The organism is uncultured Dysgonomonas sp., assembly GCF_900079725.1.
GTDB lineage: Bacteria > Bacteroidota > Bacteroidia > Bacteroidales > Dysgonomonadaceae > Dysgonomonas.
The window spans coordinates 1,152,517-1,210,187 of sequence record NZ_LT599032.1; the positions used below are offsets into that span (position 1 = coordinate 1,152,517).

The 57,671-nt window shown below is 39.8% G+C and carries 55 protein-coding genes (2 of these 55 only partly in view); 26 read left to right on the top strand and 29 right to left on the bottom strand.

The window, feature by feature from the left end:
* On the top strand, positions 1-532 hold the end of the coding sequence (locus tag QZL88_RS05030) for a TIR domain-containing protein (protein ID WP_296938936.1). Its footprint begins 665 nt before the window's first position; the window shows 532 of its 1,197 coding nt (coding positions 666-1,197); its start codon lies off the left edge, out of view; the stop codon is at positions 530-532.
* A gap of 337 nt (positions 533-869) precedes the next feature.
* Here the strand turns inward: QZL88_RS05030 and QZL88_RS05035 are convergent, their stop codons facing one another.
* From QZL88_RS05035 to QZL88_RS05045, 3 genes are read right to left on the bottom strand one after another with little or no spacing between them, the layout of a single operon-like run.
* The gene (locus tag QZL88_RS05035; RefSeq protein WP_296938937.1) at positions 870-1,646 is read right to left on the bottom strand and encodes a TatD family hydrolase; all 777 of its coding nucleotides are present in this window, start codon (positions 1,644-1,646) and stop codon (positions 870-872) included.
* Positions 1,633-2,340: a hypothetical protein gene (locus QZL88_RS05040; RefSeq protein WP_296938938.1), complete on the bottom strand. Its 708-nt coding sequence runs from the start codon at positions 2,338-2,340 to the stop codon at positions 1,633-1,635. The genes QZL88_RS05035 and QZL88_RS05040 overlap by 14 nt, the downstream gene beginning before the upstream one ends.
* A gap of 26 nt (positions 2,341-2,366) precedes the next feature.
* The gene (locus tag QZL88_RS05045) at positions 2,367-3,347 is read right to left on the bottom strand and encodes a polyprenyl synthetase family protein (RefSeq protein ID WP_296938939.1); all 981 of its coding nucleotides are present in this window, start codon (positions 3,345-3,347) and stop codon (positions 2,367-2,369) included.
* 223 nt (positions 3,348-3,570) lie between these two features.
* Here QZL88_RS05045 and QZL88_RS05050 point away from each other — a divergent pair, with 223 nt between their 5' ends.
* Entirely contained in the window at positions 3,571-4,524 is a 954-nt protein-coding gene (locus QZL88_RS05050; RefSeq protein ID WP_296945013.1) for a glycoside hydrolase family 43 protein, read from the top strand.
* 8 nt (positions 4,525-4,532) lie between these two features.
* Positions 4,533-5,675, top strand: a complete 1,143-nt coding sequence (locus QZL88_RS05055; protein WP_296938941.1) for an aldose epimerase family protein — start codon at positions 4,533-4,535, stop codon at positions 5,673-5,675.
* A 95-nt stretch (positions 5,676-5,770) separates the two neighbouring features.
* Here the strand turns inward: QZL88_RS05055 and QZL88_RS05060 are convergent, their stop codons facing one another.
* The 4 genes from QZL88_RS05060 to QZL88_RS05075 form a co-directional block, all read right to left on the bottom strand.
* Positions 5,771-6,529: a hypothetical protein gene (locus tag QZL88_RS05060; protein WP_296938942.1), complete on the bottom strand. Its 759-nt coding sequence runs from the start codon at positions 6,527-6,529 to the stop codon at positions 5,771-5,773.
* 143 nt (positions 6,530-6,672) lie between these two features.
* Positions 6,673-7,371, bottom strand: coding sequence for an MIP/aquaporin family protein (locus QZL88_RS05065; protein WP_296938943.1), 699 nt, complete (start codon positions 7,369-7,371; stop codon positions 6,673-6,675).
* A gap of 152 nt (positions 7,372-7,523) precedes the next feature.
* Entirely contained in the window at positions 7,524-9,011 is a 1,488-nt protein-coding gene (glpK, locus tag QZL88_RS05070; RefSeq protein WP_296938944.1) for a glycerol kinase GlpK, read from the bottom strand.
* A gap of 127 nt (positions 9,012-9,138) precedes the next feature.
* Positions 9,139-10,728, bottom strand: coding sequence for a glycerol-3-phosphate dehydrogenase/oxidase (locus tag QZL88_RS05075; protein ID WP_296938946.1), 1,590 nt, complete (start codon positions 10,726-10,728; stop codon positions 9,139-9,141).
* Between the two features lie 294 nt (positions 10,729-11,022).
* Here QZL88_RS05075 and QZL88_RS05080 point away from each other — a divergent pair, with 294 nt between their 5' ends.
* Positions 11,023-11,787, top strand: coding sequence for a DeoR/GlpR family DNA-binding transcription regulator (locus QZL88_RS05080; protein WP_296938947.1), 765 nt, complete (start codon positions 11,023-11,025; stop codon positions 11,785-11,787).
* 20 nt (positions 11,788-11,807) lie between these two features.
* Here QZL88_RS05080 and QZL88_RS05085 read toward each other — a convergent pair whose 3' ends face one another.
* The 8 genes from QZL88_RS05085 to epsC form a co-directional block, all read right to left on the bottom strand.
* A complete protein-coding gene (locus QZL88_RS05085; RefSeq protein ID WP_296938948.1) occupies positions 11,808-13,115 on the bottom strand; it encodes a Na+/H+ antiporter NhaC family protein in 1,308 nt (435 codons plus the stop codon).
* 400 nt (positions 13,116-13,515) lie between these two features.
* Complete coding sequence (locus tag QZL88_RS05090) at positions 13,516-13,686, bottom strand: hypothetical protein (RefSeq protein ID WP_296938949.1); 171 nt, start codon at positions 13,684-13,686, stop codon at positions 13,516-13,518.
* A 213-nt stretch (positions 13,687-13,899) separates the two neighbouring features.
* Positions 13,900-15,276, bottom strand: a complete 1,377-nt coding sequence (creD, locus tag QZL88_RS05095) for a cell envelope integrity protein CreD (protein WP_296938950.1) — start codon at positions 15,274-15,276, stop codon at positions 13,900-13,902.
* A gap of 62 nt (positions 15,277-15,338) precedes the next feature.
* Positions 15,339-15,638, bottom strand: coding sequence for a transcriptional regulator (locus tag QZL88_RS05100; protein ID WP_006798392.1), 300 nt, complete (start codon positions 15,636-15,638; stop codon positions 15,339-15,341).
* Positions 15,639-15,640: 2 nt separating this feature from the next.
* Positions 15,641-16,246: a hypothetical protein gene (locus QZL88_RS05105; RefSeq protein ID WP_296938951.1), complete on the bottom strand. Its 606-nt coding sequence runs from the start codon at positions 16,244-16,246 to the stop codon at positions 15,641-15,643.
* 193 nt (positions 16,247-16,439) lie between these two features.
* Positions 16,440-16,895: a hypothetical protein gene (locus QZL88_RS05110; protein WP_006798394.1), complete on the bottom strand. Its 456-nt coding sequence runs from the start codon at positions 16,893-16,895 to the stop codon at positions 16,440-16,442.
* Positions 16,896-16,999: 104 nt separating this feature from the next.
* Complete coding sequence (locus QZL88_RS05115; RefSeq protein WP_296938952.1) at positions 17,000-18,517, bottom strand: TlpA disulfide reductase family protein; 1,518 nt, start codon at positions 18,515-18,517, stop codon at positions 17,000-17,002.
* A gap of 32 nt (positions 18,518-18,549) precedes the next feature.
* Complete coding sequence (epsC, locus tag QZL88_RS05120) at positions 18,550-19,368, bottom strand: serine O-acetyltransferase EpsC (protein ID WP_296938953.1); 819 nt, start codon at positions 19,366-19,368, stop codon at positions 18,550-18,552.
* Positions 19,369-19,551: 183 nt separating this feature from the next.
* Here epsC and gdhA point away from each other — a divergent pair, with 183 nt between their 5' ends.
* The 3 genes from gdhA to QZL88_RS05135 all read left to right on the top strand — a co-directional run bounded on the left by gdhA (position 19,552) and on the right by QZL88_RS05135 (position 22,364).
* On the top strand, positions 19,552-20,889 hold the full coding sequence (gene gdhA / locus QZL88_RS05125) for an NADP-specific glutamate dehydrogenase (RefSeq protein WP_296938954.1): 1,338 nt from the start codon (positions 19,552-19,554) through the stop codon (positions 20,887-20,889).
* A gap of 196 nt (positions 20,890-21,085) precedes the next feature.
* Positions 21,086-21,826 carry a monofunctional biosynthetic peptidoglycan transglycosylase gene (gene mtgA / locus QZL88_RS05130; RefSeq protein ID WP_296938955.1) on the top strand — a complete coding sequence of 247 codons (741 nt, stop codon included), beginning with the start codon at positions 21,086-21,088 and terminating at the stop codon, positions 21,824-21,826.
* Between the two features lie 7 nt (positions 21,827-21,833).
* Positions 21,834-22,364, top strand: coding sequence for a hypothetical protein (locus tag QZL88_RS05135; protein WP_296938956.1), 531 nt, complete (start codon positions 21,834-21,836; stop codon positions 22,362-22,364).
* An 8-nt stretch (positions 22,365-22,372) separates the two neighbouring features.
* On the opposite strand, the gene QZL88_RS05140 is transcribed toward QZL88_RS05135, so the two are convergent.
* Positions 22,373-23,500 carry a GyrI-like domain-containing protein gene (locus tag QZL88_RS05140; RefSeq protein ID WP_296938957.1) on the bottom strand — a complete coding sequence of 376 codons (1,128 nt, stop codon included), beginning with the start codon at positions 23,498-23,500 and terminating at the stop codon, positions 22,373-22,375.
* 544 nt (positions 23,501-24,044) lie between these two features.
* Here QZL88_RS05140 and QZL88_RS05145 point away from each other — a divergent pair.
* The 5 genes from QZL88_RS05145 to QZL88_RS05165 all read left to right on the top strand — a co-directional run bounded on the left by QZL88_RS05145 (position 24,045) and on the right by QZL88_RS05165 (position 28,585).
* Positions 24,045-24,626, top strand: a complete 582-nt coding sequence (locus QZL88_RS05145) for a PspC domain-containing protein (protein WP_296938958.1) — start codon at positions 24,045-24,047, stop codon at positions 24,624-24,626.
* An 8-nt stretch (positions 24,627-24,634) separates the two neighbouring features.
* Positions 24,635-24,970, top strand: coding sequence for a PadR family transcriptional regulator (locus QZL88_RS05150; protein WP_006798402.1), 336 nt, complete (start codon positions 24,635-24,637; stop codon positions 24,968-24,970).
* A gap of 12 nt (positions 24,971-24,982) precedes the next feature.
* Complete coding sequence (locus QZL88_RS05155; RefSeq protein WP_296938959.1) at positions 24,983-26,482, top strand: PspC domain-containing protein; 1,500 nt, start codon at positions 24,983-24,985, stop codon at positions 26,480-26,482.
* Positions 26,483-26,667: 185 nt separating this feature from the next.
* On the top strand, positions 26,668-27,144 hold the full coding sequence (locus QZL88_RS05160; protein ID WP_296938960.1) for a hypothetical protein: 477 nt from the start codon (positions 26,668-26,670) through the stop codon (positions 27,142-27,144).
* 484 nt (positions 27,145-27,628) lie between these two features.
* Complete coding sequence (locus QZL88_RS05165) at positions 27,629-28,585, top strand: tetratricopeptide repeat protein (RefSeq protein ID WP_296938961.1); 957 nt, start codon at positions 27,629-27,631, stop codon at positions 28,583-28,585.
* A 5-nt stretch (positions 28,586-28,590) separates the two neighbouring features.
* Here the strand turns inward: QZL88_RS05165 and QZL88_RS05170 are convergent, their stop codons facing one another.
* From QZL88_RS05170 to QZL88_RS05185, 4 genes are all read right to left on the bottom strand, one after another.
* A complete protein-coding gene (locus QZL88_RS05170; protein WP_296938962.1) occupies positions 28,591-29,172 on the bottom strand; it encodes a DUF1287 domain-containing protein in 582 nt (193 codons plus the stop codon).
* A 15-nt stretch (positions 29,173-29,187) separates the two neighbouring features.
* Entirely contained in the window at positions 29,188-30,180 is a 993-nt protein-coding gene (locus QZL88_RS05175; RefSeq protein ID WP_296938963.1) for an alpha/beta fold hydrolase, read from the bottom strand.
* A gap of 30 nt (positions 30,181-30,210) precedes the next feature.
* Positions 30,211-30,981 (bottom strand): hypothetical protein, encoded by a 771-nt coding sequence (locus tag QZL88_RS05180; protein WP_296938964.1) that lies wholly within the window; start codon positions 30,979-30,981, stop codon positions 30,211-30,213.
* Between the two features lie 263 nt (positions 30,982-31,244).
* A complete protein-coding gene (locus QZL88_RS05185; RefSeq protein ID WP_296938965.1) occupies positions 31,245-31,955 on the bottom strand; it encodes a phBC6A51 family helix-turn-helix protein in 711 nt (236 codons plus the stop codon).
* A gap of 283 nt (positions 31,956-32,238) precedes the next feature.
* Between QZL88_RS05185 and QZL88_RS05190 the strand changes: the two genes are divergently transcribed.
* Positions 32,239-32,961 (top strand): pirin family protein, encoded by a 723-nt coding sequence (locus QZL88_RS05190; protein ID WP_296938966.1) that lies wholly within the window; start codon positions 32,239-32,241, stop codon positions 32,959-32,961.
* A gap of 60 nt (positions 32,962-33,021) precedes the next feature.
* Here QZL88_RS05190 and QZL88_RS05195 read toward each other — a convergent pair whose 3' ends face one another.
* Positions 33,022-33,846, bottom strand: coding sequence for an MBL fold metallo-hydrolase (locus QZL88_RS05195; protein ID WP_296938967.1), 825 nt, complete (start codon positions 33,844-33,846; stop codon positions 33,022-33,024).
* A gap of 555 nt (positions 33,847-34,401) precedes the next feature.
* Here QZL88_RS05195 and QZL88_RS05200 point away from each other — a divergent pair.
* Entirely contained in the window at positions 34,402-34,947 is a 546-nt protein-coding gene (locus QZL88_RS05200) for a DUF4924 family protein (RefSeq protein ID WP_296938968.1), read from the top strand.
* 1 nt (position 34,948) lies between these two features.
* On the opposite strand, the gene QZL88_RS05205 is transcribed toward QZL88_RS05200, so the two are convergent.
* Together QZL88_RS05205 and QZL88_RS05210 are read right to left on the bottom strand one after the other, a co-directional pair.
* Positions 34,949-35,329, bottom strand: a complete 381-nt coding sequence (locus QZL88_RS05205; protein WP_006798413.1) for a hypothetical protein — start codon at positions 35,327-35,329, stop codon at positions 34,949-34,951.
* The gene (locus QZL88_RS05210) at positions 35,326-35,880 is read right to left on the bottom strand and encodes a sigma-70 family RNA polymerase sigma factor (protein ID WP_296938969.1); all 555 of its coding nucleotides are present in this window, start codon (positions 35,878-35,880) and stop codon (positions 35,326-35,328) included. The genes QZL88_RS05205 and QZL88_RS05210 overlap by 4 nt, the downstream gene beginning before the upstream one ends.
* Positions 35,881-36,630: 750 nt before the next feature.
* Here QZL88_RS05210 and QZL88_RS05215 point away from each other — a divergent pair.
* Positions 36,631-37,056 (top strand): DUF6249 domain-containing protein, encoded by a 426-nt coding sequence (locus QZL88_RS05215; RefSeq protein ID WP_296938970.1) that lies wholly within the window; start codon positions 36,631-36,633, stop codon positions 37,054-37,056.
* 116 nt (positions 37,057-37,172) lie between these two features.
* Here QZL88_RS05215 and QZL88_RS05220 read toward each other — a convergent pair whose 3' ends face one another.
* Positions 37,173-37,385 (bottom strand): hypothetical protein, encoded by a 213-nt coding sequence (locus QZL88_RS05220; protein ID WP_296938971.1) that lies wholly within the window; start codon positions 37,383-37,385, stop codon positions 37,173-37,175.
* A 346-nt stretch (positions 37,386-37,731) separates the two neighbouring features.
* On the opposite strand from QZL88_RS05220, the gene QZL88_RS05225 reads away from it, so the two are divergent.
* From QZL88_RS05225 to QZL88_RS05235, 3 genes are all read left to right on the top strand, one after another.
* Entirely contained in the window at positions 37,732-40,242 is a 2,511-nt protein-coding gene (locus QZL88_RS05225; protein ID WP_296938972.1) for an outer membrane beta-barrel family protein, read from the top strand.
* A gap of 182 nt (positions 40,243-40,424) precedes the next feature.
* Positions 40,425-41,210, top strand: a complete 786-nt coding sequence (locus tag QZL88_RS05230; protein ID WP_296938973.1) for an IclR family transcriptional regulator — start codon at positions 40,425-40,427, stop codon at positions 41,208-41,210.
* Between the two features lie 9 nt (positions 41,211-41,219).
* Positions 41,220-41,867 (top strand): DUF1349 domain-containing protein, encoded by a 648-nt coding sequence (locus tag QZL88_RS05235; RefSeq protein ID WP_296938974.1) that lies wholly within the window; start codon positions 41,220-41,222, stop codon positions 41,865-41,867.
* Positions 41,868-41,900: 33 nt separating this feature from the next.
* Here QZL88_RS05235 and dprA read toward each other — a convergent pair whose 3' ends face one another.
* The 3 genes from dprA to QZL88_RS05250 all read right to left on the bottom strand — a co-directional run bounded on the left by dprA (position 41,901) and on the right by QZL88_RS05250 (position 45,090).
* Positions 41,901-43,022, bottom strand: coding sequence for a DNA-processing protein DprA (gene dprA, locus QZL88_RS05240; protein WP_296938976.1), 1,122 nt, complete (start codon positions 43,020-43,022; stop codon positions 41,901-41,903).
* A complete protein-coding gene (locus QZL88_RS05245; protein ID WP_296938977.1) occupies positions 43,023-43,694 on the bottom strand; it encodes an ABC transporter ATP-binding protein in 672 nt (223 codons plus the stop codon).
* A 76-nt stretch (positions 43,695-43,770) separates the two neighbouring features.
* Positions 43,771-45,090, bottom strand: coding sequence for a UDP-glucose/GDP-mannose dehydrogenase family protein (locus QZL88_RS05250; RefSeq protein WP_296938978.1), 1,320 nt, complete (start codon positions 45,088-45,090; stop codon positions 43,771-43,773).
* A 704-nt stretch (positions 45,091-45,794) separates the two neighbouring features.
* Here QZL88_RS05250 and rluF point away from each other — a divergent pair.
* The 3 genes from rluF to QZL88_RS05265 all read left to right on the top strand — a co-directional run bounded on the left by rluF (position 45,795) and on the right by QZL88_RS05265 (position 52,359).
* Positions 45,795-46,823, top strand: a complete 1,029-nt coding sequence (rluF, locus tag QZL88_RS05255) for a 23S rRNA pseudouridine(2604) synthase RluF (protein ID WP_296938979.1) — start codon at positions 45,795-45,797, stop codon at positions 46,821-46,823.
* A 246-nt stretch (positions 46,824-47,069) separates the two neighbouring features.
* Entirely contained in the window at positions 47,070-50,762 is a 3,693-nt protein-coding gene (purL, locus tag QZL88_RS05260) for a phosphoribosylformylglycinamidine synthase (RefSeq protein ID WP_296938980.1), read from the top strand.
* Between the two features lie 118 nt (positions 50,763-50,880).
* Positions 50,881-52,359, top strand: a complete 1,479-nt coding sequence (locus QZL88_RS05265; RefSeq protein WP_296938981.1) for a hypothetical protein — start codon at positions 50,881-50,883, stop codon at positions 52,357-52,359.
* Positions 52,360-52,417: 58 nt separating this feature from the next.
* On the opposite strand, the gene QZL88_RS05270 is transcribed toward QZL88_RS05265, so the two are convergent.
* On the bottom strand, positions 52,418-53,584 hold the full coding sequence (locus tag QZL88_RS05270; RefSeq protein WP_296938982.1) for a DUF418 domain-containing protein: 1,167 nt from the start codon (positions 53,582-53,584) through the stop codon (positions 52,418-52,420).
* Between the two features lie 159 nt (positions 53,585-53,743).
* Between QZL88_RS05270 and QZL88_RS05275 the strand changes: the two genes are divergently transcribed.
* The 5 genes from QZL88_RS05275 (at position 53,744) to QZL88_RS05295 (ending at position 57,203) form a co-directional block, all read left to right on the top strand.
* Positions 53,744-54,154 carry an acyl-CoA thioesterase gene (locus QZL88_RS05275; RefSeq protein WP_296938983.1) on the top strand — a complete coding sequence of 137 codons (411 nt, stop codon included), beginning with the start codon at positions 53,744-53,746 and terminating at the stop codon, positions 54,152-54,154.
* A 10-nt stretch (positions 54,155-54,164) separates the two neighbouring features.
* Complete coding sequence (locus QZL88_RS05280; RefSeq protein ID WP_296938984.1) at positions 54,165-54,575, top strand: acyl-CoA thioesterase; 411 nt, start codon at positions 54,165-54,167, stop codon at positions 54,573-54,575.
* A 61-nt stretch (positions 54,576-54,636) separates the two neighbouring features.
* Positions 54,637-55,344 (top strand): histidine phosphatase family protein, encoded by a 708-nt coding sequence (locus QZL88_RS05285; protein ID WP_296938985.1) that lies wholly within the window; start codon positions 54,637-54,639, stop codon positions 55,342-55,344.
* Positions 55,345-55,350: 6 nt separating this feature from the next.
* Positions 55,351-56,280: a hypothetical protein gene (locus QZL88_RS05290; RefSeq protein ID WP_296938986.1), complete on the top strand. Its 930-nt coding sequence runs from the start codon at positions 55,351-55,353 to the stop codon at positions 56,278-56,280.
* 53 nt (positions 56,281-56,333) lie between these two features.
* A complete protein-coding gene (locus QZL88_RS05295; protein WP_296938987.1) occupies positions 56,334-57,203 on the top strand; it encodes a cation diffusion facilitator family transporter in 870 nt (289 codons plus the stop codon).
* 4 nt (positions 57,204-57,207) lie between these two features.
* Here the strand turns inward: QZL88_RS05295 and ygiD are convergent, their stop codons facing one another.
* Positions 57,208-57,671: the 3' portion of a 4,5-DOPA dioxygenase extradiol gene (gene ygiD, locus QZL88_RS05300; RefSeq protein WP_296938989.1), read on the bottom strand. The gene runs 367 nt beyond the window's last position; only the last 464 of its 831 coding nucleotides appear in the window; its start codon lies beyond the right edge, outside the window; its stop codon occupies positions 57,208-57,210.

Consider the following 57,671-nt stretch of genomic DNA (forward strand, 5'->3'; position numbering starts at 1 on the left):
AAGTGATTATACATTAAATAGTGAAGAAGGAGATTTATTTAATTCAAATAATGAACTTGAAATAACTTATAGTTTTAATATGTTATCTCAATCTATTATCAGTTTTGATATATGGAGAGATTGTTATCAAAGTGGAGCTGCACATGGTTATAAGTATATAAAAGGTCATAGTTATGTCTTAAATCCTTTAGAAGAAATTACGATTGAAAAGCTTTTTGATAATGAGGAAAGTGTTCTTAATAGTTTTCATGAGATTTGCCATGAAAAACTAAAAGATGATGCTTTAAATAGAGAGGTAATAGAGAATAGAGAAGAAGAATTTTTCATATTAGAAGACTCATATCCACTGAAATGGGAAACCTTTGATAATTTTTATTTAACTAAAAATGCTATTACTGTGATTTTTAACCCATATGAAATTGCAGCATATTCTTGTGGACATTTTATAGTATCAATTAATTATGATGAAATTCTTTCGATACATCCCAATTTAAAAAATCTACGAAAAATAAAGGAATTATGTAATCAATAAACTTTTTCTTCTATCTATCACATAGATTTAATAATTCTAAATATCTTCTAATAGAAGTACCAAATATGCAAAAAGAAACAGAATATATGCTACAGAATAAACACCTAGTTATAAAAGAAAATTAATAGAATATTAACCCTAAGACACCAAATGACTACAAAAGTGTATACAAATCTATAAACCTACTATTCAGGCAAGAAGAAATCACCCTGTAAAATATTATTATACAGTCAGATATATTTTTAATAAAATTCAGATTGTTATTCTTTCCAGGCGTGCCTCTTCAACCACTCGAGCACCTCTCCTCTTTCTGGTTGTAGCGGGTGCAAAGATAAAATTATTTTTTCAATCCGAATAGCTTTATTGCATTTTCTGTTGTTATTTCTCCTACTTCGTTTAAACTAAGGCCAAATATTTCAGCCAGCTTTTCAACAACCTTTATCGTATACGAAGATTCATTTCTCTTGCCTCGATAAGGTACAGGAGCAAGATAAGGGGAATCGGTCTCAACGATTATTTTTGACAAATCGACCTGCTTCAGAACAGTTGACAATGTAGAATTCTTAAATGTAACAACTCCGTTGATTCCCAATAAAAAGTTCTCTAACCCAAGTATTTCAGTTAATTCGTTCTCACTTCCTCCAAAACTGTGGAATACTCCTCTCAACTTTTCCTGGCCTACATTCCTGATACATTCTACACACTCCAATATAGCATCGCGTGAATGTATCGCTACCGGTAAATCATATTCTAGGCTCCAGCGAAGCTGCTCTTCAAACGCCTGCCTCTGTTCTTTCTCATATGTCCTATCCCAATAGAGATCCAGCCCTATTTCACCAATAGCTATATAGGAACGTTTCGAAAATTGCTGTTTAATAATTTCTAATTGAGAAAGCCAATCCTCACCTACACTTGTAGGATGCAATCCCATCATAGGAATACAATAATCTGTATATCTGTCGGCTATACTATGCAGGCGCACTATTGAGTCCACATCTATATTCGGAAGCAAAATAGTTTTCACTCCTACTTGTCTAGCTCTCAGAATCACTTCTTCGATATCATCATCAAATTCTTCGGAATAAATATGTGAATGCGTATCAATTATTTTCACGATCTTCTTTCTCTTTTTCGTCTTTTCTCAGATAATATACAACCCCATATTCCTTGCATCTTTCCAAACGTTCTTTAGCGGGAAGATTTGCAAAGGCCGACTCAATCTGGTTCCATAACGTTGACAAGACATTGTCTATATCTTTCCTTTGTTCACTAAGTATATCCAACTGGCGTGCGGTCGTATTCTGATATGTTTTTTGATTAAAATAGGCATCCTTAAATTGCGAAAAGGCTACGTTTACCCTCGCAATGGTAGGATTGTAAATAGGAGCACCGCCCTGCCCCAACCGGGCTTGCTCTCCCTTCATAAGGCTATCTCCCCAGTACAGCAATGCATCATTACTAGTTAAATCGGGTACCGTAAAATTTTCAGGGTCGATATTATAAAGTTGCTTCTGCTCTTTCTTTATTTCGTTACGGATAACGCATAAATTCATAACCTGTATAAAATGTGATATATACAGTCTGGCATTCTTAATCAGTTTCTGAAATTTCCTATTCGATGCAGCCTGCGTTTCAAGACTATCACGATAACGAACCTGTGCATTCTCAAAATTACGCAGCATCAGTTCCATTCTGCGGATGTCAAGAGAAATAACACCTTGCCCGAAAAGGGAATTATGCTTTTCTATTGCTACTTTCAACGCCTTTATTCGTGCATTATCAGTATTGGGCAAACGACGATAGGGCATAGTAATAAGGGTTAAATATTTAGAATTTAGGATATTCGGGATGTTAGATTTTTCGCAAGTCGATGCAATTCAGCCTTTCTATCATTACTTACACTGACTTTGTCCAGACACCCCATTGCTTTCTCATAATAGTCGCTGATAAGCTTTTCTGACTTCGTTTTCAGATCGAGCTTATCATATATCTTAGTTACCGCTTCAATTTTTTTATTTTCCTTAAAGTCAGTTTTATCTATCCATGCCAGCAATTCATTTCTGGTCAATGGATCGGCTAATGCAGTAATCAATAGAAACGTTTTCTTATTGCATAGTATGTCACCACCTATTTTCTTACCAAAACTTTCGCTATCTCCGTATACATCAAGCAAATCGTCCCTCAACTGAAATCCCAGACCTACATTTATACCGAAATCATACAGGTTGTTTGCATCCGTATCCGAAGCGCCTGCCACAATAGCTCCTTCTTTCAAGGCGCAACCTAACAATACTGCTGTCTTCAGCCTTATCATTTCCAGATATTCGGGGATCGTAACATCCAACCGTTGTTCAAACTCCATATCATATTGTTGCCCACAACATATTTCAGTTGCAGTTTCAGAAAATAAATCCAACACCCGAGGCAATTGCTGTGATTCTGTTTTTGCGATTTCCTTATATGCCTCAATAAGCATTGCATCGCCCGAAAGAACGGCCGTATTATCATTCCATTTAATATGAACGGTCGGTTTACCCCTGCGCATATCGGCCCTGTCCATAAGGTCGTCATGTAAAAGTGTAAAATTGTGAAACACCTCTATAGCCAACGCTATAGGGATAACCCGCTCCACATCCTCTTTATATAAATTATATGACATAAGAGCCAAAGCGGGGCGAACCCGTTTCCCTCCCAGTGAAAGTATGTAAGTTATAGGGTCGAAAAGTGACTGTGGCTTATTCTTGTAGTTTATCTGAGTGATTCGAGTATTTACAATATCTAAAACCTCATCGAAGTTATATAAAGACTTCTTCATTGATCAGTAGTTATTTACAATTACAATTAATATTCTATAAGACGGAGAACCTTTCTTTTATTCACGCACTCTAGCAAAGATAGTTTATTAACAACAAAAATCAAAATATTCTAAAATAGAACATTTTAATTTGAAATTATTCCTATTTTTATGGGTCATTAACAAAAAAGTGATTTTTTCGATGAAAAACAATTTACTCCTAATCATTGTAAGTATTCTTGCAATGCAAGCTTGTGCCCAAAACAGGCAATCTGCCCAAAGTGTTAAAGAAACATCCGGGAATCCTATATTTGAAGGATGGTATGCCGACCCGGAAGGTATTATTTTCGATGACAAGTATTGGATTTATCCAACTTACTCAGCTCCGTACGACGAGCAAGTCTTTATGGACGCATTCTCTTCTTCCGATTTGGTTAACTGGACTAAGCATGAACGCATCATCGACACATCAGCCGTAAAATGGGTAAAAAGAGCCTTGTGGGCTCCGGCCATAATTAAAAATGATGGTAAATACTTCCTACTCTTTGGAGGAAATGATATACAAAGTGATAACGAATACGGAGGTATAGGGATCGCTGTTGCAGATAAACCCGAAGGCCCATTTAAAGATTATCTGGGAAAACCGCTTATAGATAAATTCTACAACGGTGCGCAGCCTATCGACCAATTTGTCTTTAAAGATAAAGACGGTAGTTATTATATATATTATGGAGGATGGAAACATTGTAATGTTGCCAAATTAAAAGAAGACTTTACCGGTATCGTCCCTTTCGAAGACGGAACAATGTATAAGGAAGTAACTCCCGAAAACTATGTAGAAGGCCCATTCATGTTTATCAAAAATGGTAAATATTATTTTATGTGGTCGGAAGGAGGATGGACCGGCCCTGATTATAGTGTTGCATATGCTATTGCCGATAGTCCCTTCGGGCCGTTCAAGCGCATAGGCAAAATATTGCAGCAAGATCCTAATATTGGTAGGGGAGCCGGGCACCATTCTGTAATCCACGAGCCCAAATCAGATAAATACTACATTGTATACCACCGCCGCCCGCTGACAGAAACCGATGGAAACCATAGGGTTACATGTATAGACGAAATGCATTTTGACGAAAATGGCTATATCAGGCCTGTCGTAATGACAAATGAAGGTGTAGGACTAAACTCATTAAAATAAAATAAATTATGAAGAAAATGTTTTTTGCAGCAGTAGCTGCCGGCCTGCTTTTTGTAGGATGTAACGAAAAAGCCCCTGTAGGGAAACTTACGGAATCAGGCTTGGACAAAAAGAACTTTGAAACGGAAGTTAACGGAAAGAAAACAGACTTGTATGTACTTACAAACGCTGGCGGAATGGAAGTTTGTATAACAAACCTCGGAGGACGTATTGTTTCTATTATGGTTCCGGATAAAGACGGAAACAAGAAAGATGTCGTATTGGGATTCGACTCTATTCAGGACTATATCAATGTACCATCTAACTATGGTGCTATCATCGGACGCTATGGCAACCGTATCGGAAATGGTACATTCCAAATCGATGATATAAAATATGACTTACCAAAGAACAACTTCGGGCACACTCTGCATGGTGGCGACAAAGGATTCCACACTGTGATTTTCGATGCTAAACTAGCCTCGGACAATGTTCTTGAGCTCACTTATTTATCGAAAGACGGAGAAGAGGGCTTCCCTGGCAATCTGAATGTGAAAGTAACTTATATTCTTGGCGACGACAATGCACTTCAGATAAAATATGAAGCCGAAACAGACAAACCAACCGTAGTGAACCTCACTAACCATTCATATTTCAATATGGACGGCGATCCTACTTCTAAGAATACAGACTGGTTGTTGACACTACATGCAGACCAATATACCCCGATTGATTCTACATTCATGACTACCGGTGAAATACTTACCGTAGAAGGTACACCAATGGATTTCCGCACACCGACTGCCGTTGGTGCAAGAATTGATGATGCTACTTTCACTCAACTGTTAAATGGTAAAGGATATGATCATAACTGGGTATTGAACACAGGTGGTGATATCAATAAGGTTGCAGCAACATTAGAATCTCCTAAGACCGGTATCGTATTAGATGTATATACTACCGAACCGGGAATGCAATTCTATGCAGGTAACTTCATGCAAGGAACCGACAAAGGCAAAAAAGGTATTGTTTACCAACACCGCACAGCTGTATGTCTTGAAACTCAGAAATATCCTGATACTCCTAACAAAAAAGACTGGCCGACAACTACGCTTCGTCCAGGAGAAAAATATAATAGTGAGACAATCTTTAAATTCTCTGTTAAGAAATAAGCTTTTATCTTATATCAAATAATGAGAAGCAGTCCGGATATCCGGGCTGCTTCTTTCTTTAACACACAAACTTACGTTTAATTAAAAAGGAGTGGCTAAAATATATCTAATGCTATCTGCAAATTTGCTTCATTATTAGCCGGATTGAACATTCCCATTACAGATACCGGCAGCGTGTAACCTCCAAACTTTAACTTTTTCGATGCTGTCACATTAATATTAACAATGCCCGCATCTTTTGCATAGAAATGCGCATCGGTACCGTTCTCCGGATTCAGCGCGAATGCTCCGGCAACCCCCAGATCTACGTCTACTATACCTCCCCTGAGAACGGGGTAATCCATAGATACATATGTTGAATAAAGGTTCTTCTCGTTTAAAGCCCCTCTGTCGCGCCCGAAAATAACTGTTGCCCAACTAATATTCAGAGGGACACTTCCCTGAAAACGGTATGCGACCGAGATATCTATAAAATGCCCTGTATCACGTGCACTATAATTAAACACCTGCCTGTTGTTATATGTGGCATCTTTAGAGAAGTTGTAAATATCCCACAATGCAACAGTAAACCCACTCTTGGAATAAGACATATAATAGTCGAATTCTTTGTAATCACCCGTAAATCCGGCACCGCCCCACAGTCCGACGGTAAAACTATTGCTCTTATCCTTAAGATGCAGATCGACAGCTCCTAAAGCAGTATTAGTCACCTGTAATCCTCTCCAAAGATGCATATTTTTTAACTGCAAAGAAAAATCCACCGGAGTATACTTCTCTTCATCCTGAGCAAGCAAAGATAATGACGGCAATAAGCAAAGGAATAATGCGAGAATTGTTAGTTTAAAGTATTTCATAATTAACTATTTGAAAGGTTATAAAATGAGGCATAACCCGAAAATAAAGCAACACGACTCCCAACCTATGCCTGAAAAGACATAGCTACGTTATTATAATAATATGATTAATAAGATATTTTCAGAATGCCTCTTCGAATTATTTAAGCAGCGAGGGCGATATACAATAAGGCTGCGAGAGATCCGCCGCATATCGGTGCTACAACAGGCAGCCACGCATATCCCCAGTTACTGTCCCTTTTACCTTTTATCGGTAATATAAAATGGGCAATCCGGGGGCCAAGATCACGGGCGGGATTGATTGCATAACCCGTTGTTCCACCTAACGACATACCGATGGCTACAATAAGGATGGCAACAGGCAATGGACCTGCTATTTCGGCTCCGGCAGCGTAAAGGATACCAAACACAAGGACGAATGTACCGACAACTTCACTGAAGAAATTAGAAAACCAGTTTTTTATAGCCGGCCCTGTACAGAATACCCCCAGCTTTGCATCCGGATTTTCCTCAGCATCGAAATGTGGTTTATACATAAGATAGACGATGCATGCACCAAGTATAGCGCCTAACATCTGGGCTATAATATAGCCGATAATGCTGCCTTTGAAACTGCCTGCAATAGCCAGTCCTATTGTTACGGCAGGATTGAGGTGAGCGCCCGAGAACGGAGCTGAGATGAAGGCTCCGACAAATACTGCGAATCCCCAACCGAAGGCAATAACGACCCATCCGGCGCTATTACCCAATGTTTTCTTTAAAGAAACGTTTGCGCATACGCCAGCACCAAAAAGTATAAGTATGGCTGTGCCAATAAATTCGAATAAAATATCTTGTCCCATGGTCTTATTTATTAAAAGGTTAATTTAGCTCTGTATTATTTTAGCTTGCCAGCTCCCGGAGCCGGATGAAGAACCCGGGACGAATCCTTCATCATGGCCCGATTTAAAATAACGACTAATTAGTGTTGTGTTATCAAGATATGTTCAGCAACCTACTTCACCCACGATTGCGCGCGGTATATCGCTTCAGACCACTTTCTCTTAGCCAGATGCATATCCACTTTCGGATCGGCTTCGAAACGGGAATCTACATGCCATTGTTTCTTCACTTCTTCGATATTTTCCCAGAAGCCGACAGCTAATCCTGCCAGATAAGCTGCTCCTAAAGCTGTCGTTTCTGTTGTTTGCGGACGAATTACCGTTTGCCCGAGTACATTCGCCTGAAATTGCATCAATAGATCATTTTTCGCAGCACCTCCGTCCACTCGCAGCTCTTTAAGTCCAACGCCTGCATCCAAAATCATAGCGTTAATAACATCCATCGACTGATAAGCTATACCTTCGAGAGCTGCACGTGCAATATGAGCAGCAGTTGTACCCCTCGATATTCCGACAATCGTTCCGCGTGCATACTGATCCCAGTACGGAGCGCCAAGGCCAGTCAGAGCAGGGACAAAATATACATCACCATTATCAGGTACCTGCATCGCCAGTTGCTCTATTTCGGACGAAGAATTAATGACTTTTAGGCCATCGCGCAACCACTGAACGATAGCACCACCCACAAATATACTCCCTTCAAGGGCATAGGTGGTTTTCCCGCCGATTTGCCATCCGATAGTGGTTACCAGATTATTTTTCGACACAACGGGTTTCTCCCCGGTATTCATCAGGATAAAACAGCCTGTGCCGTATGTGTTCTTTACCATACCGGTATCGACGCACATCTGTCCGAACAATGCAGCCTGCTGGTCTCCGGCAATACCTGCAATCGGTACTTTAGACGCGAAGATTGTAGTCTTGGTATGTCCGTATACTTCACTCGAAGCACATACTTTCGGCATCATACTTTTGGGGATATTAAACAGCTTCAGCAAATCATCATCCCATTCCAGTGTATGGATATTGTATAACATAGTGCGTGAAGCATTGGAAACGTCAGTAGCATGCACTTCTCCTCTGGTCAGTTGCCAGACAATCCATGTATCTACAGTGCCGAATACCAACTGTCCTTTTTCTGCTTTTGCCCTGGCTCCTTCCACATTATCCAGTATCCATTTTACTTTTGTTGCGCTGAAATACGCATCTACAATCAATCCCGTCTTATCTTTAATATAAGGCAGAAGTCCTTCGTTTTTCAGCTTATCGCAATATTCGGATGTTCTTCTATCCTGCCACACAATCGCATTATAGACCGGTTCTCCTGTTTCCCTGTCCCATACAATGGTTGTTTCACGCTGATTGGTAATACCTATCGCGGCAATATTAGTACCGTTAATACCGATTTTCGTAATTGCTTCGGCAGCAACGGCAGCCTGCGAAGCCCAGATTTCATGCGGGTTGTGTTCTACCCATCCGCTTTGTGGAAATATCTGCGGAAATTCCTTTTGCGCAACAGAGCATATTTCGCCTTTATGGTCAAAGACTATAGCTCTCGAACTTGTAGTTCCTGCATCGAATGATAAGATATACTTTTCCATGTGGTTGATATTGATTAGGTTAAAAAAATGTGTCTTTTTTAAGGTCTCAGACCTATTTATTGCTTTTATATCTGCAACAGCAATAGTTAGTTATGACTAAAAATATTACATTAAATACTTTTTTTACTTATTTATCGGGATTATACGGAACGAGCAGATAATGTTGTGCCAGTTCTACGAACTCCTGTACCTGTGTTTTTTCCCATTCTACATCCTTTCCTGTTTCTTTTGCCATTATAGATGCTACCTCCGGAGCAATATCGATGGCTGCACGCGCATCCAAAAATGTGGCCCGTAATCTTCGGGATAACACATCCTCGACAGTTATAGCCATTTCCTCCCTGACAGCCCATACAACTTCCGCCCCCGTATAGTCGAAACACGGATGGAGCTTCCTCGCCAGCTCGGGTCTCTCTTGCTGTAGCTTCTGTATTTTTTCGTAATCGCTGCCATACACATAACCGAAATCCGACCTGTCAACATTTTCTTTATAGCCGTGTATCTTCAAATCCCTTGTCACACACTCTTTCTGAGGCAGGTTTCCGATTGGCAAAGCTCTGTTCACCACATCTTCGGCCATATCGCGGTATGTTGTCCACTTACCACCGGTAATGGTAATAAGCCCACTATCTGATACAACTATTTTATGGCTGCGCGATATTTCTTTTGTTTTTTGTCCATCAGTTCCTTTTTTAGGTGCTGCCAGTGGCCTTAATCCCGCAAATACCGAAAGTACGTCTTCACGTTTCGGTTGTTTTGCCAGATATTGACCTGCCGTCTTAAGTATAAATTCGATCTCTTCCTCAAGTGCCTGCGGCTCAAGGACGAACTCTTTCAACGGAGTATCGGTAGTACCCAGAACTACTTTTCCATGCCACGGCACACCAAACATCACCCGCCCGTCGCTGGTCTTTGGGATCATAATTGCAGTATCACCTCCCAAAAAGGATTTATCTACTACCAGATGTACCCCCTGGCTGGGACGCACAATATTGTCTTTTTCCGGCGCATCCATCTTCATCAGTTCATCGACGAAAATTCCGGTAGCGTTTATTACTACTTTTGCCTGAAGAGTATATTCTCGTTTTCCTAATTCGTCATACACTTTCACTCCCGCAATCTTTCCGGTTTCGTTTTTAATCAAATTCGAAACTTTCACATAATTCACAACAGTAGCTCCCTGCTCTGCGGCAGTTTGCAGAAGGTTAATCCCCATACGGGAATCATCGAACTGACCATCATGGTACACAACCCCGCCTTTTAGTCCGTCAGTTGCGATTTGAGGTATCTCCTTAACCACAGCTTTCTTACTCATCGGCAAGGAACGGCCCAAGCCGCGTTTTCCGGCCAATATATCATAAATAGTTAGTCCGATCGTATAAAATGGCTTTTCCCACCACTTATAATTACCTATAATAAATCGTTGATCTTTCACCAGATGCGGGGCATTCTTCTTCATCAGTCCCCTTTCGCGCAAAGCTTCTATAACCAGACTCACATCGCCCTGCGCCAGATAGCGCACACCTCCGTGTACCAGCTTTGTGCTACGGCTCGATGTGGCTTTCGTAAAGTCAGCCTGCTCTACCAAGGCGACCTTGAACCCACGGGAAGCAGCGTCGATTGCCGCACCAAGCCCGGTAGCTCCACCACCGACAACAACAAAATCCCATATTATGGATTTGTCTGCTATTTGTTCTATATAATTATTTCGATTCATAACTTTTGGCTTTAATATACACAAAGATAAATATGTATTTTAAATAAACAAATAAATTCGAAACTTTTTTATATCAAATATCAACATTTTATATCTTATTCAAAACCAAATAAAACATTTCGAAACCAACAAACTAAAAAAACTCGAATAAAACAAGATTTATTAAACAATATATAATCCAAATCCACTCCATAAAATATAAAACGAAACCAAAATCTTTCAAGTTTTTAAATCTTCTAGTTCTTAAAATTTTTATATCTTTGCAACTATTAATTGTAATCTTCAATTTGAGATATGGGAAATATAGCTAAACGACATAAATTTATACTGGAACAGCTAAAGCATGACGGATATGTAAAAGTCCAGGAACTTAGTGAGAAGTTAGAAGTTTCGGAAGTTACAATTCGTAAAGATTTAAAATATCTCGAAAGCAAAAAGATGCTCTATCGCAATCATGGGAGTGCCAGCAGTCTAAGCTCTATCATCACGGATAAACACATAGATGTGAAAGAGAAAATGCAAATGGAGGAAAAGACCAGAATTGCCAAAGCCGCCAATAGCCTGCTTGAGCCTAACGATAAAATAATTATAGCTTCCGGTACTACCCTGCTCACTTTCGCAAATGAGATCAACGTCGATCATAATATCACCGTTATCACATCTTCGGTAAAAGTATCTCTGACCCTTTGCTACAACCCGAATATTGAGATAGTGCAACTGGGCGGCAATATGAGAAAGAACTCCGTTTCGGTCATTGGGCATTATGCCGAAAATATATTGGAAAGCCTGTCGTGCAACAAATTATTCCTGGGTGTGGATGGTATCGATCTTGATTACGGACTGACTACCAGCGACATGAGCGAAGCCCGCATAAACCAGCAAATGATAGACGCAGCGCAAAAAATTATTATACTGACCGACTCTTCAAAGTTCGGCAAACGAGGTTTCTGCAAAATATGCGATCTGAACAAGATACACCATATTATTACAGATAACAATGCGCCTGCTCACATCATTGATATGCTCCGCGAACGCGATATAGAAGTTACCCTTGTATAAGGATTTTAGACCATTCAGCATTACCCGGCATATTTCCTCGGATAGCGGAATATGATTGATGCTATTGCAGCAAATCCTATCAGCAAAGGATAATACAGATAAGGTACAATCTGCATAGGGCTTACGTTAGCTAACCCTGCTGCTATAAGCAATTGCGCCCCATAAGGTATCAAACCCTGGACAAAACAAGAGAAAGTATCCAGCAGACTGGCAATCTTCCGATTATCCAAATCGAATTTATCACTGATATTTTTTGCTATCGGCCCGCTTATAATCAGGGCGATGGTATTATTCGCCGTGCAGAGATTGGTTAACGAAATAAGTCCGGCGATAGAAAATTCAGCGGAACGCTTCGACCGTATATTGCGTGTCATCTTGCCTATCAGCCAGTCGACCCCTCCATTGAAGCGTATCAGTTCAAACATACCTCCTGCCATCAGCGATACAATGATCAGTTCTCCCATATCCACAACGATACCCTGACTCATGGCCGCAGTCCAGTCCCAAACTCCAAAGCCACCTGTAATAAGTCCGATTACACCCGATAGGATAATCCCCAAAGCCAGCACGACCATCACATTGACTCCTACCAAAGCTGTAATCAATACAGCCAGATAAGGCAACACTTTCACCCATTCTACCTGCTCCGCCGAAACAGATGCTCCGCCTGTCAGCTCCAGCCCCTGATAAATATAAAGCAGGAGTACCAGTATGACAACAGGAAATACAATACGGATATTCACCTTGAACTTATCCTGCATCTGGCATCCCTGCGTACGTGTAGCCACAATCGTAGTATCCGATATAAAGGAGAGATTGTCTCCGAACATAGCCCCGCCAACTACAATACCCAACATCATAGGTAAATCGAGCCCGGCCTGGGAAGAGACTCCTACTGCAATAGGCGCTAAAGCGGCAATAGTTCCCGTAGATGTACCCATAGACATGGATATGAAACAAGCTGCAATAAATACACTTGCCAATATAGATTGCTCCGGCAAGAGATAGAGAAGCATATTCACCGTAGCGTCCACCGCCCCCATTGCCTTGGCTGTACCGGCAAATGCTCCTGCCAGAATAAAGATAACAACCATCAGCATAATGGTTTCGTTGGCTGCACCGCGGCAAAACTGGGTGATGCGGTTTGCCAGCTTCCCTCCTTTCGAATACAGGACCGCAACCATGGATGCTGTCATAAAGGCTACCGAAACAGGCATCTGATAAAGGTCTCCTGTGAAAATAAAGGTAAGGACATACAGCAGGAAAAACACTGCCAACGGCATCAATGCCCAGCCTTTTGAGTGATACCACTTTTTATCTTGATTCATTTGTTCAATCTTTTTAATAACCGGATGCAAAGATAGCTTTTTTCAGTTAACGGTCAGTAGTCAGCAATTAACAGTATTCCCACATGGAGACATTAAGACGTAAAACCTAGCCCTTCAGTACATTTACATTAATTAACTATATTTGGTTAAAAACTGACATATCTGACACATTTTTCAATATTTCCATTGTGTGCATTTTGCATTCATTAACCACGTTTAGTTAAAAGGTAACAGATGTAACACATTCTCCGTTTTTTACTACTATTCCTTTTTCAGTTTCTTTATTGATCATCCTTACTCCAATATAAATTATGCAAATCAGTAGTTGATTATTAATGTTCTATTATTTTTATATTTTGTCTACGCGTAATCAAATGTACGCCAATTTAGTTAAGAGGCTTTAGCCCCACTTATGCGTTAGCGGACGCGCATTAGTTCCGCAGGCGGGCACCTGTCCGGTAAAGTCGCCGAGCGACGAAGCACTAGCCTTTTGGTTCGTTTTGGGCAATGCCAAAATGAATATTAAGACGAAACGAAGTGTAGTCAATAAAAAACGAACATTAAATGTCAACTACTGATTCGCTTTAATTATAAAAAAAGTAACACCTCTTATCTTTTCTGACAACCCGGCTCACATCTGTACAGTATAGATAAAATATCGCATACATCTTCACAAATAAAAGAGATCGAATTAACCTGATCAACATTAAATAAAAAACAAAGGGCATAAAGACACACAATTATTTATGCGCTTTATGCCCTCAATAATATTGATTGACTAAACTTAATTCATATCATTATTCTCATCCTTCGATATATATACTGGAGGAATCTCTTCTTCTACAATTTCTTTTGTTTCATCATTCTCTTCGTCATTTTTATACCAGTTCACCTTCCGCAAAACATACATCACTATGGCTAAGGCGACAAACAATCCGACAGCACCGAATAATAAAGCCATATTTTCCTGTTGCAGGATAATATACAGATAAGCGTAAAGCAGCGTAAGGAAGAGCCCCATAACAGCTGTCTGTTTCACATTACGGAACATGGTGGTAGAATAAGCCGTTATCAGCAATGTGGTCGCCGCCCCCGAAATCAGGTAAGAAAGTCCAAAGCTAAGATGCTCTGATATTGCCAGTAATAAGGTATAAAACAACACCAATGCACAACTGACAAGCAGATATTGTACAGGGTGGATGCGCTTCTTGCTCAGTAATTCGACAAGGAAGAAGACAACAAATGTAAGGACGATAAACATAATCGCATACTTCACCGAACGCATTGTCATCTGGTATTTATCTACCGGATACCGTAAATCTACGCCCAAAGAAGATGTTTTGATTACATCGTTACTCCCCGTCCACATCTGCACATAGTTGCGATTATAATCGAATACATTCCAGCTGGCATCAAATCCTTCGTTATTAATTACACGATCGGCCGGCAGGAAATCCCCATTGAAAGCGACCGTACTCCATGGCGACTTCAGATGAATGCGGTTTTCCTTTCCTATCGGGGTGAAATAAAGTCCTCCGCTACCATTCAGTCCCAGATCGAAGCTAAACTCATAACTCTGTACTGACGGATCGACAGGCATACCGATTGTCACACCCGAATCGATAAGCGTGTTGCTTTTCACTCCGGGCTGTACCGGCAATGACTTGCCATTTACGTTAAACTCAATCTTATTCCTCACACCCTGTAGGTATGGGATGCCAATTAAAACGAAAGCATCCTGCCACCTTACATGTTCCTCTTTTATATTCAATTTTGCATAGTCAGGTAAGCTAAACTTTCCACTGATTTTCATATCCGACTGATATACCAATGTATGAAATAATGTACGCGTACGCTCCTCTGCAATGATATTGCCATCTACACGAAAATCATCCGGAAGGTAGTAAGAGTAAGCGATAAGCGGATTACCGTTTTTATCGATACCGCTCTGATACGGCAGTACCAGTACAGGGCCTGTCAGCTGCTGAGTTCCTCCCCATTTGTTCACAATATCGTCCTGAGCTGTCTGCTGATTCTGCTCTCTTTCTTCGATCAGGCTTCTTATCATAGTAATAGGTAGCAGCATTACTGCTACAAGGACAGCGACGACAACGATTTTGACGATAAGCATGTCTACGTTTGTTCCAAAGTTTGTTTTCATAAGTTTCAAGTTAATATTTAAATAAAAGTTCTTTGAATTTCAAAGTATATAAATAAAAAATTTTATGGCAAAGGATTAATTAATTTTTCAAGTGCATCGATATGTTCTTTAAATAGCTTTTGCCCCAAGGAGGTAACCTGATAAGAAGTATTAGGCTTGCGCCCTATAAACTGTTTTCTGACCTCTATAACCTCTTCTTTTTCCAATGCTTTAAGATGACTGGCCAGATTGCCGTCGGTAACATCGAGTAACTCCTTCATCGTATTGAAGTCCACGCTGTCATTTACCATCAGCACCGACATTATCCCCAAGCGTACACGGCTGTCGAAGACCTTATTCAATCCTGATATAATATCTTTCATAATCAACCGTTTTTTACAGACTTCATGTCATATTTATAATAAATAAGGATACCATATATTATATGTAAAACACCAAATCCAATTCCCCAGAATATCAGATCATATCCTACTACTACCGCTGCAACCAGTCCTAGTACAATCTCACATGCTCCCAGTATTTTCACATCACGATAGGTACGCGAACCTGCAGCAATAAGCCCCAGTCCATAGAATATCAGCATACTGGGTGCTACCAGATAAGCGACATGCTTATATATAAGAATGATGCAAAATAGTCCGCCAACAGCCATCGGTACACAAAAGTCCTTAGCTATTTGCAGGGTTACAGGTTGCCAGAGTTTCGCGTTGCTTCGTATCGCTTTCTTGTAAGACAAGACCAATCCTGCTGTCAAAGCAGATACCAGCACCGCAAATGCAATCAGGATGAAATCATACAGGAGCGAGCCTGTAAATGTAAACCGCCCTTCGAGAACAAGGTATGCCACTACGGCTCCTACAATAGCGAATGTACCGGCCAATACGCCCGACATACCGCTTATAGATAAGAACTTGCTCGACCGCTCCATCATGGAACGTATATGTTTTAAATCATCCAGATTTGTATCCATAATATTTCACTTTGAAACACAAAGTAAACTGTTATATTTGGGATATGCAATAAGTTGGGGTAATATTTTTCGTGAAGGGGAAAATAAACATTACAGATCTGTCAGTTTACAAGATTTACGTGACAAATCAGTATAAAAAAAACAGCAAGTCTGTATAATGTGAAGTATCTATTATAAATGGTGACTAAAGTCGTTATTCTTTCAATAACTTATCAAGAAATTCATCAAATTCTCGATCAAACTTTTCCATCAGATCATTGTCGATTTTGACAACATCATCTTCACTGATGAGCAGTAGTTCTTCCATCACTACAAAGTTTTCATCGGCATAATTAACAGAGAAAGGTTTGAACAAGTCCAGGGAGGAAAACATATTTTCTTCATCCAATTGCTCTGTCACCTTACGCAAAACAGATATAACCTTTTCATCCGGCAATTCATCGACTTTGTCTACCCAATTGAAAATAACAATCTCAGCTACTTTATTTTCTTCATCGTCATAAAAGGCTACTTCCCCACTCTCTTTATCCACAGTGATAAAGATATCGGTCAGAGAACTACCCTTATAGTCCTTTGCTAAACTGTCAATCGCCTGTTTGAAAGTATCTTTTATCAGAGTAGATGTGTCTCTGTTTGCTCCTGTTCCCATGTAGATAATAGATAATATTTATGCAAAGTTAGAAAAATATTGCATTAATCGCTGTTTTCTACTATTTCTTTTATAAAATGTAAAGAGCAATAAAGAGATGATAATCAAAATAATTCTTCAATCCATTCTCGCATTTTCTCTACACCCATAAAAGAAACGCTTTTTCTTTTCAATTTTCCTTCCTTGTCGAAGACCAGATAGGTAGGAATACCTGAAAAATCATATTGCTCCAAAATATAATCCCAGGTTTCATCAGTCAAGTAGAAATGTTCTCCTCCTATTTGTGGAATTTTCTCTTCCCACGTCTTGCGCACTGAAGAAGGGTTGGTAATATAAACAAACACAACATCTTTATCCGCATATTCTGATTTGATAGCCTCTGTCCTCTTCATTGCAGCAAGGCAAGGACCACACCAGGTTGCCCAGAAATCTACGACAACAACTTTTCCCTTATATTTTGCTACAATAGCATTCATAATATCTTCTTTAGCTACAGCCGGAGTTTCATTTTTCACAAGTTTCTTGTTACCTGCCTGCGAGTTGAGCATCCTGACTATTTCTTCATCCCTCGAAAACAATACTTCGGCAAACGATTTATCAGTAAAGTATGTATCGATATCTTTCTTCTGAATTTCAGACAGGGGCTTCATTGCATCCAACTGCGCAGCATACATACTTGCAATAAGTACATTACAGAAAAATCCCGGATTTGCTCCTGTTATAATATGCAAAGGCTCTTTAGCTTTAACTAACCATTCATCAATAGTCAGCCCCTCAATAGGTGGAATATTCAGAACTTTATTTTTCAGCAATTCACCAATTGCTATCTGCAAATAAGAAGCATACAAATAGCGGGAATCATTCAAATCCAAATGTTTAAGAATTGAATAATACTCAATAGAGGGTTTTTGAGGTACAAAATTTACTCTTTCATCCTTAGCCTGATCTCGGTATTTATAATTATACCTCATCTGCATATTGTCCTCATAGCCCAGATACAACATATGTAACAAAAAAGTCTTTATTTCATATGATAAGATCTGCTTCGCATTTGCCGATAGTTCGGCATAGCCTTGCAATTTCACCATAGCTTTTTCAGTGTAGTCAACAACATACTTGCTATACTCCTCTATTGGCATACTGTAATTATCATTCGCCGGATTATTGCTGAGAATATCTCTGAAAACAAGCCCGATATTCATAGCATCAGCAGCAGTCAGGTTCAGACTATTGGACGTTATTATCTGTTTAGCTCCGTTTTTATCGAAATTTATTTCCAACCTAGTTTCCTCCCCTGGAATTATATACACATTCCCCTCAAATACTGATGATCTTATAACACAAGAACCCACCGCAAATACCGGAGTGCTAAATGTAAATGTCCCATCCTCTTTAACAGGTATCTGATTAATTGTATAATCAAAGAAAGGCTTGTTTAAGAGTAAATCCAGCGATACAGTTTTCATACTATCAGGTATATCTCCGGTTATCTTACCTGACAAGGTCGCTATACCATATTTAAACCGGGGTGCCGGTAGCTCGTTATCTGTTTGCGAATATACAGTTACAGTGTTTATGTACAATAGCAGACATAAACTGAACATTCTGATTGCTGTTTTCATATGATATAGGCATTTATGGCATTAGTAAAGAACTATATATTAAAATCAATAATATGCTCTCCTGCACTAAGTGTACTGTGTATTCTTATCTCTGAATTCTGCTGAACAAGAGAATAGGGTACCACACTTTTTGTCAGCCAGGCATTACCTCCGATTGTAGAATCATGGCCGACAACCGTCTTGCCTCCCAAAATAGTAGCTCCGGCATAGATAACCACATTATCCTCAATGGTCGGATGCCTTTTCTCATTGGCAAGGCCTTTGGTTACAAACAATGCTCCGAGAGTAACCCCTTGGTAAACTTTCACATTGTTGCCGATAACCGTAGTCTCCCCTATCACGATCCCTGTTCCGTGATCAATGTAGAAAGCCCGTCCTATCTTCGCTCCCGGATTTATATCTATACCCACCTTCGAATGGGCGTATTCGGAAAATAACCGGGGAATAATAGGCGTATTCATTTTATAGAATTCATGGGAAATACGATAGACCACCTGTGCAAAAAAACCGGGATAGGTAAGAATAACTTCCTCTATCGATTTAGCCGCCGGGTCATTTTCAAAGTAGACAGTCGCTTCGTCGTATAATTTATCCTGAAGTTCGGGTAACCCTGATATGAATCTGTCAACCATCGCCTCTGCCGTTTTTCGATCCGACAAGGCGGCAATATTTTCTACCAGAATAGAGTAAAAATAATATAGTTTTTTCTCTCTGGACTTCTCCTGATCACAGATCGGAAACAGTACTCGATGGATCAGTGTATTCAGCGCATCTTCCAGTTCAATTCTATTGATTGGCAAGTGCTTTGACTCGGCTCTCAGTTTATTCGCGATTTCGTATATATTAGTCATAACTTTAGCTTTGAAAACAACAAATGTAATAATTAAATACAGAAAATCAGGAATTATGATTCTGCTTAATTTTTGTATGTTTTAAATCATGTATTTCTAAGTGAAAAACAAAACAAAATATTACCCAAAATCGTTGTTTATTTCTACATTTGTATAGTCAAGAACCGATTTAATAGTTAAATCATGAAAATAAATAACATTTTATCAGAGCTGGAGGCAAAACATCCCGGCGAGCATGAATTTCTGCAAGCTGTAAAAGAAGTGCTTGTATCAATTGAAGATGTATATAATCAGCATCCCGAGTTTGAAAAAAACCGTATTATCGAACGCCTGGTAGAACCCGACAGGATTTTTACATTCCGCGTAGCGTGGGTAGACGACAAAGGTGATATTCAGGTAAATCTGGGATACCGTGTACAATTCAACAACGCTATCGGCCCTTACAAAGGAGGCTTACGGTTCCATGCTTCAGTCAATCTATCCTCACTCAAATTCTTAGGATTTGAACAAACTTTCAAGAATGCATTGACTACACTGCCTATGGGTGGCGGCAAAGGAGGTTCCGATTTCAGCCCGAGAGGCAAGTCGAATGCCGAGATTATGCGTTTCTGCCAGGCTTTCATGCTTGAACTTTGGCGCAATATTGGCCCAGACACGGACGTTCCTGCCGGAGACATCGGCGTAGGCACACGCGAAATCGGTTATTTGTATGGCATGTACAAAAAACTGGCAAGAGAAAACACAGGGACTTTCACAGGCAAGGGACTCGAATACGGAGGCTCGCTGGTCCGTCCTGAAGCCACAGGTTTCGGTGCGCTGTACTTTGTGAACGAAATGCTGAAAGCCAAAAATATAGATCTGAAAGGAAAAACCGTAGCGGTTTCGGGATTTGGCAATGTAGCATGGGGTGCAGTCACCAAAGCGACAGAACTCGGAGCTAAAGTAATTACCATTTCGGGACCTGACGGATATATTTATGACCCGGATGGCGTTAGCGGTGATAAGATAGAATATATGCTCGAACTTCGCAACAGCGGTGACGACATCGTAGCTCCATATGCTGATAAGTATCCTAATTCTAAATTCTTTGCAGGCAAAAAGCCATGGGAACAGAAAGTAGACATTGCTTTGCCATGCGCCATACAGAATGAACTGAACCTGAAAGATGCAGAAACACTGATTGCCAACGGCGCTACCTGTATAGCCGAGGTATCTAATATGGGATGTACTGCCGAAGCCGTGGATTTCTTCATCGAGAAGAAAACCCTCTTTGCTCCGGGCAAGGCTGTGAACGCCGGAGGTGTCGCCACATCGGGACTGGAAATGAGCCAGAATGCGATGCATCTGCAATGGACAGAAGAGGAAGTAGACCAGAAACTACATCAGATAATGAAAAATATACATGCTCAAAGCCTGAAATACGGAAAAGAGGATGGAGGATATATCAACTACGTGAAAGGTGCTAATGTTGCGGGATTTATGAAAGTAGCCTGTGCTATGATTGCGCAGGGAGTTGTATAACTTAATTTAATCAATCGAGAGAAAAGCCCTTTGGATACAGAAATCCAAGGGGCTTTTTGACTTATAAAGAGGCCGGCTGTATACCGGAATATTTACCCTGAATTTTACACCATATATTTTTGCATATCTCAAATAATTGTCACTAACTTTGCATTTCAAAGTAAAATATATAATGACTCTTTTTATATAAAGAAATATGCTGAAAAAGATTTTTAAATGGGTAAAGAGAATCGTAATATTTCTGTTTGTATTCAGCATATTACAAGTTATCGTTTTCAAATTTGTCCCTGTGTACTACACTCCGCTCATGGTATGGAACAATACGACACAACTCTTTTCGGGAGAGGAGGTTGTTTGCAAACATACATGGGTTCCGCTCGATGAAATATCCAAGTACTTGCCATTGGCTGTGGTAGCATCCGAAGACAATTTATTCTTAGATCATTCGGGATTCGACTTCGACCAGATAGAAAAAGCGATGAACGAAGCCGAAAAGGGCAAGCGCCAACGGGGAGCGAGTACAATCAGCCAGCAAACGGCAAAAAATGTTTTCCTTTGGTCCGGCCGTTCCTATATCCGTAAAGGACTGGAAGTCTATTACACATTCCTCATAGAAACCATCTGGGGTAAAGAGCGCATTATGGAAGTATACCTCAATTCCATAGAAATGGGTAAAAACATCTATGGAGCGGAAGCCGTCGCACAAGCCCATTTCAAAAAAACAGCGAAAAAGCTGACTGCCGGCGAATCAGCTTTGATAGCTGCCACATTACCCAACCCCATACGGTTCAATTCGGCAAAGCCGTCACCTTATATAATAAAGCGTCAGGGAAAGATACTGGACTTGATGGGAAAAGTAAACCCGGTTGATTTTGATAAGGAACCCGAACCCAAGAAAGATGTAAAAAAAAGTACTAAAAAGAACACTAAAAAATAACATCATTATGGAAACACAAACACTAGAAAAGCAACTACTATTTAAAATCAGAGCATTGACGATCTTCTATATCTTCGCTCTTTTCTTCTGGGGCGTTACAGCCTTTCCTGTCGAAACCGAAATCCGGATTGTTTGCCAGATTATGGGCATATCACTTGATGTTTCGCCCGATAGTTACGAAGGATTCAATTACTGGATAGCCACCGTTGCCAACGGTTTAATAAATACTAATCGAGACTACCCTTTCCTTGCTTACGGAACAGACTGGCTGGCATTTTCACATCTGGTGATCGCAGTGGCATTCATCGGCCTATACAGGAAACCTGTACGAAATATATGGATAGTATATTTTGGGATGATTGCCTGTTTGGGTGTAATGCCTTTGGCTCTTATATGCGGTGCTGTGCGCGGCATCCCTTTTTGGTGGAGAATGATAGACAGCTCATTCTGCATATTCGGAATAATCCCGCTCTGTTTCTTACATATTTATATAAAGAAGCTAGAAAAACTAACCGGATACGTACCTTCTAAATACTGAGGTTTCCTTCAAATTTTACTGACAGGAATATATATTTCCGTCAGTAATTCACTTTCAGGAACCAGCACAGGGCTATTCAGGAATTTGGAGAAAGACATATTGTCCCTTAATTCGTATTCACTCTTCGGTATCCAGTACCGGTAAATATCACAATACACTTTATCCATATCCTTATACGTCCCCCGGTAAGTAAAAACAGCATATAAGCCGCCTTCTATTGTTTGCCGTCCTAACCGCCCATTGGCTTTAAGTGCACTTCCAGCATTTATGCATGTGTATATCCTGCAATTCTCAGGGCTTGTTATTGTCGAAATATCCCGGCTTAATGATAGATATTCATGGTTGTTATCGGGGATTCCGTTCACACCGACAATACTGATCAGCTTGTCCCATGCCTTGAGGAATGCGTCTGCCTGCCTATAAGGATTTACCACACGCAGGTATAACACTTCTTTCGACGCCATTTTCCTTATTTCAGGTTCTAAAAAAAGGTACTCCACAGGGCTATCCATCGACATTGTTAGATCACCGGGTTGTGCACGATAAGCCGAAGGTGTAATTCCATATCTCTTTTTAAATGCTTTTGATAATGCCTGAGGACTTTGATAGCCTGTTTGTTCTGCAATATCAGCCAGTGAAAATCGCGTAGTATGTAACTTAAAAGCCGTTTTTTCTAATCGTAAACGCTGTACATAATCGCCGGGGCTTTCATTCATTACAGCCCTGAAAATCCGGTGAAAATGAAAACTCGAAAGCCCGGCTATGCTTGCCAGATCAGAAAGATTAATGACGGTGGAGAGATTATCATTTATATAGTCTACTGCTCTATTTACCGATTTGTAATATTCCAAGTGTGTAAACTGGTGTGACTGCCATCGCTTTAAACCGGGCAGTTTGACTGTTGTTTTTAAGTTCACCTCATCCAGAGTAAGAGTGCGTCCATCCAGTTTTTCAGCCTCATCATGATATTGCAAAGAATCCTTGACAAATTCATCAAAACTGAAATCGTCAGTATATTTTCCATTCCGGAAGCAAAAACAACAAAAATCTTCATTCAGACTTTTATCTCCATTGGTTCCAAAATGCTCTACTGCCGCCATCGGCATGCCACAGCTTTGACATATGTCGTTTTTCATATCAGACAGACTTTCTTTATTTCACACTTATAATCAGTAAACCCATACAAAAAATTCCAAATAATCGCAGCCTTTGATTTTGAAGTCGTCTAGACTTTTTATTTTGATATCTTTTTGTCATGCTGACAATAGGAAGCATCTCGTTTCTCTAGAGATTTTTCACTCTGTTCAAAATGACAAAGAGAGTATTTGTTTTATAACGTTACCAGATTCAAAAAGTCTAGACGGCTTTTTTATAAGCTAATTTATTCAATTCTATATTTGGACAATCATTATTCAATCAAAAGTATAAAATATGTCCTTATTATCGTTTGTCCATTCTTGCGAAATATGGGAATAAGCAAGAATATCTCCCATCTGAAAAGTTAAATAAGGTTAATATTTAAAATATAAAAATCCATATTTTACATATAATCAATACAATAACCATCAACTATTAAATTCACATAGTATTATGTATTACATAGTACTAATATTTATTTATATATTTGCAATACAAACAACAATGTATAGTATAATAAGTGGCATAAAACAATAGTAGGTTATGAAAAAAGTTATAGAAGTTAGCATAGGAGGGATCAACTTCACAATGGAAGACGATGCCTATTACAGACTAAAGGAATACCTGAGACGTTTCGAGGAAACTATTTCCGACAAAAAAGAAGCGCGTGAAGTAATGGAAGACGTGGAAGCGCGTGTCGCCGAAATATTTCAGAAAGAAATGAAGTTTTCGAATCAGGTAGTAGATATGAAGCTCGTACAGGTCGTTATTGACCACCTGGGCGAAGTGGAACCTAAAACCCAAAATGAGAATCAAACCTCATCACAAAGTAGTTACGATCTGGGAGAAGAGTACTCCAAAGGTAACAAAAAATTCTACCGGGACATGGATGACAAAATGCTGGCAGGTGTATGTAGCGGAATCGCAACATACACAGGAGTGGACGTCACCATCATAAGACTAATATTCGTTGCACTGGCATTTGCCTATGGCAGTGCCATCCTTGCTTACTTCATCCTGTGGATCGTATCGCCAAGGGCCGAAACCATAGCCCAGAAGCTTGAATTGAGAGGGTATGCCCCCACAGCAGATAATATCAGAAAATTTACATCACAACGCAAATAATATACAATATGGAAACAATAAATGTAGACAATATAAAAGCCCAGATGCGCAAAGGAATACTGGAATACTGTATCCTCAGCATACTGTCGAAAGGCGACGCTTATGTATCGGCCATTATCAACGAACTGAAAGAATCGGAAATGATCGTTGTGGAAGGAACACTTTACCCTCTGCTTACCCGCCAGAAAAATCAGGGATTGCTGAGCTATCGCTGGGAAGAATCGACACAGGGACCGCCACGGAAGTATTACACAATCACAGATAAAGGCCGTGCCGTATTAGACGAACTTGATACCGTATGGACAGATCTGGTCAGGGTTATAGACAATATCAGAAACAAATAAAACCTAAATACAATGAAACCAACTGTAAGAGTGAGCATAGGCGGATTGGCATTCAATCTTGAAGAAGATGCTTTCCAGGTTCTCGATAGCTATCTGAAATCTTTAAGAAGGCATTTCAGCGGAAACCCGGAAGCCGATGAAATTATTGCAGATATAGAATCGCGCCTCAGCGAATTACTGCAAATGAGGGTCAATGGAAACGATGGCGTAGTATCGATAACCGATGCTCAGGAAATCACAAAAATAATGGGTAATCCGAAGGATTTCGATGAATCTATATCCGGGGAAGCGGAAGAAGGTACACCTAAAAACGAATCCTACCATGATACTGAGAACAGAGACGATTCTTATAATTTCTTTAAAAAGAAACTGTACAGAGACGAAAACAACAAACTCATAGGAGGTGTATGCAGTGGCTTCGGTCATTATTTCAAAATTGACCCAACGGCAGTCCGTATCGTTTTGGCTGCTATAGTATTCCTCTTTAGTTTCCTTTCGTTCAAAGTGGTAGGAACAATCGTACTGGCATATATTGTATTATGGGTGGTCATGCCGGCAGCAAGGACATTCAATCAAAAATTATCCATGACCGGAGCCGATCCCTCGATTGAAAATATAGAGGACCGCACACAACCTGCCCCTCGAAAATATAAGGGCAGTGCTATAGGAACCATACTTAATGTACTAATAAACATTTTTGTAGGAATCATTGCCGTTGCTGTTTTTCTCACTATGCTGGGTATGATTACTACCTTGGTATGGCTCTATATGGATACAGAATTATTTGGCTTGAATAACTATCTGGTTCTGCTGGGATACAACTCCATTAATCTGAAAATAGCTTTTGTACTGGCAACGTTAATTCCGATAGGGGCTTTATTCAGCTTACTGATTAAAATATTACGTCGCTCATCATTCACATCACAAACACTGGTCAGTTTCATCATCGGACTGGTGATTTGGATAGGCGCAGTAGTATATATCAGCAATAAGAGCATCAAGTTTGCTCATTCACATAAAGAACGGGCAGAAGCTGTGGAGCATTTACCTGTAAGTACAAAATCCGACACCCTGATTATAAAACTTGGGGATGAATATCTGACTGCAAGTCCTCAACCACAAAATCCAATCATGTTTTACAAAGGGGAAAAAATGAAAGACAGGCAGGTTTGCATCCTTCCATATATAAAAATCAGACAAGATACTTCTTTGACAGATTACAAAGTGGAAATACTCAAGAAAGATTATGCCGACAACAATATTACAGCAAAAAGGAAGACTGAGGCATTACACCTGGATTATAATATAACCGACTCACTGATTACTGTCAATCCGAAATGGTATAACAATAAAGATAAGTGGAACCTGGAATCATTTGAGATTATTGTTACTGCTCCGAACAACAAAAAAGTGATTATGGAAACACCACTTAAAGAGTCCTATCATATCAATTCTATAAGATTCAACCGCTATGATTGCTTTGGTTATCATTATGATTTTGATTTTGATTGAGCTACTCCTCAAGATCCTCCGATGAAACGTTATTTCATTTTGATAATAAATAGGATTTAGTTCCATCTGTTAAATCGGGCAAAAAAAGGATTTTTTTGTCCGATTTTCATTAAAAAAACACAACAAAATTCGAGTTTTCTCGTTTATAATATATAATTTTGTGAAATAACCTTAATTATTGGGTTATGAAAGGTAAATATCTAGCGTACATTTTAATATCAATATTGACTCTGGGGTTTCTGCTATCGTCGTGCGACAGAGAAGACAATGCCTATACCAAAAGTATAGAAGGGCATTGGGTATATACAGAAACAAAAGCCGAAGTATATGTCACTGAGCCTTCTCTAAAGAAAACGATAGAAGATTACATCAATGACAGAAACAAGACTTATAAGGTGAGTTATGAGTTTAAAAATGATAAAACCTATTATTACTATAAAAATTATACCGAACCTCTAAAAGGTATATATAAAACAATAGACAAGAACTATTTTAAAATGGATGATCTGCAAGGAGTAAAAACTCTCTCCTACAAAGACTCTATCATTTATATAGTATCTGACATAAAAGACGAAGTGGCTCAAGAATTGAAGATAGACAAAAACAAGATACTGAAAGCCAATACCATGGACATCTTTGAACGTGGATTGTTTTCACATTAATACCCTGGAAATATTTCGGCTGATTGCAAGATTAAAAGAAAAAGGCTGTAAACAGACCTCTGTTCTTTCCGCATGGTAAATACTTATACAATTAAGTAACAATAAGACTTTTATTAAAAAATCACAAATAATATATCTGACGTAACACATCTGTATTTTTTGCGTTAAATATATAAAGAACATAATACACATATTACTTTTTATTTTAGATAAAAATAACACTACTAATCAGGAAGCATTTATCCGTGAGGATAGATGCTTTCACTTTTCAGACATCTCATACAATAACTAAAATCCATATAATCAATTTTTCAAAGAGCGATAAACCATCAGCCAATAGCTAACAGATTTTATAATATAGATAAAGTTTCTGAAATAACATTATGGATACGATAATACTATTATCACATTATACATTTTTTTTTAATATCTTTGCTCTGCAATATATCGAGTAAGACAGGCTTATTAATTTCAGGTATGAGATATGATAAAGATAATAAACGCAACATTACAAATATTCTTAAAATCACGTTTGATCATCACAATCTTTCTTTTTTTGGCATGTGTATCGTCATGCGGGCTTTTCGATAAGGAAATCAAGCAAGACAAACATATAGCTGAATTCAGATACCGGATGAACCGGATTATGGACAGTTTGGATAATCACAAGGAACGTATAAAAGCCTTTGAGAAGATCATTGAAAATATAGAGGCTGACGAAGACCTTATTACCCCCCGGAAAAAAAATATATTACTAGTAGAAGGAAATACCTTTATCAGCAATGAATACCTTAGCCTGGAGAACTATAAGAAAGCAATTAAATACACCAATATTATAATAGGAATAGACTCCACATCCCCAAAAGGATTTTATAACAGGGGCTGTATATATCAGATACTCGACGAAGACAGTTTAGCCATACTTGACTATAACAAAGCATTAAAGCTAAACTCTGATTATTCGGACGCCTACTACAATCGTGGTATTATCTACGAAGAGTCTGGCAATTATGATAAGGCGCTGGAAGATTACAACAGAGCCATTAAGCTGAACCCATCCTATATTATCGATGTATATACCAACCGAGGAAATACCTATCTGGCTAAAGAAGCCTATGACAAAGCAATCTCCGATTACGGTAAAATATTAAGTATAGACTCGGCCAATATAAAAGCATACAGCAACAGAGCCGGAGCTTACATCATACAGAAAGAATACGATAAGGCACTGATCGACTGCAACAAGGCCATCGCCTTAGACTCTACAAATATAAATGCCTACCAAAGACGGGCATCGATCTTCGAAGCACAGAAAGAATATAGTCAAGCATTGGATGACTACGGAAAAATCCTTGCTCTCGATCCGCATGATAAGTTCGACACACACGAGACTGTAAGAAAAGCGATAAAGAAGCTAAGACCTCTCTCCAAGCACAAATAAGCCGCTTATTCATATCGGTAGTGCCCTGTTATTTTAAAACCAAAGAGACAATCTTCCAGTACCTGTCCTCTCCCTATATTGTGAACGATCAGGGGACGCTTACCATCCGAAGACATGCGGTCGGTAACGATTCCAATATGCGTGATGCTTCCCCCCAGATCCCACGTAACTATATCTCCCGGCGAATAATCACTCCCTTTGTCCGATACCTTCAGTACAGTTCCAAAACGTGAAAAGTACATAGCCTGATTAGGAACCCGGCGGTGGTCAATATTCTTATCCGTACCCTTCAGCCCCCATTTTTTAGGATATTTGCTGAAGTTAGCTTTCATATCCACATGTATTTTTTGCTGCAAATCTATACCCAATTTCCGGTATGCCCTTACAATCACATCCGTACACACACCTTTATCGGATGGCACATCCCCATTAGGATACGGGATAGAATAATAACGGGGATCGTAAGTGACTTTATCTTTTGTCAACTCTATAGCTGCCGCCGACAAACGCTTGTAAAAATCTGCCTCCTGCGCATAAATACATAGATTAAGGAAAGAGAGCAAAAGTAATATCTGTAGTCTTCTCATACATGTGTAGTTTAACTATAAATCACCTTCCTCACTATACACATCCATCTCCTCCAGATTACCTACAAAAGCAGAAACAACATTATGCCATTCCTTCTCATACTTCAACAGATAACTCTCATGAGGCGAATCAGGGAATATCTTCAACTCTTTACGTTTGGAAGCAAGTCGGCCGAATATCCTTTCGGTTTCCTCTTCGGGAATGTTAGGATCTTTTCCTCCGCACATAAGCAATGCCGGAACATGAATCTTATCCGCATAATCCTGAGGATTGGCCTTAGATGCATCGAACCCGTTAATCTTGCCAAACCAGAAAGTAAACATTCCGCTCACAGGAAAATGCGGCATGCGCAGTTTATCCAACCGGGCATTTACTGTCTCCTGAAATGTGGCATATGGCGCTTCTATAACAATGGCTTTTACCAACAGGTTATAATCGGCCTGTGCTTTCATTATGGCTACCGCTCCCATCGAAAAACCTATCAGTATAATATTATCTTCCTGCAACTGGCTCACGGCATAGTTATGTGCATATTTTACATTCTCAGCTTCCATATAACCCAACGTAGTCTGGTTTCCATAAGAATCTCCTGCCCCCATAAAATTCACAAGCATAACATCATATCCCATATCCAGAAATACTTCCGCCCTATCTAGCATCGACGATTTTTCATCGATATATCCATGAAATGCAATTACCAGGCCACGCTTCAGCCTATGTGTATGTAGTAACCATGCATCCAGCTGCCTACCCTCACCTGCCGGTATACGGAGCGAATCATATGGTTGTGAAGGAAATGATTTGGTGCGGGGTCTTGGTAAGTCTAATCCGGTTATCGCAATCTTAACCGACTCCAAAAATGTCGGCTTATAGTCCAGTGTTAACGGTCTGGCATTCTCATCGAAATGAGATAAACTATATGCCTGAGCAATTATGGCAACATTTAATAATATAAATATTGCAATTAATACTCCAAGCCCTATTTTCAGATGCTTTTTATATTTCATTATCAGGGTAATCCATAAATAGACTCAACCTTATTTGGTGTAGAACACAGGCGCAAAGTAAGGCCTGTTCACCCATTTCCCGTTAAATGGATTCAGTTCGCGTATTACTCCGCCTTCTATTCCGAAGTTTTTGGTTATTTTCACTTCTATAGTGCCTCCATAATAAGTTTGCGGATACATATTCATCAATGGCCCGGCCACTCCGTTACGATCTCCACTAACAGAATATTGTCCATAACCGTTCAGACGAATACGGTCATGCAAAATGAATTTTACAGCACCGTTAACACCCACATCATTATAAGTAGCACCAAACAAATTATACTTTGCTCCGTATGGTCCGGCCGAAACAACCAGCCAGTCGAGAGGTTGATAATTAAAATTCATCCCGACATTTCTTGTTGCCCCTACCAGAGGATATGTATTATAAGATGATGATGAAGACAACCACATCTGATCAGAAAGGATTTGCCCTCCATAAAAGCTAAAATCATTAGCGAACGGGAAACTTGTAAAGGTATTGCTTTCGAGTGGAGGTCCCAGATAAACATCTAACGGGGGCAAACTTACGTCCGGCAGCTGGTACATTTCATCCTCATTTATCAGAGGATGATAAAGAGAGGCTTTTGATTTAGCCTGATTAGTTGCATTCTGATTGTTGAGCTGCAAATAATTATCAAGCTTTTCATTCAGGTTCAACGACTCTTTTTTCAAAGGAGGAAAACTATCCTTGGGCACCTCTGTCTGACTATACACAGTAGCAGAAATTGCCAGTAGTAATATAAAAACCAGTTTTTTCATAACCTTCCGTATTTAATTACTTTAACCGTAAAGTTAATAATTTATTGTTGTTAAAAAAAGCCTATTTGTTATTAAGTATATGTTTTTTCTTATTTTCCTAAAAGTGAAAAAGGTAACAAAGGTAACACAGAAAACAATTAATAATTAAGAATGAAAAATTAATAATTAGCTTGTCATGCTGAGCCGTGCGAAGCATCTCGCCAGAGAACAGTCATCGGTTAATAACTCGTCTACTCGTATCTAATATAACTTACAGCTTCCCTTCAATCCGTTCTTGATGTATATCCCGGCGGCAGAAACGGATAGGAATTCAGCTTGGGCTTCTCTACCGGAGGGGCAGATAGTTGAGCGACAAGTGGCTGTTCCATAACTTGCCCTTGCTCCATCTTCTCTTGCCCATTTGCCACTTTTCGTTCTTCACTTTTCGCTTTGCTTTCCTCTTCCAGTTTCCTATCTACAGCAGTAACTACCTCCGGATTGAGCGAACCGCCCGAACGGAAGCCATTCTCCTGTAATATCATCAGCTCACGTTTGGTTTCCTCATCCTGTACTTCGATGACCAGCGGACGGCGCTCCGATGCTAGTAAGCGGTCTTTGTCTTTTTTCCTTTCCTCCCGGTCGAGGACATACTTTATAGCACGGATGCTTGGCGGACAGAATTTCTTTTCCACTACACGGCATTTCTCCACATCGTTTACCGGATCATTCTTATCAGGGACATAGGTGATCTTCTCTTTTTTCTGCACATAGCCCTCTAACAGTTGCTTCAGCCCTATCCGTGCCGAGGCTATCATTACATCTTCGCGGTGGTCGATAGCTTCTTCCACTGCTTCACCGAAATCAGGCTTTGTCTTTTTCCATTCGTAAAATGTCTTCCGGCTGATTTTAAATGATTTGCAGATTTCAGATATGCTGCACAAGTCCTGCTCTATCATCCGGATAATTTCTGAGGCTGTTTTTTCTTTATACTTCATAAGGCTTAAATTTTTCGGCTCCTAATCCCCCGAAAGAAACTATGGCAAGCCGTATTTGTTAATAAATAAAGCCATTAACTAATAGCTCTTTTACTATAGATAAATAAATTTAAACTTGATTATACCTTAGCAATAAATATATAAATATATTTATATATAACTATGATTTTTATTATTTTACAAATACATTAATAAACCTTATCTTTGTACTGTAAAAAAACATTTTAGAATTCAAGATGTTTATATTCAAAAGATTTACACAATAAATAGAAAGGATCATTTTATGAAAACAACATTATACCGTGCATCTTCGAGAGGACATGCTTATCATGGATGGCTGGACACCTACCATACATTCAGTTTTGCTAATTATTACAATCCTGACCGTATCAATTTCGGAGCGCTTCGTGTAGTAAACGATGACATAGTAAAAGGAGGTGAAGGCTTCGGCACTCATCCTCACGACAATATGGAAATCGTATCCATACCCCTATATGGTGATCTTGAGCACAAAGACAGCATGGGACATACCGAAGTGATACGTGCCGGAGAAGTACAGGTAATGAGTGCGGGAACAGGTATTACCCACAGCGAGTACAATTCGAATGAGGATAAACCTGTCAATTTCTTTCAAATCTGGGTTTTTCCCGATAAGAGAAACGTAACACCACGCTACGACCAAAGGGCTTTTGACTATATACACAGCAAAAATCAGCTTGTACAGATAGTAGGGCCAAAGGATGACGCCGACAATACAGGTTTGTGGATACACCAGAATGCCTGGTTCAATATCGGTACATTCGAAAAAGGAAAAGAGATAGAATATAAAATAAAAGGAAAAGGCAACGGTGTTTTCGCCATGGTAGTAGAAGGTGAGTTCACAGTAGAAGGACAGAAGCTGCACCACCGCGACGGCTTTGGCATACAAGATACCGATATGGTCAAAATAACGGCAGATTCTGATAATGCCCGCATCTTATTAATAGATGTGCCAATGGAATTTTAACGGTAGGTAATGTGTAAGGAGCAAACATGTGATAGCCCGGAGAAAAACTCCGGGCTTTTTTTATTTATTTTTATCCGAAGCTATAAAATCGTCATTAAGCCTTTTCACCTTGCTCATCTTTATTTTGGCATCGTGACAGTATATAAGTGTATATCCTCCTTTTTCGGCATCTATAAGAAACCGTTCTTTCTCAGACAACGACGTTAGCGCACAAATATCATAAGCCGAAATCCATTCCAACGGCACATGAGCCGATGTAGGTATCAGGTCGCCGGGAAAAACATACATTCCGTCATCGCCATTGATGAATACAACCAACTGCCCTTCGCTATGTCCGTCGAAAAGCTGTAATTCAATCCCGTCGCACAGCAGCGTATCTTCATCTATTAAATGTAATTGCCCCGAATCGTACACAGGCAGGATATTATCTGCAAAAAGAGAATCCTTCTCCAAACGGTTAGATTTCAGAAAATTTGCCCACTGTTTACGGCTAAGCCAGTAACGGGCATTCGGAAAAGATGGAAGCAGCCGTCCTTTTTCATCTATACGGGTAGCACCTCCGCAATGATCGAAATGAAGATGCGTAAGCACCACGTCAGTTATTTCACCGGCCGTATATCCTGATTCTTTTACAGACTCGTCCGCACACTTCAAATCATATGGACGGTAATAAGATACCTTGTCGAGATGCTTATCTCCCATACCGGTGTCTATCAGTATCCGGCGATCCGCTGTAGTCGCCAATACACACCGCATAGCCAACGGACACAGGTTATCTGTATCGGCTGTATATTTTCGCTGCCACGCACGCTTAGGTATGGCGCCGAACATGGCCCCACCGTCGGCCATAATATATCCTGCTTCTATAATCTTTATATCAAACATACCCCTAAAGATATAAAAAAGAAAGAGACGGTTCTCACAACCACCTCTTCCAGACCTTAACACTAATATAAAACTAACATATACTATGATTAAAAAACAGGTAATAAAAAATCAACTAAACAATCTATCTAACACACTATGAAAAAAGTAAGAACCTGTTTTGTAGATAGAACACTGATTAATATATCTTTGTTCAATCTTATTGTTATATATTTTATTTATTAAAGAATAAATACCATCTACACACATATTTAGGCTATTTATTTAAGTTCCTGTTTATATTTTATTCGTTCTAATTTTCAGAGCTGTTTTTAGGATAATTTGTTCTTCCAGAAGCGATAATAGCGGGCTATTCGAGTTGAGTGAAAGGATAAATTAGACAAAAAGAGACTGAAAATGGACGAAAAAAGAACTATAACAAAATATTTTGGTAAAATTTAAACAGGTTCTAACATTCACCATATATTATTTACCTTTGTACAGAATTTATAAAATTGAAAATCTGCAATAATATCAGTAATCAATTCATAACTTATAATTCATAATTACCATACAATGCTTATAGCTAAAAAACTGAAAGAGGAAAACATAGGTGAATACCTTTTATATATGTGGCAGGTAGAAGATATGATACGGGCCAACGGTTTCGATATCGACAAAATCGATGAACAGATTATATCCCGTTTCGATCAGCCGGATAATGTAAAAAAAGAAATAAGGGAATGGTACGGAAACCTTATCGGGATGATGCACAGGGAAGATGTCTCTCAGAACGGACATCTGATTATAAATAAAAATGTGATCTCAGAACTCACCGATCTACATCTCCGCCTGTTAAAGGCTCCGGATGAAAGTGATTATTCGGCAGCATATTACAAGACATTGCCATTCATTGTAGAATTGCGCTCCAAATCGCCAGACAAAAATATTCCGGAACTGGAAACATGTTTTGCAGCATTATACGGTTATTTGCTGATGAGATTGCAGAAGAAAGAAATTTCGGGTGAAACACAGGCAGCTATATCGCAAATATCTTCATTTCTGCGTATCCTGTCACAGAAGTATAAGGCCGACAGAGATGGCAGCCTGAATATTCAGTAATCTAGTCCTTGTGCTTTTTTTCCCAAATACGACGGCGGATCAATGTATCGCCTATCAAAAGCAAGAGTACTACACACGCTATGGAGATAATTAACGGATCAAATTTCATCTCGGGCATGGTAAATGTCAGATCAATTTCCACTGGTTTTAATTCCGGTATAGACACCACGCCGAATAGCCAGAAAATAAGAGCGGGAATACCGAGCATCCCGATAATTCCTCCGGCAATAGCCAGAGTAGACTTCAAACTTCTCCGTTTAGTTTGCTTTGCAGCAGCTATATGGACATGCTTCATCAACCGGTTTTCGAAATCGGCTGATGGCTCGTCTAATTTCACTTCCTGAAATAAACTCCTGAGCTTGTCTTTTTCTTCTGCTTTCATAATTGTATGAGTTTATTTATTTCAAAGTTCATAAATTTTCTTATCCTGTGCAACTTTACTTTCACATTTGCGATACTGTTGTTCGTTATATCACTTATCTGCTGTATGCTCTGGTTGTTCAGATAAAACATCGAGATCAGCAAAGCATCGTCGGGAGGCAGCTTTTTGAGCACTATATCCAGATATTGCAATTTATCTTCAACACTTATTTCGTCAATTGTATCAGCTATTTCCGCATCGGGCATATTGGCAAAATTATCTTCTATGGCTGTAAATTCATGTTTCCGCTTGCGCAATTCCGATATCGTTGTATTATAAGCGATGCGGTATAGCCATGTAGCAAATTCAGACTCTTCACGAAATTTATCCAGAAACTGAAACGCCTTGATAAATACTTCCTGTGTAATATCTTCGGCGTCTACCTTGCGGGAAACGATTTTGCTGACAATGGTAAATACCATTCTCTGATAGCGGCGTACTATATGCACGAAAGCATCAGTATGACCATCTTTGATCCGGCGTACATAATAAATGTCATCAAAATCTGCCATACCCGTATGACGCAACAAGATTGAATAGGTTACAAATGTAAATGAAAAAATTTCAGAAAAACATTTTAAAGCTTATAGCCACCATCTATCTATAACAATTATGACCTAATATAATAGGGCAAACGCACGAAATAGAGGATTTTAGCCATTGGCCTCATTCACATTTATTAACTGCATATAGTTAAAACCTGACACATCTGACACTTTTGGGACTATTTCCGTACTGTCATTTTTACATCCATTAATCATATATAGTTAAAAGGTAACAAAGGTAACAGTCTTTTTAGCCTTTGTGTCCTTTGTGATTTCCTTCGTGTACTTAGTGTTTAAAAACTCTTTACCACAAGAGGCGCAAAGATTTACACAAAGAACACTATTTACAGTCAACAGTCAACAACTTGTATCTCGTACCTCGTCTACTCGTATCTCATATAACTTTCAACTTAGTACTTAAAACTCATTACTTGTTAAAAAGGTAACAAAGGTTACACTTTTTCTACTTATTCTTTTTACTCTCATTGTAAGTCCCCCCTGGGGCTATCAATACATCAAAGAACTATAAGCTAACAGCTATCGATATAGATAAACTTTCTGCATAAAAACACATATTTCGTGCGTTTGCCCTGCTAATATAATATTGAAATCCGGCAATAAATATTTTTTCATTTATTTTGTAACCTTTCTGTAACCCCTGCGTCAAAATGGACAAACGAACAAAACAAGAATGTTTAACTTCTAAAATTAGAAATTATGGAAATGATAGGAATTGTATGCGTTGTAGGCATAATCACTTATGGAGTCTACCGCTTATTCGAATTATTCGCACGCCGCAGGGAACGTATGGCAATGATAGAGAAACTTTCGTCGGGTATAGATCCGCAGATATTAAACAATCCCCTGCATATACAGAAATACAGGGATATTATAGTCGGATCATGGGCTATCCGCATCGGATTGCTACTTGTAGGTGTGGGATTGGGAGTAGTGACTGCTACCGTTGTTGACCTACTTGCTGTAGCGCCGGCTGACACCGACAGCAGAATGTATCACGAGTTCAGGAACACCATTTCGGTACTTTATCCTGCATGTGCAGCTGTTTTTGGTGGAATAGGACTGGTTATAGCCTACTTTGTGGAACAAAAGAACGAGAAGAAATCGAAAAGAAATGAAGAATAAGCAGAAGATAGTATCTAGTGATATCATATTTTCAATCTAACTGCTTATTGTATTCATTCTAAACAAAGTAACAAATAGGTCCGCGACCTTAATATCTATTGAATATGAAAGATAGATTATCCCCGATATTGTTCACTCTTATTATTTTGGCAATCGTCTTTGGTGTATAGTTTGCGGGAAACCGTCAGGGCTGGTTTCTCCGAAAAACAGCTGATGATTTCAGTATATGCTTCAATGTAAAGGATACTGTTATATCCATCCAAAGCAAGATTCCCGGATATGGAATTACAGGATGGAGCACAAGCAGGTATGACGACAACATACTCCATATCGACTTAAATGTATCCAGAGATCGCCAGAATGATATGACATTTAAGATAGACACGGTAAATGTTCATCATCTCGAACTTTACGGTAAAATATACCATATCAAAGAGTTGCCCATCTGCCAATAGCATTTGTGACTATATAATACTTAAAGCGCCAGATTTTGTTTATGGGCGCTTTTTTTATATAACAAATACATTATTTTGTTAAAAAGAATAAAATAAGCCGACACTTAGTGATAAAAATATAATTATTACGACAAATTCGTAGAAGGTGGATCGATAAGTAAAATCAATTTATATCTTAGCCATCCCAAATTGAACTAAAAAAACATATAAAAACTTCTTTATGAAAATCCGTATCCTGTTAATTGCCCTGTTTATTACAGGTTTTTCAACTATGTCGGCCCAGACTAGTACCCCGACTGCCAATATCGTAAATGTTCTTGTGAAAGGGCAATTGGTAGACTCTCTTACAAATGAGACAGTGCCTTATGCCACAATTAAAATAACAGACAAAGGAGCTACTCCTCAATTGCTAAAAGCTGTGGCCAGTGACGACAACGGAAAGTTTCAGCTGACTATGAACAAAAAAGGCGAGTTTCTTTTCACAGCCGAATTTATCGGAAAAAAAACGGTTACAAAAACGATTGAAATCGGAAATGCAAAAACACTCGATCTAGGCACAATCCTTATGCCTGATGATGCCCAGGCTCTGTCGGAGGTGGTCATATCGGCTCAGAAACCGCTAGTGAAGGTAGATTTGGACAAAATCACGTATAGTATGGAAGATGATCCGGAAGCTAAAACCAACAACGTGCTGGATATGTTGAAGAAAGTCCCTATGGTAACTGTAGACGGAGAAGAAAATATACAACTCAAAGGCTCCTCTAATTATAAAATATACCTCAACGGCAAACCCTCGAATATGATCACAAGCAATCCGAAAGATGTATTGCGCAGTATGCCGGCGAGTTCTATAAAGGATATAGAAGTTATTACCGACCCGGGGGCAAAATATGATGCGGAAGGCGTTGCCGGGATTATTAATATTATAACCCAGAAAAACACATCGATGGGTGGCTATACCGCTACATTAAACGGACGTGTAGATGATCTGGGCGGATTCGGTGCTGGCGCTTACCTACAGTTGAAACAAGGAATCGTAGGCTTTACCGGAGGATACAATTATTATGAATATAAACGCCCTAAAGGTGAATCATCCTTCTATCGGGAAAACTTTAAGAATGATGACTTCAAATATTTATCTCAAACCGGGTTCTCTAAAAATAATGGAAACGGACAATATGGAAACGGTGAACTCAGCTTCGAATTAGACACACTTAACCTTATCAATGTAGGCTTTAATCGTTACTTTGGAGAAGGAAAATCAACGAACGAACAAATTGCGGAGATGCTGAAAAATGACCGTACTCCACAATATAAATATGAACTCGACAGCCGCTCTAAACAAAACTATGGAGGAACGGATGTTAATGTAGATTACCAGCGTACCTTTAAGAAAAAAGATCAATTATTCACTGCTTCATACAGGTTCAGTCTTAGCCCGAACGATAGTAAATCAGACAACTCGGTAAATCACATAAATGGTACTCTTCCGGAAACAGCAGAAACGAACAATCAGTTTACCGACGCTGATATGAAAGAGCATACCTTTCAAACCGATTTTGTCACACCATTCGGAAAGATTCATAATTTAGAGGCCGGTGTAAAATATATCATACGTCTCAATCAGAGTAACAGTGGCTATGACTTTCTCAATGCAGACGGAGATTGGGTTAATAAGCCACAGATGTACGATAAATTCAAACACGAGCAAGATATTCTTGCTGCATACGGAGGTTACAGTGCAAAATTCCAAAAATGGGGAGTGAAAACAGGCTTGCGCTACGAAGCCACATGGTTGGAAGCTAAGTTTCCGAAAGATGAAAGCAAAAATTTTAAAAACGATTACTCAAATCTGGTTCCGTCGGCGACAATTACCTATCAGCTCAAACCTACGCAAAACATCCGCTTTGGCTACAATATGCGTATACAACGCCCGGGTATTTATCAACTAAATCCATATGAAGATACATCTAACCCTAATAATATCAGAATTGGTAATTCATCTCTGGACGCGGTTAAAAACCATAATTTAAGTATAAACTTCGGATCTTTCAGCAGAACACTGAACCTCAATCTGAATATGTCCTATGATTTCGAAAATAATGGTATTGAAAGTATTACTACTCTCAGCAATGATGTTGCAACTACTACATATGAAAATATAGGGGAACGAAAAAATTTCGGACTTTCGGGATATGTGAATTGGAGTCCTAATGATAAAATACGCATATACAGCAATATGTCGGGAAGATATGTAGATATTAAGTCCAACAGCAATTCATTATCAAATACAAAAATGAGTAACAGTGGATTTACCGGGAACATTTTTGCCGGAGGACAATATTCATTCCCGCTTAATTTTAAAGCGTATATAAATACAGGCTATTTTAGTCGTCAGATCAGCCTGCAAGGGGAAGGCCCTTCTTTCTTCTTTCACAGCTTATCTTTCTCTAAAGGTTTCATGAATGATAAATTGCAATTCCGAGCCTATGCCCAGAATCCATTCAAGAAGGACAATGAGTTTAAGAATATAACACGCAACGACGACTTCTACTCCGAATCTTTAAGTACCGGCAGGATGCGCCAATTCGGCGTTTCTGTCTCGTTCCGATTCGGAGAGATGAAAGCCCAGATAAAGAAAGCTCAGCGAAGCATCAATAATGATGATAATATGGGTGGCGGACAAGGTAATCAGGGTGGTCAAGGCGGACAAGGAGGCGGACAGAATTAGTCGGCATCTTAATTAATATATCAGAGGCTTTTCAGATGAGAAAAGCCTCTTTTTGTTTTATTACAAATCAAAAACCGATTTTTCATTTGTAATAAAAATAATAAATATTACATTTATACACAAACAGAGACTATATACATATATAGAAACATAAAAATAATCTGATTCACAAATATAAACATATGGTTATAAATAGAGATAGAACGAATATATCGATGATTACCAAAGCGATGGAGTTGTTAGAATCCCTATCGAAGTATCCTAAAGGATTAACTCTGCAGGAGATAGTAGGTGTCCTCAATTATCCCAAATCATCAATATACAAAATAGCTACCAATCTTCTCCTACTGGGTTATATAGGCCGTGAACCGGACAGTCTCCGTTATTTTCTGTCTCACAAATTGCTATTGCTTGGACTGACCGCTGTCAGCAGTTACGACATTATAGAAAAATCGGAAGAATATATGAAACGGTTGCGAGACAAGGTGGGCGAATCAGTCATGATAGGAACACTTTTGGATACAGAAGTAGTTCTGATAAAACAAGTACAAGGTAACCTCGATTTCGTATTTACCCTACAACAGGGAATGCGGTTCAATCTACATTCGACTGCCCCGGGCAAAGTCCTGTTAGCCTTTATGCCTGAGAAAGACCAAAAAGAGAAGCTTTCGGAAATCCATTTCGAAGCACATAACGAATATACCATCACAGAGAAAGGCCTATTAAAGAAGGAACTCGACAAAATTGTTACAGACGGATATGCCCTCGACCTGAATGAAACAGTAAAAGGAGTACATTGTATCGCCGCACCCATCTTCGACGAACGGGGCAATGCAATCGCCTGCATATGGACATCAGGCCCGGCAGGACGGCTATCACAAGACAAAGTCAGAAGCGTAGGTTTGCAGACTCGTAATGCAGGGTTGGAAATATCCCAAAACATCGGCTATAAACATAAATTAAAATAGAATAATAAGATGAAAAAAGTTATCATTTGCCTTCTGGCAATTGTCTCAGTTCAGTCAGCAATGGCTCAAAGCCTCGAAAAGATGCAATGGTTCAACGAACCCGAAAAATGGGAAGTAAAGAATAATACATTAAGTATGTTCGTTACTCCGCAAAGCGATTACTGGCGTATCTCGCATTATGGCTTCACAGTAGATGACGCACCTTTTTACTATGCAACCTATGGCGGTGAATTCGAGGTGAAAGTAAAAATCACAGGCGATTATAAAGCCCGATTCGACCAGATGGGGCTAATGCTTCGTATAGACCATGAAAATTACATAAAAGCAGGTGTGGAATTTGTTGATGGGAAGTTTAATCTGAGTACGGTCGTTACTCACAAAACAAGCGACTGGAGTGTTATTACATTGGATAATACACCTTCATTTGTCTGGATCAAAGCAGTAAGAAGGCTCGATGCCGTGGAAGTTTTCTATTCCTTCGATGACAAAACTTATACAATGATGCGCAATGCCCATCTGCAAGACAATATCCCCGTTATGGTGGGACTAATGGCGGCATGCCCGGATGGGAAAGGCTTCGACGCTAAATTCGAAAATTTCAAAGTTACTCATTTGCCGGATCAGCGGCGTTTGCAATGGCTAAAGAACAATCAATAACAAAATGGGGCGATAATATTCGTCCCTTTTTATTTAGGCAAGAGCATACATATTGCCCGGCAGATTCTTTATCAGTCCTTTCATTTCCAATTCCAGAAGAGTGGTAAACAATTGATATGCCGGAATATTCAGTTCTCTGGCCAGTTGGTCTATATGTATCGAATCTGTTGTGGCCAGTTTATCTGCAATGACCTTTTCTTCGTCTGTCAGAACGACAAACAGGTCTTGCTGACGCGGCATTTTCTTCTTTTTCTGCGATGCATCGTCCCAACCCATTTGCTGAAGGAAATATTCTGTCGATTGGAACAAATCCGCTTTGTGCGAAGCTATCAGCTTATTGCATCCACGCGAATACCTGTCCGACATCCGGCCGGGTACAGCGAATATATCTTTACAGTACGAGCCGGCAATCTCAGCAGTTATCAGAGAGCCTCCTTTTTCGTCCGATTCCACAACTATAACAGCATCTGCCATACCTGCCACAATACGGTTTCGGCGAACAAAGTTATAACGGTCGGGCTCGGTCTTGCTCGGAAAATCGGAAAGTAACCCTCCCTTTTCTAACATGTCAACTGCTGTTTGCCTATGTACAGCCGGATAAATCATATCCAGGCCATGTGCAAGCACTCCCACAGTGGACAGGTTATATTTGAGAGCAGCTCTGTGGGCATGTATATCTATCCCATAAGCAAGCCCGCTAACAATAAGTGTATCGGGTAATACTGCGGATATCTTTTCTAAAAATACATCGCAAAAGCTATTGCCATAATTCGTTGAATTGCGGGTACCAACAATGCTTATTACCTTGTCTGCATTAAAATCAGCTTTCCCTTTGAAATAAAAGAGTACCGGAGCATCGGCACAATCTTTCAGACGGTAGGGGTAATCTTTATCACTGATAAAGTAGGTAGAAATACCATTCTTTTCTACAAATTCAAGTTCTTTCTCTGCCCTATTCAATACTTCCGGATTTAATATCTCTCCAACAAGTTTGGGCGGAAGTCCCTGAATACTTAATAGTGATTTTCTGCCCGATCTGAATATTGCTTCTTCATCACCTAGCACCTGCAGCAGATTACGCGCAGTAATATCACCCACCCCTAATATCCGGGTAAGGGCAATCTGATAAAGACGCTTATCAGCAGATATACTCATTTATAAAGTTTCAGACAGGTTTTCTAATATCATGCCATCCTTCATATGGATGGTGCGGTCAGTTATAGAGGCCAGGTGCTCGTCATGCGTTACAATAACGAAAGTCTGACCAAGCGTATCACGTAGTTTGAAAAACAATTGATGTAGTTCATCTTTATTTTCAGTATCAAGACTACCCGAAGGCTCATCTGCAAGTATCACAGCCGGATCATTAATCAGCGCACGCGCAACGGCTACCCGCTGTTTTTCCCCTCCCGACAACTCATTTGGCTTATGTTCCATACGAAGCGATAGCCCGAGCATATCCAGAAGTTCTTTCGCTTTGGCTTTGGCTTGCGATTCCTTAACTTTACCTATAAGGGCGGGGATCATTACATTTTCCAATGCCGTAAATTCCGGTAACAGTTGGTGAAACTGAAATACAAATCCGATATTTTTGTTACGAAAATCCGAAAGACGGGAATCATTCAGCCTGCTCAGATTCTCATTATTAATATAAACAGTTCCGCTATCAGCCTTATCCAACGTCCCCATGATTTGCAGAAGAGTGGTTTTACCTGCACCACTGGCACCTACTATCGATATTATCTCTCCTTTTTCTACACGGAGGTCTATCCCTTTCAATACTTTGAGAGAACCAAAACTTTTGGTAATTCCTTCGACTGCGATCATCTGTTTGCTCTTTTAAAGAAAAGGCTACACAAAACATTTTTCTTTCATGTAGCCCTTTTTATTTTCTATTTGGTTACTAAATGCCTATTCCGAAATAATCGAATCCGGCATCATTCATTTCCTGCTTATTATAGATATTACGCCCGTCAAAAACGACAGGCTTATTCATTGTTTTCTTGATAACCTCCCAAGTAGGCAAACGGAATTCGTTCCATTCTGTTACCATAAGTATAGCATCTGCATCAAGTGTTGCATCATAAATATCTTTTGCATACACGATAGTATCCCCGAGTCTCTGATGTTTCGCCTCTTCCATCGCTACCGGATCATACGCCCTTATTTTACCTCCCGCTTTCAATATTTTATCTATCAGCACAAGAGACGGGGCTTCTCGCATATCATCTGTTTTGGGCTTGAAAGCCAATCCCCATACAGCTATGGTTTTCCCTTTGATATCACCATTGTAATATTTCATTAACTTATCAAAAAGAATATTTTTCTGGCGTTCATTTACATTTTCCACTGCCTCAAGTATTTCCATTTTATACCCGAGTTTATTCGCTGTTTTTATAATCGCTTTCACATCCTTAGGAAAACAACTGCCTCCATATCCACAACCGGAATACAAGAATTTAGAGCCTATACGGACATCCGAACCGATACCTTTACGTACCATATTTACATCTGCTCCCACAATTTCGCAAAGATTTGCTATATCATTCATAAAACTGATACGCGTAGCGAGCATTGCATTAGCGGCATACTTAATCATCTCTGCAGAAGGAATATCGGTATAAATTATACGGTAATTATTCAATGTAAATGGCTTATATAGCCTTTCCATCAGTTTTTGAGCTTCTTCCGATTCTACGCCCACAACTACCCGGTCGGGCTGCATAAAGTCTGTTATAGCTGCTCCTTCTTTCAGAAATTCAGGATTAGAAGCCACATCGAACTTCAAGTCGGATAAACCTCTTTTATCCAGTTCTTCTTGTATAGTCTTTTTTACCAATTTGGCTGTCCCTACGGGTACAGTACTTTTGGTAACAATCACCATATACTTATTTAGGTTTTTCCCTACCGTACGGGCAACTTCAAGTACATACTTAAGATCTGCACTGCCATCTTCGTCAGGAGGAGTACCCACAGCTGAAAACACAATATTAACATCGTTAAGAATTGCACTCAGGTCAGTAGTAAAATGTAAACGCCCTGCTTTATGATTACGTTCCACCATTTCATCCAGTCCGGGTTCAAAGATAGGTATGACACCATTCTTCAGATTTTCAATCTTTTTTTGGTCAATATCGACACAATAAACTTCTGTACCCATCTCTGCAAAACAAGTCCCCGTAACAAGACCCACATACCCCGTACCAACAATTGCTATTTTCATTAATGATAAATTTTATTTTTGCGTTTTATAAATACTTGTGATAATATATAAACTTAATCGGTTTGATTTTCTGGCACAAAGATAATATATTTTTAGTAAATACATACGCATAAGCATTAATGTGCAAATCCAATTAGAAAATCTTAGACATTATCAGATTAGAGAACACCCCCTTCGCAACCATTTACATAACCAATTAACTACCAACCATTTTTACCGAATAATTAAAAAAAGGTAACAAAGGTAACAGTTTTTGTTCTTTATGCCCTTTGTGATTTTCTTCGTGTACTTAGTGGTTAAATCTCTTTACCACAAGGAACACAAAGTGTTACACAAAGAATACTTTTTTCAGCAAACAGTTAGCAGTAAACAATCAACAATTAGAACTCCTTTATACTTATTACTCAATACTTACTACTTTGAAAAGGTAACAACCAACGGTCACAGGAGCGTAGCGTATGTAAAGGTTACACTTTTTTACTTATTACTTCTACCCTCTCTGTAAGTCCCCTTTGGGGGATTTAGGGGGCTGTTCATTCTTTCAAAGAACTATTCACTAATATCTAAAAACTATCAGCCACCGGTATAGATAAAGTTTTCAAACACTTATTCGCTTTATCGATGAATATTCCAACAAAATAAATAAACAGAAACAAATTAATTATCTTTGCACAAAATAATCTCCGATATCACTTATACTAAAAATGGAATACAGATTAAATAAATATATCAGCAACTCCGGATTCTGCTCCCGACGCGAAGCCGACCGATTCATAGAAGAAGGCCGTGTGACCATCAATGGTAAACGCGCCCAAGTGGGAATGCGGGTTCTGCCGGGGCAGAAAGTGAAGGTAAACGGAGAACTCATCGTTAATAAAATCGAGCCGGTGTACATCGCTTTCAACAAGCCGGTAGGTATCGTCAGCACTACCGACCCGCAGGAAAGGGATAACATTATTAATTTCATCCGGCACGAACAACGGATATTTCCTATCGGACGACTTGATAAAGATTCTCAGGGGTTAATCCTGTTAACTAATGATGGTGACATCGTAAATAAAATATTGCGTGCAGGAAACAATCATAAAAAAGATTACCTTGTAAAAGTAAACCGCCCTATTACAAAAGACTTTCTTACACGCATGGCACAGGGCGTGCCTATACTGGACCGCGTTACCCGCCGATGCGAAATAGTAGAGATAAACCCTTACATGTTTCGCATATCGCTTATACAGGGACTAAACAGGCAGATCAGACGTATGTGCGAATATTTCGACTATGAGGTACTCAAACTGGAACGCATACAGATAATGAATATCAAACTCGGCGATCTGGGACAAGGCAACTGGCGCAACCTGACACAGACTGAGCTGGAAGGACTTTTCGATATGCTGGAAAACTCCGAAAAAACTCAGACGGCTAAGGCTCCGAGTAATAAGGCTTTTAATAAAGCCCTTGAAGAATTCGATATAAAGACTGATTACAGAAAAGCCAGCATTGCTGCAAAGTATGGAAAAACTGACAAAGTAAATAAACCTAGTAGTACCAATAAAAAGACTTCAAATATCCCTGCTGCCCCCTCTGACGAAAGTGAACAAAAGGCAAAACCCAAACGAAAAGGCAAACCTGCCAGCGGACTACGTGTAGGCAAGCAAAAAGTAGCTGCGAACAAACCAAAAGGGGGATCAAAACCGAAACCAAAGAGCAAATCTAAAAAGAAACCTCTGAACTAGAGTCATTTTCTTTTATAGTTTAATTTAGGATAAATACATCAAAATCCAGATATTGTGGGCAGGGGCGAAAAATCTTTCGCCCGCAGATTTCTTTCATTCCGGGCGAATGTTATTCACCCCTACAATATACCCTGACAATGATTATATTTTTGACTCCTTTACCTTAAATATTTATATTATTTATAATTCTTTTCACTACCTTTGTATGCCTATTAAAAAGTCAATTTATTAACTTGAAATAAAAATATGGTTTCCTTCTTTCAAACCCCTTCCAAGAACATCATTGCTGTTCAAACAAACTCAAGTCTTAACGCCGATTTTATCCAACGCCTCACATGGGCATTCAGTGGTGCAACCTTGCTCGAAGCAGAAAATGTTCCGGGCTTTTTTGTTGGACCGCGCCGCGAAATGATTACACCATGGAGCACCAATGCTGTGGAGATCACGCAGAATATGGGTATCGACGGAATCGTACGTATCGAGGAATTTTTTCCGGCAGATACAAACGATGCTAAACACGACCCGATGCTTCAACGCATCTATGACGGGCTTAATCAGGAAATATTCAATATTTACAAACAACCTGAACCCATTATCGAAATAGATGATATAGAAACATACAATAAGCAGGAAGGCCTTGCCCTTAGCGAAGATGAAATAGAATATCTGAACGAAGTAAGCAAAAGACTGAACAGGAAACTGACCGACAGCGAAGTATTCGGATTCTCACAGGTAAATTCGGAACATTGCCGTCACAAGATTTTCAACGGTACATTTATCATCGACGGAGAAGAAAAAGAAAGTTCGCTTTTCAAATTAATAAAGAAAACATCGCAGGTAAACCCCAACAAGCTGGTATCGGCATACAAAGACAATGTAGCCTTCAGCCAGGGACCGGAGATAGAACAATTTGCACCGGAAAAAGGAGAAGAACCAAGCCTTTATCAGAAAAAAACAATCAAATCGGTTATCTCTCTGAAAGCCGAGACCCATAACTTCCCTACTACCGTAGAGCCTTTCAATGGCGCTGCTACCGGTTCGGGAGGTGAAATCCGTGACCGTCTGGGCGGAGGAAAGGCATCCCTGCCAATTGCGGGAACTGCCGTATATATGACATCCTACCCACGCACAAAAGCAGGTAAAGCATGGGAAGAAACTATGCCGGAGCGCCCTTGGCTATACCAAACACCGGAAGAAATACTTATCAAGGCATCGAACGGAGCGTCCGATTTCGGAAACAAATTCGGGCAACCGCTTATCTGCGGTTCCTTACTTACATTCGAGCATCAGGAAAACCAAAAGAAATTTGCATACGATAAAGTAATCATGCTTGCCGGTGGTGTCGGCTTTGCGAACAAACGCGACGCGCTGAAAGGCGAACCGAAACCTGGCGAAAAAGTGGTTATCCTCGGAGGAGACAATTATCGCATCGGTATGGGTGGAGGCGCTGTATCGTCAGTAGATACAGGACAATACTCAAGCGGTATAGAACTGAACGCCGTACAACGTGCCAATCCCGAAATGCAGAAACGTACTGCAAATGTGATACGTGCATTGGCTGAGTCGGATAACAATCCGGTTGTCTCCATTCACGACCACGGTGCAGGAGGACACCTGAACTGTCTTTCGGAGCTTGTAGAAGCTACCGGAGGAAAAATAGACATATCCAAACTTCCTATCGGCGACCCTACCCTATCGTCAAAAGAAATTGTAGGAAATGAGAGCCAGGAACGTATGGGCTTGCTTATCCCTGCCGACGCTGCCGACAGGATTAAACGCATTGCGGAACGCGAACGCTCTCCTATGTATGTTGTAGGAGAAACCACAAACGATATGAAATTTGTTTTCGAACAGGCTGACGGCAAACGTCCTATCGACCTTAAACTGGAAGACTTCTTCGGAAAAGCGCCGAAAACAATCATGCGCGACGAGACAATCGACGAGGTTTATGCAAATCCTGAATATGATCTATCCAAACTGGAAGAATATATAAAGAACGTACTTCAACTGGAAGCTGTTGCCTGCAAAGACTGGTTGACAAATAAAGTAGACCGTTCGGTTACAGGTAAGGTTGCACGCCAGCAAACACAGGGAGAAATCCAGTTGCCGCTAAGCGACCTTGGTGCTGTAGCCCTCGATTATAAAGGGAAGGCTGGTATCGCCACATCTATAGGTCATGCACCACAGGCTGCGATGGTAGACCCTGCTGCAGGTTCTGTACTGGCAATAGCCGAATCGTTGACTAACATCATCTTCGCCCCGATCGAGGATGGACTGAAAGGAATTTCATTGAGTGCAAACTGGATGTGGCCTTGCAAGAATCCGGGAGAAGACGCAAGATTATATAAAGCAGTAGAGGCTTGTTCAGAATTTGCCTGCGAACTGGGAATAAACATCCCGACAGGCAAAGACTCTCTGTCGATGACACAGAAATATGGAGATGACAAAGTATATTCACCGGGTACTGTGATTATATCGGCTGCGGGTGAAGTGAAAAATATCCGCAAGATCGTATCTCCGGTATTGGCATATATCAAAGGTACTTACCTTTATTATATCGATTTTTCTTTCGACACCTTCAAACTTGGAGGTTCTGCTTTCGCTCAAACAATGAGCAAGCTGGGTGAAGAAGTTCCGACCGTGAAAGACCCTGAATATTTCAAAAACGCATTCAATGCAGTGCAGGAACTGATAGACAGGGGACTGGTACTTGCCGGACACGATATATCTGCCGGAGGACTTGTAACAGCCATGCTGGAAATGTGTTTTGCCAATCCGCAGGGAGGACTCGAAGCACGTCTCGACAAACTGCACCATGCAGACCTGATTAAAGTGTTATTCTCTGAAAATCCGGGTATCCTAATTCAGGTGAAACATCACCATCTGGTGGAAAAAATACTGGACGATTACGGTATTGGTTTCGCCATCGTTGCCCGCCCGATAGAAGAGCGCAAATTCGTTATCCAAAAGGATGCTTTCAGCCAGGAATTCAATATAGACGAACTGCGTGATGCATGGTATGAACCATCATACCTTCTCGATAGGAAGCAGAGCACCGAAAAACTGGCTTTAGAACGTTTCGAAAACTATAAGAAGCAACCGCTTCAATTCAAGTTCAACCCTTCGTTTTCAGGTAAATTTGCTCAATACGGAATCGACCCTAATAGAACTGCCCCAACAGGGTTGAAAGCTGCTGTTATACGCGAAAAAGGTACAAACAGCGAACGTGAAATGGCTTATTCCCTCCATCTTGCCGGTTTTGACGTAAGGGACGTACATATGACCGATTTAGCTTCGGGACGTGAAACGTTGGAAGACATCAATCTGATTGTATTCTGCGGAGGATTTTCCAACTCGGATGTACTTGGTTCGGCAAAAGGATGGGCCGGTAGTTTTATCTACAACGATAGAGCAAAAGAGACCCTTCGTAAATATTACGAACGCAAAGATACACTGAGCCTCGGAGTATGTAACGGTTGCCAGCTGATGATGGAACTCGACCTCATTTATCCCGAACATGACAAACACCCGAAAATGGAACACAACACATCGCATAAGTTCGAATCGACTTATGTAAGCGTAGAAATTCCACAGAATAACTCTGTTATGTTGGGTTCACTATCAGGTAGTACATTGGGTATATGGTCAGTACATGGCGAAGGACGTTTTGCAATGCCGAAGTCTGAATCCGAGTATAATGTAGTTGCCAAATACATCTACAGTGAATATCCGGGAAATCCAAACGGTTCCGACTATAACGTCACCGGTGTTGTTTCGAAAGACGGACGCCATCTGGCAATGATGCCTCACCTCGAACGTTCTCTATTCCCTTGGCAATGCGGGCACCATCCTTTCGAACATCGTAAAGATGATTTTACTCCTTGGATGGAGGCATTTGTAAATGCAAGGGAGTGGGTGAAGAAAGTGAAAAGTGAATGAGCCCCCTAAATCCCCCAAGGGGGACTTGCAATGAGAGTATAAGCTAAGATAATAAAAAGGCATGGGTTTACAGCCTGTGCCTTTTATCCTTATAATTGTAAATCATATCCTTGCACCAATGACTAAAAACAACGATACATCAACCTCTTTCTTTTCGTTACTGAAAGCGAAAGAGCAACGAATAGACTGGATTATACTAATCCTTAGTTGTATAATCGGATATATCGTACTGAAAATATGCTATCCTTACCCTGCTACGATTTCCGATTCGGGTACGTATGTGCATGCGGCCGCTGAAGATATGTTTACTTTCTACCGCCCGTTCGGATATTCATACTTCCTGCAGATAGTGCATGCCATATCCGGCAGTATCCATGCGGTATTTATTGTACAAACTATATTGTATTTCTTTTCGGTTGCAGCATTTTCCTTTGTATTGAAATATGTAATTCCGCCTATAAGCTCTATATTCTGGCGAATTCTGTTGTTTCTGTTTGTTTTCAGCCCGGTTGCGTTGTATATGTCGAATGCATTGATGAGCGACTTGCTGTTTGCCATAATGATCTATTTTATGCTGGCATCGTTCATCTACTTTATCAAGATACAGGGATGGGTAGCACTTTGCCTGTTCGTCCTGTCATTATTCTTCGCTTTGCATATTCGCTATTCGGCCATTATGTTCCCTGTGCTGTTTGTATGCTTTTTCTTTATGGTAAAAGGAAAGATGCGCTGGATAGGCATAGCTATGACACTGGCCGTAACACTCATTTTTTACAATCAGGTAAAAAATGACATGCGTAAAACTACGGGATTCAACCAGTTTTCGACAGGATTCGATGGATGGCAACTGGCAAACAACGCTATGCATGTAGTGCCTTACATAGACCTGAAGCCTGAAAAGATAAAAGACCCCGAAATGAGAATATTGCATCAGTATATGCTCACGCAAACCGATGTAATAAAAGAACGGACAAAAGACGGCTCGGAAGCCGTTGCCGCATTTATGTGGATAAACGACCTGCCGCTGAAGCAGTTTATGTTTTCATATATCCAGCAGACTAGACAAGGGTATTCACCTTCGTGGATATGGCTGGGAAGCCGCAATTACAAAGAATATGGCACTTATATTATCAGCCACTATCCTTTGCAGTTTGCACGATACTATTATCTGCCAAACAGTAAGGAAGTATTCTATCCCGACCACCACGAAATTATCGGGAAGTATTATCCTATAAATATGAAAAATGTATTGGAATGGTACAAAATTCCTGAGGATACTAATATGGATGCTAAATACACCCTTTATAGTGATTATTTAGATAAACCGATAACAATATCCTTCCTCATTACATGGCTTATTATCGCCGTAGCTGCTGTACTTTCCATAGTATGGAGAAAACAGTTGGTATGGGGAGAGAATGAGCGCAAGATATTCTGTATAATCGCCACAGTAGGAATAATATATTATGCTGCTACCACGTTTGCCAGTCCCGTTTCCACACGATTCTGGATACCGATGAACGCTGTTTTCTTCGGAGTTGTATATATATTGTACAATCGGATAATTACATATAAGAAAGGGAAGAATAAAGAATAAAAAATAAGGTGCAAGTATGATACTTGCACCTTATTTTTTTATTACGGATATACCAAAGTTACTTCTTTGCACCAATCCATGTCGCCTTTTTCCAAATATATTCCAATGGGCCATGCCTGTGCTTTTTCAGCCAGAAGTATGCAAATGTATACTGAATGGCAAAAATACCAAGCCCCACTAAGATGGAGAAAGTTACCGATAATTCTTTAGCCAGCCCCAATCCCCAATTGTAAAATATAAATCCTCCTATTACAGATTGGGAAATATACATCGTCAAACTCATTTTTCCATAAGGCTCTAATTTAGACAACCACTTTCTGAAAGTACTTTTGTAATAGAAAAGCACGAATAAAGAAATGAGTATACACAAAAAAGCAAAAGACGAATAGCAACCAAGAACAATACTTAATTGATGCTGTACATTCGGGTTTTCGACAAACGTATTCATTATAGGGATAAGCCCTGCCAAAGGAAAGTAGCAGACGATACTTATCATAAGCGTTTTACCCCAGAACCGGATATTTTTTTCAGTGTCAGCAAAGAGCCCCCTCCTACCTATCAGCATACCAAACAAGAACAATGCCGCTACCTGAAATACACGGCCTTGGCATGTCCACCACAGGAAGCTATACAATTGGCTGTTGACAACGCCTGTAACCATATCCATAAAATTACCGCTCCTCATTACAGTCAGGGTTTGCAGATAGAAAGGAACATGTGGCTGCGCCTCGAGAGGTAATTCGGCATTGAACAGGTAAAAAATGACTTTGCCCCATTGCAGTGGCATTAAGAAAAAGAAAACAGCCAGAATTAACACTGTTCTATCTGCTAGCTTTGTGGTTATAATTAGTAAAAAACCAAGCATGGAAAACAGAATGAGGACATCCCCCGTATAAAATATAGAATTAATTACTCCCCAACCAAAAAGAAGTACCAACCGCCATGCAAACCTTCCCCTGAAGTCTTTCCCTTTCTGCAATTGATTATCATTCTGGATGAAAAAACTCAACCCGAAAAGCAGGGCGAATATTGCATAAGCCTTTCCTGCAAAGAGAAAAGGTATGGAGTTATTGAAAACAGAATCGGAAAATAATAACAACCGGTTTTCGACTGCCGGATAATCAAAAAGATTAAATTGTTCGAGGCTATGCATCATCAGAATCCCCAGAATGGCAAACCCTCTCAATGCATCAACAACATTGATACGTGCTGTAGTATTTTTCATTATTATTGGGCTTTATATAGAAATAAAGTACAAAACTATTATAATTATTTAGAAACACAGCCTTTCCCCATTATTATATTAATAGAAGTCCATCTATCTAATGATAAAATGATAAAGCGGAAAATCGTATATTTGCACTTTAAATAAATTGAATAATGTATGGCAGAATCCATATTTGAATACAAATTGAAGGTGCGCGACTACGAATGCGATGCACAAGGCATAGTAAATAATGCCAATTACCAGCATTATTACGAAGTAGTGCGTCACGAATTCCTGGAACAACACGGATTGAATTTCTATGAATTACATGAGCAAGGTATAGATGCAGTAGTAGTGAGTGTTTATATACGGTACAAACATTCCCTGCGCGGAGCCAACGACTTTGTATGCACTATCGATTCCATTGAAAAAGATGGCATCCGCTATATTTTCAATCAGAAAATCATTCGTCTGAAAGACAATAAAGTCTGCTCGACAGCGAGGGTAGAAACAGCCTGTATGGTAAACGGGAAAGTGGGAAAACCTGAATTATTCGATAAAGTTCTCGGACATTTGCTAACAAGCTAAACATAAAATTATGGCTCTAACTTTTGAAAACAACATGAAAGTACGCGACTACGAATGCGATTCGCAAGGTGTAGTCAACAATGCCATCTACCTGCATTACTTCGAAGCGACCCGCCACGAACTGATGGAAAAATGCGGTTTGCGATTGCGTGATCTTACTGAGGCTAATATTATCCCGGTTGTACGTAATGCAAATATCAATTACAGGAATTCTTTGCGAGGTTCAGAACACTTCATTTGCTCTGTCAGCATAGAACGCAAAGGCGTCAGATATTACTTTCATCAACAAATAATCCGTGTGCCCGACAACACTTTATGCGCCAGCGCTGTTATAGAGGTAGTCTGTTTGATGGATGGTAAGGTTTCTGCGCCCGAAATGTTCGACAAAGCTTTTGCAGATTACATAGATTGGAATAAATAAAGCCTCCCCAACTCCTCCAAGGACGGGCTAAAGTTAGTTTCTATAAAAAAATAAATATTTAATGAGTAAAATTACGTTATACATTGCCCGTCACGGCAAGACGATGATGAATACCCTCGACAGGGTACAGGGTTGGTGCGATTCACCGTTAACAAAAGAAGGGATAGATGTAGCCCGTTATCTGGGTTACGGAATGAGCGATATAAATTTCCGTACTGCTTACTGCAGCGATCTGCGCAGGACTGTACAGACTACCAAGATAGTTCTGGGAGCCAAAGGACAGGACGATATTCCTGTGATTGAGCTCGCGGGATTGCGCGAAGCATGCTTTGGTAGTTTCGAGGCTGACTTTAATCATCATATGTGGAACAGTGCCGCTTTATACCTCCACCACACATCTTCCGAAAGCATGATTAAAGCGATTATGGAGAAAGAAATCAGCTACCGGGAGGTACTCGATGCCGTCAAAAAACTGGATAAAATGGGCATGGCCGAAAACTTCTCCCAAGTAGAAGCACGCACACAGGAAAGCCTTCTCGAAATAGCAAAGAATGAGTCTCAGCACGGTGATGCTAATATATTGATTATCTCCCACGGAATGAGCATACTGGCTATGTTATTAGGCTTGGGAGGAGACAAATTATTCAAGAAGCCATTGGAAAATGCTGCTGTATGTAAAGTCATTTATCAGGATGGTAAGTTTACAGTGGAATCGATGGCAGATATGAGTTATGTGGAAAAAGGTAAAAAAGAAGCGGCTACAATATAAAAAACAATGAAAAAAGTATATATAATAATATTTCTCGCCTTATCAAGTATTGCTCTGTTTGCGCAAAAAGAAACAATACCTACATTTGCATATGATAGTACAGCTAATTTCCTGGGCAAAAATGCAATGGGATACACCGGGCAGGAACTATATCTGAAAGGACTGGATAAATCGTCCCAATCTTTCGGATATAGCGGCTTTATACTGAAATATAAGAAAGACGACGACCTGCTGAACGACGAAAAGAATATATATAAGCCGAACGACAATTACAATTCCCGTTACGAAGACCTGGCAGGAAAGTATTTTCATGTAATAGAAGTGATTCGACACCCGAAATCAAAAACAGAAGTAAAAGATTATAGTGACGAATTCTATCTGAAATTACAAGAGTTATCGAGTGGAGATATAATGTACTATAAATACAGCGCAGAATCTGAATATACATTTCCTTTTATAGTAAAAGGCTTCTTCGAAAAGCAGAAAGAATTACTCACCGGAAAAGAATATGTAATATCGGACGATATATTAAGAATGTCGCGTAATCTGGTTACAAGCAAGTCTCTGACTTTCACCACCGGGCAGACATGGAAATGTACGGATGTGACAATGGATAATACAACTAATGAACTTTCATTGGTTCTGCAAAATGCAAAGGGTATAAAAACAGTTGTCCCCTATTCTGTTACACTAAATAATGAGAGTATAAAGAAAGTATATACCACAGCTGAAGCCTCAGCACTGACAAGAAAATATAATGCAAATAATTTTCGCCGTATCCTGCAAAACAAAATAAGGGTTGGGATGACAAAGGAAATGACCCGTCTGGCATGGGGTGAGCCTACTGAAATAAAAGAAAGCGGAAATACCGAACAATGGTTTTATCCTGCCGGAAACCTGACTTTCAGAGGAGATAAAATTACGAGTACAAAATAAGTAACTGTTACTAAGTTCCAATTACTTAAAACTGTATATTTAAATATAGATAGATGGATAAGACCCAGACAGCTCAAAAGGCATCTATTTTTAGTATAATAGGTAATACTCTTTTAGCGGTATGTAAATGGCTGGCCGGATATTTTGGAAATTCCTATGCCCTGATTGCCGACGCTATTGAATCCACCGCCGATATATTTTCTTCCATCCTCGTTCTCTTAGGCTTAAAGTATGCAAGTAAACCTGCCGATGAAGATCATCCTTACGGGCATGGCCGTATAGAGCCGCTTGTAACATTTGCTGTTGTTGGTTTTCTTATCGTTTCGGCTACAATTATTGCTATTGAAAGTATAGAGAATATACGCACACCTCACGAAGGCCCCAAACTATTTACATTATTCGTATTGGGAGCAATTATATTATGGAAAGAGGCTTCTTACAGATGGGTAATAAGAAAAGCAAAACAAACAGACAGCACATCTCTCAAAGCCGATGCCTGGCATCACCGCAGCGATGCTATTACTTCTGTCGCGGCTTTTATAGGAATATCCATCGCTATTTATAAAGGAGAAGGGTATGAATCAGCTGACGATTGGGCTGCATTATTCGCAGCATTTATTATTCTCTATAATAGCTATCGCATACTGAAACCCGCATGGGGAGAAATGATGGATAAAGATATGTATACAGATATGGCCAACGATATCAGCAACTTTTCCAAAATGGTAGACGGTGTGGTAAATACCGAAAAGTGCCACATCCGCAAAACGGGAATGTCTTACTATGTAGATTTACACATCATTGTGGATAAGAACATTACAGTAAAAGAGGGTCATGACATAGCCCACGAACTTAAGCGCAGGCTAATAACCCACAAGCCGGAAATAGCTGATATACTCATACATGTAGAGCCTTCAAGATAAGCCTCTAACCTATTACAAGAGAGGTCATACTCAGCGACCCCGCAATTACTTTATCATTGAATATCCGGACAGGTTCATCTTTCTCCCTCAAAGCCAACGTATAAAGCAGCGGAATATAATGTTCGGGAGTAGGAATAGCCAGACGGGCAGCGTCATGCAAACGGGTATAATCTATCAGGGAATGGAAATCACCGTTCAATATCTTATCTTTGAATAAGTCGTTCAGCTCGAAAGCCCAATCATAACCATATTCCGTATTGAAATCATCCCCTTCGACGCGTACCATCCTCAGGTTATGTATCATATTTCCACTGCCTATCACCAAAACGCCTTTGCGACGCAGAAAAGCCAGTTCCCGTCCCAGATCATAATGATATCGCATTCCTTTGAAATGGTCGATACTCATCTGCACTACCGGGATATCCGCCAAAGGATAAATATGTTTCAACACGCTCCAGCTACCGTGGT

Bases quoted from the DNA above. Each gene is read 5' to 3' on its own strand.
- QZL88_RS05040 (WP_296938938.1), bottom strand. From the start codon at position 2,340: ATGCCCTATCGTCGTTTGCCCAATACTGATAATGCACGAATAAAGGCG.
- QZL88_RS05045 (WP_296938939.1), bottom strand. From the start codon at position 3,347: ATGAAGAAGTCTTTATATAACTTCGATGAGGTTTTAGATATTGTAAAT.
- QZL88_RS05050 (WP_296945013.1), top strand. From the start codon at position 3,571: ATGCAAGCTTGTGCCCAAAACAGGCAATCTGCCCAAAGTGTTAAAGAA.
- QZL88_RS05055 (WP_296938941.1), top strand. From the start codon at position 4,533: ATGAAGAAAATGTTTTTTGCAGCAGTAGCTGCCGGCCTGCTTTTTGTA.
- QZL88_RS05060 (WP_296938942.1), bottom strand. From the start codon at position 6,529: ATGAAATACTTTAAACTAACAATTCTCGCATTATTCCTTTGCTTATTG.
- QZL88_RS05065 (WP_296938943.1), bottom strand. From the start codon at position 7,371: ATGGGACAAGATATTTTATTCGAATTTATTGGCACAGCCATACTTATA.
- glpK (WP_296938944.1), bottom strand. From the start codon at position 9,011: ATGGAAAAGTATATCTTATCATTCGATGCAGGAACTACAAGTTCGAGA.
- QZL88_RS05075 (WP_296938946.1), bottom strand. From the start codon at position 10,728: ATGAATCGAAATAATTATATAGAACAAATAGCAGACAAATCCATAATA.
- QZL88_RS05080 (WP_296938947.1), top strand. From the start codon at position 11,023: ATGGGAAATATAGCTAAACGACATAAATTTATACTGGAACAGCTAAAG.
- QZL88_RS05085 (WP_296938948.1), bottom strand. From the start codon at position 13,115: ATGAATCAAGATAAAAAGTGGTATCACTCAAAAGGCTGGGCATTGATG.
- creD (WP_296938950.1), bottom strand. From the start codon at position 15,276: ATGAAAACAAACTTTGGAACAAACGTAGACATGCTTATCGTCAAAATC.
- QZL88_RS05100 (WP_006798392.1), bottom strand. From the start codon at position 15,638: ATGAAAGATATTATATCAGGATTGAATAAGGTCTTCGACAGCCGTGTA.
- QZL88_RS05105 (WP_296938951.1), bottom strand. From the start codon at position 16,246: ATGGATACAAATCTGGATGATTTAAAACATATACGTTCCATGATGGAG.
- QZL88_RS05110 (WP_006798394.1), bottom strand. From the start codon at position 16,895: ATGGGAACAGGAGCAAACAGAGACACATCTACTCTGATAAAAGATACT.
- QZL88_RS05115 (WP_296938952.1), bottom strand. From the start codon at position 18,517: ATGAAAACAGCAATCAGAATGTTCAGTTTATGTCTGCTATTGTACATA.
- epsC (WP_296938953.1), bottom strand. From the start codon at position 19,368: ATGACTAATATATACGAAATCGCGAATAAACTGAGAGCCGAGTCAAAG.
- gdhA (WP_296938954.1), top strand. From the start codon at position 19,552: ATGAAAATAAATAACATTTTATCAGAGCTGGAGGCAAAACATCCCGGC.
- mtgA (WP_296938955.1), top strand. From the start codon at position 21,086: ATGCTGAAAAAGATTTTTAAATGGGTAAAGAGAATCGTAATATTTCTG.
- QZL88_RS05135 (WP_296938956.1), top strand. From the start codon at position 21,834: ATGGAAACACAAACACTAGAAAAGCAACTACTATTTAAAATCAGAGCA.
- QZL88_RS05140 (WP_296938957.1), bottom strand. From the start codon at position 23,500: ATGAAAAACGACATATGTCAAAGCTGTGGCATGCCGATGGCGGCAGTA.
- QZL88_RS05145 (WP_296938958.1), top strand. From the start codon at position 24,045: ATGAAAAAAGTTATAGAAGTTAGCATAGGAGGGATCAACTTCACAATG.
- QZL88_RS05150 (WP_006798402.1), top strand. From the start codon at position 24,635: ATGGAAACAATAAATGTAGACAATATAAAAGCCCAGATGCGCAAAGGA.
- QZL88_RS05155 (WP_296938959.1), top strand. From the start codon at position 24,983: ATGAAACCAACTGTAAGAGTGAGCATAGGCGGATTGGCATTCAATCTT.
- QZL88_RS05160 (WP_296938960.1), top strand. From the start codon at position 26,668: ATGAAAGGTAAATATCTAGCGTACATTTTAATATCAATATTGACTCTG.
- QZL88_RS05165 (WP_296938961.1), top strand. From the start codon at position 27,629: ATGATAAAGATAATAAACGCAACATTACAAATATTCTTAAAATCACGT.
- QZL88_RS05170 (WP_296938962.1), bottom strand. From the start codon at position 29,172: ATGAGAAGACTACAGATATTACTTTTGCTCTCTTTCCTTAATCTATGT.
- QZL88_RS05175 (WP_296938963.1), bottom strand. From the start codon at position 30,180: ATGAAATATAAAAAGCATCTGAAAATAGGGCTTGGAGTATTAATTGCA.
- QZL88_RS05180 (WP_296938964.1), bottom strand. From the start codon at position 30,981: ATGAAAAAACTGGTTTTTATATTACTACTGGCAATTTCTGCTACTGTG.
- QZL88_RS05185 (WP_296938965.1), bottom strand. From the start codon at position 31,955: ATGAAGTATAAAGAAAAAACAGCCTCAGAAATTATCCGGATGATAGAG.
- QZL88_RS05190 (WP_296938966.1), top strand. From the start codon at position 32,239: ATGAAAACAACATTATACCGTGCATCTTCGAGAGGACATGCTTATCAT.
- QZL88_RS05195 (WP_296938967.1), bottom strand. From the start codon at position 33,846: ATGTTTGATATAAAGATTATAGAAGCAGGATATATTATGGCCGACGGT.
- QZL88_RS05200 (WP_296938968.1), top strand. From the start codon at position 34,402: ATGCTTATAGCTAAAAAACTGAAAGAGGAAAACATAGGTGAATACCTT.
- QZL88_RS05205 (WP_006798413.1), bottom strand. From the start codon at position 35,329: ATGAAAGCAGAAGAAAAAGACAAGCTCAGGAGTTTATTTCAGGAAGTG.
- QZL88_RS05210 (WP_296938969.1), bottom strand. From the start codon at position 35,880: ATGGCAGATTTTGATGACATTTATTATGTACGCCGGATCAAAGATGGT.
- QZL88_RS05215 (WP_296938970.1), top strand. From the start codon at position 36,631: ATGGAAATGATAGGAATTGTATGCGTTGTAGGCATAATCACTTATGGA.
- QZL88_RS05220 (WP_296938971.1), bottom strand. From the start codon at position 37,385: ATGGAGTATGTTGTCGTCATACCTGCTTGTGCTCCATCCTGTAATTCC.
- QZL88_RS05225 (WP_296938972.1), top strand. From the start codon at position 37,732: ATGAAAATCCGTATCCTGTTAATTGCCCTGTTTATTACAGGTTTTTCA.
- QZL88_RS05230 (WP_296938973.1), top strand. From the start codon at position 40,425: ATGGTTATAAATAGAGATAGAACGAATATATCGATGATTACCAAAGCG.
- QZL88_RS05235 (WP_296938974.1), top strand. From the start codon at position 41,220: ATGAAAAAAGTTATCATTTGCCTTCTGGCAATTGTCTCAGTTCAGTCA.
- dprA (WP_296938976.1), bottom strand. From the start codon at position 43,022: ATGAGTATATCTGCTGATAAGCGTCTTTATCAGATTGCCCTTACCCGG.
- QZL88_RS05245 (WP_296938977.1), bottom strand. From the start codon at position 43,694: ATGATCGCAGTCGAAGGAATTACCAAAAGTTTTGGTTCTCTCAAAGTA.
- QZL88_RS05250 (WP_296938978.1), bottom strand. From the start codon at position 45,090: ATGAAAATAGCAATTGTTGGTACGGGGTATGTGGGTCTTGTTACGGGG.
- rluF (WP_296938979.1), top strand. From the start codon at position 45,795: ATGGAATACAGATTAAATAAATATATCAGCAACTCCGGATTCTGCTCC.
- purL (WP_296938980.1), top strand. From the start codon at position 47,070: ATGGTTTCCTTCTTTCAAACCCCTTCCAAGAACATCATTGCTGTTCAA.
- QZL88_RS05265 (WP_296938981.1), top strand. From the start codon at position 50,881: ATGACTAAAAACAACGATACATCAACCTCTTTCTTTTCGTTACTGAAA.
- QZL88_RS05270 (WP_296938982.1), bottom strand. From the start codon at position 53,584: ATGAAAAATACTACAGCACGTATCAATGTTGTTGATGCATTGAGAGGG.
- QZL88_RS05275 (WP_296938983.1), top strand. From the start codon at position 53,744: ATGGCAGAATCCATATTTGAATACAAATTGAAGGTGCGCGACTACGAA.
- QZL88_RS05280 (WP_296938984.1), top strand. From the start codon at position 54,165: ATGGCTCTAACTTTTGAAAACAACATGAAAGTACGCGACTACGAATGC.
- QZL88_RS05285 (WP_296938985.1), top strand. From the start codon at position 54,637: ATGAGTAAAATTACGTTATACATTGCCCGTCACGGCAAGACGATGATG.
- QZL88_RS05290 (WP_296938986.1), top strand. From the start codon at position 55,351: ATGAAAAAAGTATATATAATAATATTTCTCGCCTTATCAAGTATTGCT.
- QZL88_RS05295 (WP_296938987.1), top strand. From the start codon at position 56,334: ATGGATAAGACCCAGACAGCTCAAAAGGCATCTATTTTTAGTATAATA.